Raw genomic sequence first — 57,671 nt, 5'->3', positions numbered from 1 at the left:
GTATCCGTGGTCGTGGATGGGGTTGCCGTTGCAGCCACTGTCCCCGAAGAACCTGTCGGGTTGGCGGGCGAAGCGGTGGTTCTCGCCGCCGTCGCACCTGCTGCGGTTGCATCGACGGTGGCCGACCCCGCCATCTTCGATGAGGTCGTCGCACTCCCAATCGACACAGCCGTTCTGGCCGTTACATTCGCAGCCGCCGCTATCGCCGCTGCCGCAGCGGCCTTCGCCTCACGTACCGCTTCCGGCGAGGCGACCTGAAGCACCTCGCCTCGCTTGAGGCGCGCGGACGGCTTCAGTTTGTTCCAGGCCAGCAGTTCCTTGACGCTACAGCCGTGATGTTGCGCGATCCGCGAAATCGTATCGCCGCGTTTGACGTGATACGTCAGCGGCGGTCCCTTCTTCAGCGCAAGTGGATGTCCGTCCAGCGACGCTTGTGGCACCGCTGCCATAGCCGTGGTTGAAGCCGCCCCAGGCACCGACAATGCCCCCGCAGCCCCCGCTGTACCGGTTACACCTGCCCCACCCGCTCCGCCACTTGTCGCCTGCGTACCCGGTTGCGCAACGTTGACGCAACCGCTCATAGCCATTGCAAGCCAGACGCCCGTGACGCCGGCCATTATTCTCTTGTCGAAACGACATGCAGACATCTTCGACTCCTGCCAATTCCGTGAGTGCTATTCCGTGACTGGGCCAGCAAAGTCCCGCCTCCCCTGCAACGCGCGCTTTCATCAACAGCGCTGCGATTCCGCAGCGGCGTTCACCCTGTTTGCGGCACTCACCAGCCCCTGCCCTGGCCAGACGATTCGGCGTAAAACGCCCTGAAATACGGCCCTTTCACGCAAAACCCAGCCAGGTTGACGATCAAAATTCCAGCGGAATTGTAAGATGATTCAGACAAAAAACGCCTCGTCCGAACAGACTGATACAACTCTTTCCGCGTGTATTGCAGCGGCCCGTCCGCTTCGTGCGGAAGGACGCCCACTCGCGTAGCACCTCCCGCATCGGCGTCGCAGCACATCAACAACATGCGCTGCCGGGCCAACCATGTCGCTCTAGATGAACGACCGGTGACGCCTGCTTATCGGCAAATCGCGCTAAAAACTTGAACGCGCCGCACGGTCGCGCGGTGCAGCACGCTGTCTCATGGAAAGAGCCAATGACGCCCCTTGCGTAGATAAAAAGCAAACGGCCAGCCCCTATCAAAGGAGCCGGCCGTTCGTCGATCCAACATCGAGCGCACGATGTGCGCTACCTGAAAGCGTCATCTCGCGTCCATCACGCATGACGCGATTCAACGCTTAACGTGAAGACCTCACGCACGCACTAGCGCAGCGCTTTCACCGCTTGCGGCGTGATATCAGCCGGTTGCCCACCCAATGTAGCGCGCAGGTAATTGCCAAGCTGCGCCAGCTCCGCATCACTCAGTTGCGCCCCGAAACCCGGCATGTCCTGCATGCGTTCGTGGCCCGGAAAATCCTGCGCGACAACACCATCGAGCATGGTCACGATCAGGTTGTGTGGATTGTTCTGACGTAGCGTCGAATTACCACTCATCGGCACGGCCACGTGCGGCTTGCCCTCGCCGTCGCGTCCGTGACAACCTGCGCAGACGCCCAGATAGAGGTTGCGACCTGCGGCCAGTTGCGCGGCATCGGCGCTGGCATCGCCATCAACACTCGCATTGACAGAAGCAGACTGCAACGGCACAGACGCAATGGGTTCGTCCCCGAGCAGATAAGTGGCCATCGCGCGCAGATCGTCGCGGCTCAGATACTGGCTGCTCAGATGTACCACCTCATACATCTCGCTGAAGGCCGAGCCTTGTGGCGCGATGCCCGTGGCGAAGAACGTCTGCAGATCAGCCGCCGTCCAGCCGCGCGCAACGAGCCCATGCGGCGTGATATCCGGCGCGCTAACCCGGCCCAACGCGTCACCCGCAAGCGGCTGCGCGTTGACGAGCTGGCCGAACTGGCCACGCGGCGTGTGACATTCGGCGCAGTGACCCAGCGCGTTAGCGAGATACCGTCCACGGTTCCAGTCCGCGGAAGTCCCCTTCGATGCGTCCGGCAACGTGTCCTTCAGGAACAACATGTCCCAGAAGCGCACGGCGAAGCGCAAGCTGAACGGGAACGATAGCTCTGCCTCACGATTGGCGACAGCCGCCGGCTTTTGCGTCATCAGCCACGCATACATCGCATCCGTATCCGCACGCGAGAGTTGACGGTATGACGTGTACGGCATTGCCGGATACAACTGGCCGTCCGGCGCCACGCCATCGTGCAGCGCCTTGTAGAAGTCAGCGGCGCTCCACTTGCCAATGCCATGCTCTTTATCCGGCGTGATGTTGGTGCCGTAGAACGTGCCAAACGGCGACGCCAGCTTCACGCCGCCCGCGAACGGCGCGCCGTCTTCGGTGGTATGACAGGCCGCGCAGTCAGCCGCTTTGACGAGATAGCGGCCGCGCGCCAGTTGATCCGTAGCGGTGCTCTGCGGACTCGCTGGGCCCGATGCGGCGGATGCCGGCGCAACCCATGGCGCAGAGGCAGCGCGAGCCGCGCTGTCGTCGTGGCCCCCGCCACATGCAACCAGCGCCGCCGTGCCCACGGCCAGCGTGATGTCTCTCAACGCGCGCAGCATGGCGGTTTGATTCGAACAGCGCCTGGTCATGCCGCGTCCTTTACGAGCCCGGGCGTCGTCATCACGACCTCCTTCACTGCCTCGTAGTAGCGCACGTAGCCGGTACAACGGCAGATATGCTCGTTGAGCGCCTCGGTGATGGTCTCTTCCACCTTCTCGCGCGCCACGGGTTGACGCTTGAGGCGCTCGATCAGCACGGTCGCGGCATTGACGAAACCGGGCGTGCAGTAGCCGCACTGGAAACTGAAGTGCTCAAGAAACTTCTGCTGGACAGGCGAGAGCGCGACCACCTCGCCCTGCTCGTTACGCTGCGCGTGTCCTTCGATCGTGCGAATCGATTTCCCCGCGAAAAAATGCGCACCCGTGATGCACGTACGAACCTCCTCACTCGTGCCGTCCTGATGGTCGAGAATCACCACGCAGGCATGGCAGACACCTTGTCCACAGCCAAGCCGTGAACCCGTGAGGTCGAGGTATTCGTGCAGCAGGTCGATCATCATCAGGCCAGCAGGAACCTGCAACGGGCCGACGTCGCGGCCATTGATTTTCAGCGAGAGGGATTGCGGACGAAAGTCCGCCAATGGCGCCGTCATGCGAGCACCTCCAGAATGTTTTGCGGCGTAACCGGCAAGTCAGTAAATCGATGTCCAATGGCGTGCGCAAGGCCATTCACGATCGCGCCGACCACCGGAATCATCACCACTTCGGCAATGCCCTTGGGCGGATCGGTTTCGGTCAATGGCGGCAGCACTTCGCCGGTCTGGGTCCACACGGCGACGTCTTTCGCGCGCGGCACGTGGTAGCGGTTGAAGTTCCACGTGCCGTTGCCGGGACCGTCTTCGTAAAGCGGCAGGTATTCGTGCAATGCATGGCCGATGCCCATTGCGAGCCCGCCTTGCAATTGCCCCGAGACGAGTTGCGGCGACAGCATGTTGCCGCACTCCATGATGGAATGATGCGCGAGCAGGTGCACCTTGCCGCTCGCCTCGTGCACCGCGAGTTCGACCAGCGTGGCCACCGCGCTGTAATACGTCACTGCCGCGTTGTTGCGCCGTACGGGCGGAATGAACACGCGCTTGCGATCCAGTACCTTGTACGCGTTCGGCGCGGCCTGCGGCGGTTTCTTCATGCTGGCATGTCTCGCCGTGCCTGAAGTGCCGGCAGTGCCCGTGGCATTCACAGGCGTGCCTTCGCCATGACGCAACGAGAGACCATCGAGCGGCAGACGCTCGATCTTGCCGTCGATCTCGAACTCAGCCTCGCTCCACTGCCAGCGATTGAACACGTGCACGGTCGCGCCCGTCACGAGCCCGAGTTCATGCGCCTTGCGCGCGAGTTGTTCGAGCGGCAGCGCTTCGAGGCCGGCCGCCGAAAGCTTGCCGTCCACCCAGCGTGCATCCTCGATGCGCATCACGAGCGGCGCTGCCTGGCCGCCGCCCGGGCCTTGCGTCCAGAGCGCGAGCGCGGCCGGCCACAAGCCGTGCGTGAAGAGGACGCGAGCAGCCTCCCGCGTGCTGTGGGTAAAGTAAAACGCCGAGTTGGTTGCGCTCGACGGCGACGCGTAGCCTGGCGACCAACGTGGATTGGCCGACAGCCTGTCCTGATCAGTCTGCGACATCGTGTATGGATCGCCGCTCGTCACGACCGGCAGATCCGGCCAGTCGGTCACGGCGACGCGCACCTCCGTGGCTGGCTTGCCAAGCCACTTCGCCACCGCGATGGCCTGCGAAGTGGACATGCCCGTACCGATCTCGGCAGCCGAGTGATGCAGACTGATCTTGCCGTCAACGGTGAACTCGACCTTGGCAAACGAGGTTTCCGCCCCCGTGCCGAAGTCCTTCTGCGTGCACGCGAAACCTACGCCGTAACGCATGCCAGGATGGGCGGCTTCGTATTCGAGCTTCTTCTTCGCGCGATCGACCCAGAGCGGGTGCGCCTGTGCCTTTTGCAGCACTTCATCTACGCGGATCGCGCCGGCCGGCACCGCGCCCTGCGTGTTCTTCATGCCGGAGCGCATGGCGTTTTTCAGGCGGAACTCAATGGGATCCACACCAAGCTGGGCGGCCATCTCATCCACCATCATTTCGGTGGCGGACATGCTTTGCAACGTGCCGTAACCGCGCGCCGAGCCGGCGTCGATGGCGCGCGAAGCGATCGCCACCGCCGAGAGGTCGTTCTTCGGGAAGTAGTAGATAGATTGCGCGGCCGTCGCGCCGACCATCGCCACCGACGGCGAGAAATTGCAGCGCCCGCCGCCGTTCGCTTCCATCGCGGCCTTGAACGTTTGCAGCAGCCCGGTCTTGCGGTCCACCGCCATGCGGTAGTGCATGGTGAAGGCGTGACGTTTGAGCGAGGTCTGGAACTGCTCGTAGCGGTCATTCGCAAGACGCACCGGGCGCCCCTCCGCATACATCGCCGTGACGAGACCGTAGAACGGCACGTTGAAGTGATCCTTCGAGCCGTAGCCCACCGTGTAGCAAGGGTGCAGGAAGATCTGCCGCACCGGGTGCGCACACTTCGCCACCATGCTCGCGGCGCTCTCCACGACTTCGGCCGGCGCCTGGGTCGGCACGATCATATGCAGCGATTGCGTCGCGCGGTCGTACCAGCAGTTGGCGTTGTCGGGTTCGAGCGCGGCGGTGTCGATGGACTGCGTGTGATATTCGCGGTCCATGACGAGCCAGTCGCCGGACGGATGATCCAGTTCCTGCTGGATGCGCTCCGCGTGGAACATGCCCTGCTCGTCGAGCTTGCCATGCTCCTTGCCGTCCGGCCACACCGGCTGATGTTTGCGCATCATGCCCGGAAACACCGGGGCGTCCTTCAGACTCGAGAAGGTGTCGTCGTCATAGGGCGTCTTGCCGCCCACCCGCACGAACCGGAAGGTGCCCCACGGATCGCGTTCGAGCGGCCCGGTCTGCGCGCCATAGCGAATGATCTCGTCACGGAACTTGAGCTTGTCTTTCGCAAAGCGAAAGCGCGCAAAGTCGTGGTAGATCAAGATGGCAACCGCTTGCCCCAGATAAGCTGGCGTCTTGCCGCTGGGCAGCAGCATGTCGTCGCCGTAGAACGCGGGGAAGGCAAGACCGTCGCGCGTCAGATCGTCGGCTGTCACGATGCGGTCGGGCTTGAGTTCCTCGCCAAGCAATGTCAGGTCGAAGCCCTCATACAGACAGTCGGCGCGCGTGGTACGCAGAATGAACGCATGCGCCTGTTGCTGCGGCCAGTGCGGCATGTCGGAAGCACGCATGTCCCGCGCGAACACTTTCGCGCCGCTCACCTTGGCGACACCGTCAATGCGGGACCGGGCCTGACCATTCACCGCATCCCACTGGATGGGTGTAAGAATCTTTTCTTCAAACAATGCAGCAAACGCGCGGCTACCAATCGGCGCGATATACACCGATACGCCCGCGATTACGCTGGCCTTCAGAAAACTACGACGCGTGAGGTCGAGTTTCCCCATACGCTTCTCCTTTGATGGACGACGGCGGCAACTCTGGGAAACAGGCGGTGCGAGCGTGACGTACCGTGGGCATGTCTGCATGCGCGCAAACACGAGAACTTCGTGCCTGCGCTAACGGCCTGCCTGCGCGTGAACGAGCTCGCACTGCTGAGAGTTGCCAACTTTGCCTACCCGTTGGCAAGGCAAAGCGCGGGATTATCGCGCTGCCCTATGCGCGATGCGTAAAGATTTGTCGCCAATCAAAACTGACGACTTGGCGAGTTCAGGCGATATATAACTAGTACGGATGCCTTACCATACCTGATGAGCATGAGAGTGGGACATTTCGATGCATGTCATTTGATCTAGTTCGGTATACGAATTATTTTGCTTGAACTTTTCTGAATTGGCACTCCGGTCTGGCGCAGAGTGCCTTGTCATGCGGCACGGCGCCCGGCAGGTTCGCAACCATGCGTCACCCGGCGGGCGTCAACACTGCCGTGAGTTTCTCTTGGGCAATCTGCAGAAATATCCGAACGAATATGAGCGGTTTGCTGATAGGCCAACGCGCGCAATAGCAATACGCTCACGTTCCCGGCCTCGCTTGTAAAGGCGCCCGCCTGACGCCAACCATCCGGCTCCCGAGATGCGGAAGGGCATCAGGCGGTGTCGAGTCCGGCAACCATTCCAGCCCCCTACCCGAGCCCATTCACCCATGACGACACCTGGCTCCCCGCTCACACTGGCAACCATAATTCCTTGCCATAACAGCGCCGTAACCCTGGCACGCGCCATCACGTCGGCATTGAGCCAACCCGAACTGGACGAGCTGCTGGTCGTAATCGACGCCTCCCACGACGACAGCCTGCGTATCGCTCAACGTTTCGAGCAGGACGATTCCCGCGTGCGTGCCATCGATGTGGCCACCCAGGGCGGCCCGGCGCAAACGCGCAACTTCGGCGCCGCGGCGGCGACCAGTGACATCTTGTGCTTTCTCGATGCGGACGATGAACACCTACCCGGCTTCTACGGGTTCGCCAAACAGGTCTTCGCGACTCTTCCGCAATGGGCCGGTCTGAAATGCGGCACCGAGATCGTGGATTTGCCGGAGGGCTTGTCCCTCGACGACACCGACCCGCGCTATGACGGCGTTCTGGCCTCCGCCCCCTGGAATCTGGCGGTTCGCAAGCCCGTGTTCTGGATGGCGGGTGGCTTCCCTCAAGGCAGCGTGTTTCGCGGCAAACTGGGTGGCGAGGACCTCGCACTCAATCGGGCGCTGCGCCACAACTTCGACGTCGCTTTCACCGAGCTGAAATTCTGTCGTCACTACAACCGGCCCGGCTCCCATCTCGAACAGTATTTGCGCCGCACGAGCGTCGTGGATGGAAGCGTGGTGTTTGCGACGTCGCTGCCGGAAGAACTCGACGGCTCAATGGATCTCGCGCTATCGCAGCACGTGGAGCGCGCTGCCAGTAACCAATCGTTGCAGTCTCTGCAGAAAACGCAAACGTGAGTGCGCCGAAGCAGCGGCCTGTGGATTAGAACTTGTGCCGGATCGCCGCGCGGACCGCAAACTGGTTCGCCGTCGACGACACGCCCGCTGCACCAGGAATGTAGGCATCATCCAGCACGGTGTCAGTTTTATCCCCCGCCACCTTCTGATAAGCCGCCTGGAAATAGAGGTCTGTCCGCTTCGAGACGTTGTAGTCGGCCATCAGGCCGAACGTGTGATATTTCGGGCTCTCGTTGCCAGAGGTCGCGTCCATCGTTCCTTCGGTGTACACATATTGCGCGCCGACGAAAAATTCCGGCGTGAGTTGATACTTGCCGTTCAGCTCGAAGTTCTGGAATTTGATCGCGGTAATCGTGCCGCCGTTCGGTGCGACGATCGAGCCCACGTACACCGACGTGTCGGTGCCGGACGGCTCGCCGACATTCGTGTTCGTATAAACGAAACCTACCGTCGCCGCGCCGAACGTGTAGTTCAGGCCGCCGCCAAAGATGCGCAGATTTTCCGAGGCAAAATTCGCGTCGTTGATCGCAATCGCGCCGTCCGTCGTTAGCCCCGGATTGCTGGCCTCCAGGTAGGACGCCACCACCAGCAGGCCGCCGTTCGTGTATTGGCCACCCAGGCTGTACTGGCGGTTATTGGCAAATCCGGTCTCATTGCTGAAACTGTAGGTGCCGCCAAACTGAAGCCCATTGATTTCCGGGCTGGTGTATTTAATGGTGTTGTTCACCCGAAACGAGTTGTCGGTATTGTCGTTGTCGTAGGGATGCGAAAGCAGATATCCACCCCACGTGCCGTTCGCTGTCGCCTGCGCAACATAATCGACCACTGAATCATATTGCCGGCCAAAAGTGATGGTGCCGTAATTGAAAGCGGTCAGCCCGACGAAAGCCTGGCGTCCAAAGAGCCGGCCGCCCTGGCCCAGCGCGCCACTGTTCACGTCGAAGCCGTTTTCCAGGTCGAAAATCGCTTTCAGGCCGGTGCCGAGGTCTTCCGATCCCTTCAACCCCCAACGGCTACCCTGCGCATAGCCGCTCTCCAACTGATACGCCGATTTATCGTCCGCGTTATTGGTGTAGTTAATGCCCTCGTCGAGTACCCCGTACAGCGTAATGCTGCTTTGCGCTAAGGCAGGCACGGCAAAGACAGCGGACAAAGCCAGCGCAATCATTTTCTTTTTCATGAAGCTCTCCCGACTTTCTGGCCTTTAGCCAGCACGTAGCCAACTTCGAGAACCCTCTTTTTTATTTGCCGCAGCCACTTCGTTTTCTTGCGCATTCACCGGTCGTGGAAATGATGCTTGCACACCGATAGTGGGCCGTCCATCGGGACACGATGCACCGGGGTAAAGCGTTGCGAAATATCAACGTGACAAAGATCGAGATTGCACATTTCTCTGGTTAGAGCTTGATGCCGGGCGGATGTCCTGGCCAATCGGATAGCTGCAGTTCTGCTTACCATTCTGTAATATGATCGGACGCCATTTGAAAGCAAGCGTGCCTGCGTGACCCGTGCTGCCCCGCTGTCGTGGCCATGTGTGACGTACCACGCGTGGCGCACGGCGCGCAGGGTTGCACGTGTCGTGGGCCGAGCGGCCTCGCCGCGTGCCGTGTAACCGGTGCAGACGCCATCGGCATTGCCGGGCGCGCCACGTTTCCCCTTTTTGACCTCTGCCAGCGCTCGGTATCAAGCCAGCGAGCCCGCGCCAGCAGCTTTTTTGTCTCATGCAATGCAAAAGTCATCGTCCCGTTTGATCGAGCTCGATTTTCTCCGCGGCCTGGTTCTGCTGATCATCCTCGTAGATCACATCGGCGGCAGTGTGCTGTCGCACGCCACGCTGCACACTTTCGCGCTGTGCGATGCCACCGAAGTGTTCGTCTTCCTTGGCGGCTTCGCCACCGCGACCGCCTACGCCGCACTCGCCGGGCGGCGTTCCGAGGCGACCGCACGCACGCGCTTCCTGCGCCGCTCGCTCGAAATCTATCGCGCCTTTCTGGTGACGGCCGGCTTGATGCTGCTCGTCAGCGCGGTGTTGATCGCGTTCAGCATCGACGCACCCAATCTGACCTTGACGGATCTCGACGATCTGCTGGATGCACCGCTCGACGCTGTGCGCGACATCCTGCTGCTACGCCGCCAGCCTTATCTGGCGTCGGTGCTGCCCATGTATGCGTTCTTCGCGCTGACTGCACCGCTGGTCGTGCCGCTCGCGCGGCGTCGCCCGCTCTGGCTGCTGGCGGGCAGCACCGCGCTGTGGGCGGCGGCGCCGCAGCTTGCCGACTATCTGCCCACTCTCGAAGACACGACGTGGAATTTCAATCCGCTCGCGTGGCAACTACTGTTCGTGCTGGGTGTCATCGCGCGCTGCCAGCCGGTACATCAGAAGCTCGGCGCGGATCGGGCAGGCTGGCTCGTCAGCGTGCTGGCGTTCACGGTGGTGGCGGCCGCTGCCGCGCTCAAGCTGATTGGCCCGCAGATGCCCTTCGATCCAGGCTTCAAGCAAAATCTGTCGTGGCTGCGGGCCGTCAATTTCGTGGCGATCGCGTGGCTCGCCGCCAACCTGATCCGGCGCGGCTGGGTCAGGAAGTGCGCGCAATGGCTGCCGTGGGTGGGCATGATCGGCCGCAAGGGCCTGGTGTGCTTCATTGCGGGCGCGGTCATTTCGCTCGTGGTCGATTCGCTGCTATACGCCGCGACCGACGGCTACCTCAACGTCTCACTCGGCCTGCTGGCGGATACGCTGGCAATTGGCGCGCTCGCCGCGGTGGCGTGGGCGGCCGAGCCGATTCAGCGCGTCTTCGCGTGGCGCTTGCGGGCCGCCGGCACGGGCGGCTTGTCCAGCTAGACGCGCGTTGATCGACGATCGACGCTGGCGAGCGGAAGGAAAGCCGGCGCAAAATCAGGCCCGCCCTAACCGATCCAGTCGGTCCACAGCACCATCAATACGGTCATCAGCGCGGGGCCGATGAAGAGACCCAGCAGACCGAAGGTTTCCGCGCCGCCGAGGATGCCGAACAACACGAGCAGAAACGGCAAGCGTGTCGAATTGCCGATGATCACCGGCCGTACGAAGTGTTCCGCAATGAACACGACGACGAAACCGAATACGGCCAGCCCGATCGCCCAGGCCGCGGAGCCTTGCACGAGCAGCCACAGGGCGGCCGCGCAAAAGACGATGGGGGCACAGAACGGCAGCATGGCGGCGATTGCGGTCACGAAGCCCAGCAGGGCGGCGTGCGGCACGCCTGCCACGAGGTAGGCAAAGCCCAGCAACGCGCCCTCGCCGATGCCCACCACCACGAGGCCCGCAACGGTTCCACGCACCGCGTTGACCATGCGCTCCAGCAACTGGGCGCCATTGCGGCCAAAGGCACGTTGGGCGCCTTTTTGCAGCGAACCGGACAGGCGCGGGCCCGCCTGAAAGATGACGAACAGCGTGACCAGCATGAAGCCGAACACCATCAGCCCGTGCACCGCGCGCGCCCCGAAGTGCCGTCCGAGCGTCATGACCGTGGCGCCGTGCAGGCTTTTCATGGCGGGTGACTGGCGCAGGGGTTGATCGAGATTGGCGTGCCACCATTCCGTGATCTGCGCGCCGAACGGCAGGCGCTGAACGATGTCCGGCATGGGAATGCCGTTTTCCTGGATGGACTTGAACCACCCGAGCATATCGTGCGCTTCGTGACTCGCCTGACCGATGCCAAGGGCCACCGGCAGCACGATGAGCACGGCAATGGCCAGCGTCAGAAATACCGCGATGATGGTGGTACGGCCCTTGAGCCAGCGGCGGCTTTCGATCTTTCGCAGCACCGGCCACAAGGCAATGGCGATGACGACCGCCCAGGCGACAGCCGGCAGAAAGTCACGGATGATCCACAGGGCCAGAAGCACCAGGGCCGCGTAGAGGGCGAAGGTAGCCACCTGCTGGGTTTTCCGGCGCATCGACTGATCTGGATCCGGTGTAGCTGACGGTGGGCGTATGACCATATGACCTCGTTGAAAATTGCGCGCGAGCCGACTCAAAAAACGCAAAGCCGCTACACTGGCTTCGCTCGGCCGCCCAAGGTTCACATCTTACGGGAAGCGCCCGACACCCCTCTGTTTCGCGGCGCCCTGGTCGCCAAGCCCCGTCGCGCTACCGACAACACTGCGTTGCAAAAATCAATCCTATAGCAAAAGCAGTCGCCGACCGCCCGCAAACCCCCGTCGTTTCGTATGACCGGTAAAGTCAAGTGGGATTGTTGCTAATTCGAGAACAGTGTTTCAACGGCCGCAGAATGGCTCTCGGGCGCGCGCAGGACTAAATTCGGGACACCACATATACGGAGCCGACGATGAAGACCATAGAGTCCTTCCCCCTTGACGGTGTCAATGGCGTACGCATTGAGATTCTCGAGCGCTCCGACACTACGCTGGTGATCCGCTGGGTGGAGCCGGGGCGTTGTCATTATGGAGAGCAGCGTTGGCGACGCCGGTCCGCACATACGTCGGGGACCTGTGCGGTGTCACGGCGCAAGATTCGCCGCGGTGATGCGGTGTTCAAGCCGGCTGAGCGGCCGGCGCCTTCCAATGCTTCGGCGATGATTTCGGTTGAGACGCTTTGCAGTATTGTTGAGGAATTGCAGGCGGCATAAGGGGTTCGAGGTTTGATTTTTTGGCTGCGCCGCGAGCGGTTTTATCTTTCGCTCGTTGTTTTGTTGGCCTTTTCTTGTTTTGTTTTTTTTGGCCTTTCCTTGTTTTGTTTTTTTTGGCCTTTCCTTGTTTTGTGGGCCTTTCCTTGCATTCTTATCGGTCTATTTGCGTTGCCCCTGTGCGGGGCAGCACCTACTTTTCTTTGCCTGCCGCAAAGAAAAGTAGGCAAAAGAAAGCGGCTCACACCGCCAGCCAGTAGGTGTCCCCCTCGCCGCTCTCCCGCCATGGGTCCGAGACGAGATGGTCCCTCGCAACACTTCCTCCCGTGACCAGGCAGTCATCCGCTCCAGCGTCGCGCTCCGCGCCCCGCCGCTCGGCATAACACCCCCTCCCGCATTAGCGGGGAATTCCGTCCACTCCCTTTATGTTCACCATTGCTTCGCCTGCCTTGCTGCGCAGGCGCGATGCAAACCGCGCGCGCAAGGCAAAAAGCGTCCCCGCCTTCCCGCGCAAACCTCGCCGTGACGCACGCAGTGCGGAGCGGGATGAATGAGCGCTGTGTCACGGACGTGGAGGGTGCGAGAGCACATCTTGTGTTCGGACCACTAACGAAACTGTGCGGGGGAGACATCTACGAGCTGGCGGTGTGAGCCGCTTTCTTTTGCCTACTTTTCTTTGCGGCAGGCAAAGAAAAGTAGGTGCCGCCCCGCACAGGGGCAACGCAAGCAAACCAAAAAGAAAACAAGGAAAGGCCAAAAAGACAAAGCAAGAGAAGGCCAAAAAGACAAAGCAAGAGAAGGCCAAAAGAAAAAAACAAAAACAGAAAAAACAAACATCGACACTTCACCCAACCCCAAACCATCCCCAGCCCGAAGCGGCTACGATACCTGTCATGAACTCAGGAACCTTCACCCCCGCCCTGGCGAAAATCATCGCCACTGTCAGCGTCGGCTTCGTCGTCACGCAACTCGACGTCACCATCGTCAACATTGCGCTCGCGAACATCGGCGCCGATCTCCATGCCAGCGTCGCCGGCCTGCAGTGGATCGTCGATGCCTACGCGCTGGCCTTCTCCGTCCTCATGCTGTCCGCCGGCGTACTCGGCGACCGGCTCGGGGCACGGCGCATGTACGCGGTCGGTATCGTCGTCTTCGCGCTCGCTTCGCTCGGCTGCGGCCTCGCGCTGAACAGCGTCACCCTCGTCGCCTCGCGTGCCCTGCAAGGCATCGGCGCGGCGGCCATGCTGCCGAATTCGCTCGCCCTGCTCAATCAGGCCTGCGGACACGATCCCAAGCTACGCGCACGCGCCGTCGGGCTCTGGACCGCTGCGGGCGCCATTTCGATCGCGGCCGGCCCCGTGGTCGGCGGGCTGCTGATCGCGGCGTTCGGCTGGCGCAGCATCTTCCTCGTCAACCTGCCGCTGTGCGCGGCCGGCCTGTTCGCCACCTTCGCATGGGTGCCCAAACCCGGCCCGGCTCAGTCAGCGCTGCAAACGCCTTCCGCGCAACACGCGCACGCCGCGCAGCAGACCCAACCCACCCCACGGCCGCGCAGTGTCGATCTGCCGGGACAAATCCTCGCCATCGTCGCGCTCACTGCCTTCACCGGCGCGGTGATCGAGTTTCGCCCACTCGGCCTCGCGCATCCCGTGGTGTTTGGCGGCTTCATCCTCGCGTTCGTCGCGGCGCTCGCCTTTGTCACGATCGAAGCGCGTGTGGCCGCGCCCATGCTGCCGCTCGCGCTGTTTCGCCGGCGCACGTTCAGCGCCGCGGTGCTGTTCGGCATCTGCGTGAATCTGACGTACTACGGCATGGTGTTCGTGCTGAGTCTCTATCTGCAGCGTGTGCGCGGCTACACGCCGCTACAGGCCGGTCTCGCCTTCCTGCCGTTGACCGGCGGCTTTCTCGTGTCGAACGTGTTGAGTGGCTGGGTGGTGGCGCGATATGGCGTGCGTGTCCCGATGCTCGTCGGGGCAGTCATCGCCGCGCTGGGCTACGGGGCGTTGCATCTGGTCGATGCCACGACACCGCTCGTCGGGCTGTTGCTGCCGTTTTTGCTGATCCCGTCAGGCATGGGTCTCGCCGTTCCGGCGATGACGACGGCGGTATTGGCATCGGTCGAGAAGCAGCGCGCCGGAACTGCCTCGGCGGTGCTCAATACGGCCCGCCAGGCCGGTGGCGCGGTCGGCGTGGCGGCCTTCGGCGCACTGGTGAGCGGCGTGGGAGCGGGCCATATCGTCTCCGGTATGCAGGCCGCGACGGCGGTGTCCACGGCTCTGCTGATCACCGGGCTGTTGCTGGCCTGCCTCGTGCACCCACATCCGCACGCTCAACACCCGCAACCGGGAAATGAACCGGGCCCGCGCGCAGTGTGATTGATGTAGCGCCCGCCACGTAGTTTGCGGCGCCGCCTCTCGAGGCACTCGTCAAAAGCGAGCCGTCAAGCTCGCCCCTGACAGCTGACATAACGGCTCGCTTAACGGCGATCGCATCTCGCGTATTCAACCCGGCCCTTGCGTCACGCAGACCAAAGCCGGGTCGCCCGCTACAGCGTCGCCTCCTGAATCACCCCCGTATCCAGTGCGCGCTCGATCAGCCCTTCGCTTTGCACCTTGCGGATCGCGTCGGCGATCAGCGTAGCCGGCTCTTCGATCTCGGCCTTGATCGTGCTGATAAAACCCGACGCGTCGAGGATCACCAGCGTTTCCGCCGAATCCGCGCGGCTGATGATCACCCGATGCGGCGTGGGCCCTTCACCGAGACTCGCGCAAAACTGCATGGCGTTACCGCCAATCGTGGCTTCAAAACTTTGAATCATGTTGTTTCCTCCCAGACAGCTCGATGCGAAGAGATGGGGCGGCGCACAAGCTGTACTCGCCAATGACGACGACGCCCAACGAAATCCAACGGACGACTCACTAAACCCCGCAGGCGCGGGCCAATCAGCAGCGTAACGGTATGTGACCGTGCGGCGGCAACGTGGCGGGATCAACGGCTCAGTTGACCGAGACCGCCGCGCGGCGCGCGGGCGCCATCCACGCTCAAGGACCCGGCGCCGGTCACGAACAGCAGCAGAAAACCGCCGGCAATGCCGATGTTCTTCCAGAAGTGAATCACCATGTCGTGTTGCATGACCGGATCCGTCACGTTCCAGAAATCATGCCCGAGAACCGCGGTCGCCACCGTGTACACCGCCATGATGAGCGCCAGCGCGCGAATCCGGAAACCGAGCACGAGGCACAGGCCGCCCAGCGTCTCGACGGCGGTGGCGAGCGGCGCGGCGATCTGCACGAACGGCACGCCCCGCGTATGCAGATAGCCCACGAACCCCGCGTATCCCACCAGTTTCATCACGCCGCCCCACAGGAACAATACGGCGAGGGCGAGGCGTGCGAGGAAAATGACGCCGGAATCGACGGGACGCGTCATGGGCTAGGACTCCTGTAATTGAATATGCAAAAGACCGGGTATTGTCCTGTCAGTTCCCGGGCGCAGACTGTCAGAATATGAGCATTGCCCCGATTTACCAAGCGAAACCACGCGGCGGCGCGCGCGACCCGAACGCGATTCAGGACGCATCGCAGCGACAAAAATCCGCCAAAAGCGCGCTTGACAACTCGCCGCAGGCGTTCGGCCTTGTTATAATCCTTTCACGAATTCGAACGAAATATAACGCGCCGATCCCACTGTCGCGCGTCACGGGCCCAGGAGTTCCATGCTGAAAACTGATCGCCTTCGCGCGCTCGCTGACGCGCTGGCCAGACAAAACGTGATGCGCCTGCGCGACGCAGCCGCCCTGCTCGGCGTGTCGGAAATGACGGTGCGGCGTGACGTGGCCGGCAGTCCGGGCCAGTTCACCTACCTCGGCGGCTACATCGTCAGCGCCACAGACGTGCCCAACACCGCCGGCTATTCGCTGGAACAGGAAAAGGACCACTTCGCACAGGCCAAGGCGGAAGCCTCGGCGGTCGCCGCGAAGCTGATCACGCACGACGAGACGCTCTTCATCGACTGCGGCACCACGCTCACCACCCTCGCCCGGTTGATCCCGGCGGAGCGTCACGTCACGGTGGTCTGCTATTCGCTGAACGTCGCGGAAATCCTGCGGCGCAAACCCAACGTGCGGATGATCCTGCTGGGCGGCATGTACGTGCCGTCCTCGGACTCGTTTTCCGGGGAGGAAAGCATCGAGATGCTGCGCCGCATGGGCATCAACAAGGCGTTTATCTCGGCGGGCGGGGTGGATCAGGCGCGCGGCGTCACCTGCTGGAATTTCCACGAAGTGGCGCTCAAGCAGGCGGCAATGGCGAGCGCCGTCGAGCGCCATCTGGTGGTGGATACCAGCAAGCTCGGCGTGGTCAAGGCGGTGCGCTTCTCACAGGTCGACGATTTCGATTCCATCATCACCGAGAAAGGCCAGGAACTGCGCAAGCGCAAGTGAGTCGAGGTTAGCCCTGGCGGCCAGGGCATGGAGCGCGGTTTGGCCCACGTCCCCTCCTCTCAAGAATACGTGGCCACTTCGATCAGGTTGCCATCCGGATCGCGGCAATACACCGAGGTCATCGGGCCGCGTGCGCCGGAGCGCGGCATCGGGCCTGCCTCGATCGCCACGCCCTGCGACAGCCAGAAGGCCTTGACGTCCTCGGGATTGGCCCGCGTCACGAAGCAGAGGTCCTCGCTGCCGGGCGCCACCACCGCGCCGGTGAACCACGCCACCGTATCCATGTCCTTCGGACGCAGATTGAGCTTTTGCGTGCCGAAGTGCAATGCCACGCGCGTGCCGCTGCCGGAGTCGAAATCCACCCGCCGCATGCCGAGCATGCGCTCATACCAGGCCGCGCTGGCTTCGACATCCGCTACGTTGAGAACCAGGTGATCGATGCTGTCTACCGAAAAGCTCATGTTCGTCGAGAGTCGTGAGAAGGGTTAATCGAACCGCGCATCCGTGACCGAGCCAATACGCCGAGGTGCTTCTAACGCGCGTCCCGGGCCAGCCGCAGCAAAAGGTTCAAAAGTAGCACGGGTGCGCAATCCGTGTCGGCGGGGCCGTCAGGTGGCGTTGGTTACGCGGTCCGCGCTTGCTGTGGGCCGCTTGCCGAAGTTGCCTGCTGGATCTTCTTGCAAAACCTGCTTACCAAACCCTGCACTCACCAAACCGCTAACATCACGCTGATGAACGCGCGCGACGTGTCGCACGCACCGAGACTTCAATCCGGACACCGGCCCCCGCCGCTGTTCCGCACAACAGGACATCCGCATGACTTCGCTATTCGACTTGACGGGCCGCACCGCGCTCATCACCGGCTCCGCACGCGGCATCGGCTTCGCGCTCGCTGAAGGGTTGGCCACGGCAGGCGCTACCGTCCTCGTGAACGGCACCCGCGCGGATACGGTTGCAGAGGCCGTCGCCCGTCTGCACGACAAGGGCCTGAAGGCGCACGGCCGTGCGTTCGACGTCACGGACGAGCAGGCTGTCGCCGCCGCATTCGAGGCGTGGGACAGCGAAGGCGTGACGATCGACATCGTCGTCAACAACGCGGGCATCCAGTTTCGCAAACCACTGGTAGAACTCGAACTGAGCGACTGGCAACGCGTGATCGACACCAATCTGACGAGCGCGTTCATCGTCGCGAAGCAGGCGGCGCGGCGCATGATTGCGCGCGGCACGGGTGGCAAGATCGTCAACATCGGGTCGCTCACCAGCGAGGGCGCGCGGGCGACGGTCGGCGCCTACACGGCGGCCAAGGGCGGCATCAAGATGCTGACCCGCGCGATGAGCGCGGAATGGGGCGCCGCGAATATCCAGGCAAATGCCATCGGACCCGGCTATATCCTCACCGACATGAACCAGGCATTGATCGAGAATGCCAGCTTCGACGCATGGGTCAAGAGCAGCAATCCATCGCAACGCTGGGGCAAGCCGGAGGAACTGGTTGGCACTGCTGTGTATCTGGCGTCGGCGGCATCGAGCTATGTGAATGGCCAGATCATCTATGTGGACGGTGGCTGGCTCGCGGTGCTCTAAGGCGTGTTTGCGGCGCTACGAAGCAGGTGCGCGGCAGCTTGAAGCGGGTATCGTGCTCTATCCGCAGTGCGGTGCTTTCTCTGCGGTGTTTTCTCTGCGGTGCTTTCTCCGCAGTACTTTAACCGCAACGCTCGTCACGAAGCCTGCGCGTCGAGCGACTCCGCAAAGCTTTCCACACACGCCTCTCTGACGCGCTCGATCACCGCCCCCCAGCCCTCGCCCGGCGTCTGACGGAACAGGCGCATGGTCTGCGGATACCACGGCGTATCCGTGCGATCGTGCATCCAGCGCCAGTCGATATCCTCAGCCGGCAGCAGCACCCAGCACGGCTTGCCGAGCGAGCCGGCCAGATGCGCGATGGACGTATCGACGCAGATCACCAGATCCAGTTGCGCGACGATCGCCGCGCTATCGGCCATATCGTTCACGTCCGAGCCGAGATGCAACAGCGGCTGCCCGGCTGGCGGACGCTGTGCCTCGTCTTCTCCCTGGCCCTTCTGCAGACTCACGAACACGAGTTCCGGCACGCTCCACAGCGGCGCCAACGCCGCGAGCGAGGGTAGAGAACGGTTGGCATCGTTGTGATGGCGCGCATTGCCCTTCCACACCACGCCGATGCGCCGACCGGCTGGCAACGCGGCAAGCCGCGGGCGCCAGTGGTCCATCAGCGACGGCTCGGCGCGCAGGTAGCAGGCCGGCGGAATCGTCTCCAGCGTCGTGGACGTGCGCAACGGCAGACTTATCAGACTGACCCAGTAGTCGTAACCGGGCGCGTCGACGAGACCCGCTGCGTGGTCGAGCACGACATCCACACCGTCGAGCGCGGTAAATACACGACGCAACGCACTCATGCACACCACGGCGACCCGCTTGATGCCAAACGTCTGCAGATGGCCAATGAAGCGGCCAAACTGCAGCATGTCACCGAGACCGTCCTCCTGCCAGATCAACAACGTTTTGCCCGCCAGCGATTCGCCCTGCCACTTCGGAATGGGCAGCAGCGCTTCGGTCTTGCCGTGGATGAAGGCCGGCATCTGGTTGCGCTGTTCATAACGCCGCCAGCCTTCGTCGAATTGACCCATGCTGATCAGCAGGATGGCGAGCGCGAAATTCGCCTCTGCATAACCCTCGCGCAGGACCAACGCCTGACGGTAGGCCGCCTCGGCTTCGGGCAAGCGCTTGAGCCCCTTCAGCACATGGCCCAGGTTGTACTGTGCCTCGGCAAGCGAGGGCCGCATGGCGAGCGCCTCGCGATAAGCCGTGGCCGCTTCCGGCAGACGGTCGAGTGCATGCAGGACGTTGCCCAGATTGTTGAGCGCCTCGACGGCGTTCGGATTGCAGCGCAACGCGTCGCGGTAAGCCGCCTCCGCCTCGGGCAGCCGGTCCATGTTCTGCAACACGATGCCCAGGTTGTAGTGCGCTTCGGCGTAACCCGGTCGCAGCGCCAGGGCTTGCCGGTAGCACGCCTCGGCTTCCGGCAGACGCTTGAGATCGCCGAGCACGCCACCCAGGTTGTTGTGCGCTTCGGGGTAATTCGCGCGCACCGCGAGCGCGAGACGGCAGGCCAGTTCGGCTTCGGGCAGGCGCTTGGAAGTCTTCAGCACGCCCGCGAGATTGTTGAGCGCCTCCGGGTACTGTGCACGCACCAGCAGCGCCTGCCGGTAGGCCTGCTCCGCTTCCGCCAGGCGGCCAAGTTCCTTGAGCGCGTTGCCCAGGTTGTTGTGCGCCTCGGCACACTTGGGCCGCGCCGCCAAAGAGTCGCGATAGGCCGTCTCTGCCGCCGCGAAACGCCGGTCGTCGTACAGCACGATGCCGAGGTTGTAGTGCGCCTCGGCGTAGTCCGGACGCAGCGCGAGCGCCTGACGATAGGCCTGCTCGGCATCCTGTGGCCGTTTCAGCGCGTACAGCACCGCACCGAGGTTGTTGAACGCCTGCGCCTCGTCGGGCTGGATGCGCGTCACGCTGCGAAACAGTTCCTCTGCTTCGGACAGCCGGCCGAGCGCCTTCAGCATGATGCCGAGGTTGTTGTAGGCGTCGATGAACGCGGGCTGCTCCGCGATCGACTGACGCCACCAGGTTTCAGCCGCTTCCGCCTGTTTCAGACCCAGTGCGCAGACTGCTGCGATGTTCAGCGCCTCGATGCGGGCCTCGGCCGCGGCGAGATCCTCGGGGCCAGCATCGCCAGCGTCGACCACGTTGCTACCGGTGTGCGGCTCGGCTTGCAGCTCGGGTTGCAGCTCAGGTTGCAGCAGTGCCAGCGCCTCGGCGAACTTGCCGCCCTGGCAGAGCGACACCGCCGTTTGCAGGCGCTCCTTGCGCTCCAGTTGATCAGCGCCGGAAGGCGCGAGAGTCGAAGCCGAAGTCATCTGGGTCGTCGCTGCGTTTTGCGTGGTGAAAAAGCGGGAAAGCTGGAAAGTGGCAACCTGCCTGTTTCCGGTGTGGGTGAACCAGGTTGGAGCGGCCTGCTTCGACGGCCTGCTTCGAAGGCCGGCTGTCTGCCACCCGCGCGCGGAACGAGCAAGGAAGCCCTGACGATGAAGGTTACGGCAAGGACGCGCGGTGCGATCGGAGGAAATGAGGGGGCTGCGGCGCGTTAATCGGCAAATGGAACGGGCCGGCAGCCACGCCGGCCCATATCCTTACTGAAAGCTCACGGAGCCCGAACCGATACGGTTGACCGTGCGCGTGGCCGGTTTGCCCAGCACCCGCACCTCGCCCGACCCCACCACGTTGACAGTGGCGGCATCTGCCGCATACCCGTTCACCTCGCCCGAACCCTGGACGTTGGCGACCAGCTTGCCGGCGTGAATGGCATGGGTATCAATGCTTCCCGAACCCGCCACCGAGGCGCTGATTTGCTGCACCTGGCCGCCTGCTTCGATGGAACCTGAGCCGCTCACGGCGAGCGCCAGCGAACGGCCCGCCAGACCTGCCGCGTGCAGGGATCCCGAGCCCGCCACGCCGGCGCCTTCCAGCGCCGGGGCTGCCATCACGACCTTGACCGGGCCGCTTACGTTTTCGATACCCTTGATCTCGACGGTCAGCACGCCATCTTTCACGGTGGTCGTGACGTGCGGCAAGACATCCGCGGGCGCAGAGACCGTGACCGAGGTGGTCGGGCTGATCGAGAAGGAGCCCTCAACCGAGCCATTCAAACGCACACTCGAAAACGCTCCTGTCTGTCGCGCTTCGGTTTTGATGCCGGCATCTGCGCCGCTTTGTGCCATCGCCACACTGGCGATCAAACTGCACACGAGCGCAGCAGCCAGGCGAACCTTCCGTACTTGCATGTCTACCTCTCCTGTTTATCACGGCTCGTGGCCGGGCTGGCACTGTCGTCGCCGCCCCGCACGCGAGCCTCGAGCACATCTGTCTGTTCGATTACTTCGTTATCCTTCTCAAGCAGAGGCGAGACGCTGTTGTTCAGACTGGCCGCCAACGCCTTGCAATAACGAACCTCAGTCAACGGTACACCACCTGCCACGATGTCCTTGCTCGCTTGATCCCGTACGAAGCCCGCGCGTTCGTAAAACGCAATGGCACGCTGGTTCGCCGCGAGGACCCACAGCACGACATGCTCATACCCTGCCTGCTGCAACTGCGCGCACGCCGCCACGCGCAACGCATGCCCCACGCCGTGTCGCCAGTAAGCCGGCGACACGTAGAGCGCTTCCACTTCCGACCAGCGGCTGTCTTTGTCGGCGTCCCTGCATGCGCCAAATGCAACCCAGCCCGCGAGCACACCATCAACGGATGCGAGCAGCACGCGCAGTTTGCCTGCCGTCAGCGCCGACTGCCAGTTCCTCGTGCGCGCCGCCACCGACAAGTCCTCCAGGAACCCCGCCGGCATGATGCCTTGATACGCTGCCTGCCACGACGCCACATGAACGGTTGCGATGTTCTGCGCGTCGCCCACTGTCGCCTCGCGAATGTCCATCTGCATATAGACCGCTCCTCATAAGGCATGCCTGCATAAAGATAGTCGCGTTGTGTAATCCGCAATGCGCTCTCGCGATGAAGCAATGGCGGACAAATTGCAATGTGGACTCGACGCAATATCAAGCGGCAACCAGAAAGCCGATTTAAACCACAACGTAAGCGGCTTTAAACAGCGATTATCTAAAGCCAATTCGCGGCGAAGATAATACGGCAGAAATTAATCCTTGCGCCAGTGTGCGTGACTTATAAGAGCGCGCGTCGCACTGAAGCACTCTCCGCGCAGCGATCACGCGCGGCAGCTCGCGATGACAGCGGCATCGTCGTCAAAGGAACGTAATCTGGAGATTGCACAGCGTGCGTGGATTGCATCGACCAGCGAACCACATGCGGACCAATGCAAACCACATGAGTCAGCACTCATCGAACGCACACCGCACGCAAATGTAGCGTGATTGAATCGTGCACGAAGCAACATATGTAGCAGCGATCAAACCAACGAAGCGACGAATGCAGCAGTGCGCGCATGCACACACATACGGCGAGCCGCACCTCACGTCACATCACGCGCAACACGTTCCATTCAATGCAGATCCGCACGCACGCGCGCCTCGTAGCTTTCCTCAATCTGCTCGGCATGGTGAACGATATTGTCGACGAAGCGCTGCGTGGCCGGGTCCTTGATGAAGCTCGCGGCGGAACTCGCGACGAGAATCGCGGAACTCTCCTGCGGCTTCGCGATCACGAAGCCCTGCACGTAGTCGACGCCAATCTCCTTCAACGCGCTGAGCGTTTCGGCGTCTTCCACCCACTCGGCGATGCTGCGCATGCCGAGGTTGCGTGCCAGCGCGACGATCGCTTCGACGATGGCGGTGTCGGCCGGATGCGCACACATCGTGCGAATGAATTCGCCGTCGATCTTCAGCGCATCGGCCGACAGATCCTTCAAGTATTTAAACGACGTATAACCGGCGCCGAAGTCGTCGAGCGCGATTTTTCCGCCCATGTCATGCACGCGCGAAATGAAGCGCTGGGTGTTCTCCAGATCGTGCAACGCGACGCTTTCCGTGATCTCGAGGCACAGGTACCGAATGATGGCGCGATGCCGCGCAAACAGCGCGAAGATGTCCTCCATGAACTGCTCGTCGTTGAGCGACCCACCGCTCAGGTTCACGCAGATGAAGCGCGTCTTCGGCAACGCAGCCCGATTCGCTTCGAGCCATTCGAGCACGGAGGTGAGCACCCAGCGGTCGATGGCCGCGATATTGCCGGATTCCTCCGCAGCCACGATCACCTTGCCGGCGGGTAGCGTCGAGCCATCGGGCGCGCGCCAGCGCAGCAGCACTTCGAAGTCGAGCGAGCCGGTAGGCGCCGCCAGCGACATGATGGGCTGCATGACCAGGAAGAGCCCCGACGGCAGACGATTCTGGCCGAGCGTTTCGACCAGCATCAGTTCCTTGGCGCGCTCCTCGAAGGCAGCCGCGCCCTTGCGATACGTGACGAGGTGGCCGTGTGCGACGTTCTTCGCCTCACGGCACGCGCCATCGGCATTAGAGAGCGCATCCTGCACGCGCACGCCGGTCGAGCATTCCACCAGACCAATGGACGCCTTCACCTGGAACGCGCAATTGCCCACCTGATAAGGCGCGGCGCTCAGCAAGGTGACGAGTTCTCGGCACTGCTCGATGGCATCGTCGATCGTCGTGTTGCTCATCACGCAGATGAATTCGTCGCCGCCAATCCGCCCCACGGCATGCTCGGGCCGCACCAGCGTGCGGGTGCGCGCGGCCACCTGTTTGAGTACTTCGTCGCCGGCACGGTGGCCGAACAGGTCGTTGACGAGCTTGAAACGGTCGAGGTCGATATACGCCAGCGCCCAGGGCGTGACCTCTTCGCTTTGCGCGGCGATCGCGAGTTCGACGCCGCGGCGGTTCAGCGAACCGGTCATCGGGTCGTGTTCGGCGAGGAACTGCAGCCGTTCGATCGCTTTCGAACGCTCGGTCACATCCTGCAGCGACCCTTCGATCCAGCCGTTCGAGCGGGTTGCCTTGAGCGAATAGCGCCGCTCTTCGGTGCCGAAATCGCTCGAGCCGCCCACTTCGAGTTCGCCCTCGCTGCCCTTCTCGGCCAGCGCCTGCAGCGAACCCCACGCGCCCGGCTCGAAATAATCTTTCCAGTGACGCTCCTTGTACTCGGCCTTGCGCAGATCGAGCATCGCGCGCAACGCCGGATTGGCACGCACGAAATGGCCGCCTTCATCCAGCGTGAAGAGGCCGATGGGCGTGACGTCGTAGGTATTGCGCAGTTCGGTCTGCATGCGGCGGCGGCGCTCGCGTTCCGCGCGCATCTGCTCGGCAATGGCAAACGCCGCCATCATGCTCGACGAGAGCGCCGTAATCACCGGATTGACGCCGCCAAACAGCAGCTTGATGCCGAACGCGGCGCCCAGCACCTCGGAGAAGGTGGCGAACAGCACCACCGCCATCGACGCCACGTACCACAGCACGGTGCGCGAACGGGTCAGCCAGACGAGCCGCGCCAGCAGGAAAATCAGCACCACCATGCCGATGCTGGAGAGCGTCCACAGCACGGGGATGAACTGCGCGTACGGCAGCACGACGGAGGCCACCGCGAGCAGCAGGCCGTCGTACTGCACCACCCGCAGCATCCAGCGGTAGCCCGCCACCTTGAGTTCGCGCCGGAATAGTTGCGAAAACAGCGCCACGGTCACGAGGTAATACGCGGCGAAGGTGACCTGACGCAGCACCTGCATGGTTTCCGGCGGAATCACCCGGCCGGTCCATTCCATGTCCCAGCCCATTGCGTTGGCGCACAACCGCAGGTTGCCCACCAGCCATGCCGCGAAGATCACGTACGTCCATTCACGGTTGATGATCGCGGTCACGAACACGAACACAGCCAGCGTCAGCAGGCCGCCGGCGATCAGCGCCGAGCTTTCCTGGAAGTCGAGAATGGAGGTTTCGAGCGAGGAATAGCTCCATGCCAGCGCATTCAGGTACGCCGGACCGGAGAAGGTGCCGCGGCACAGGATCGGCCCCTGGCTCGCTGGCTTTTCCACCCGCAGTGCAAAGCCAGCCTTGACCGCGCGCAGCTTGCCGCTCGTCGTGTAGCGGTCAGCGGCGCCGAGCGGCGCCAGGGTCGCCGCATCCCAGCATGCCAGCGTCTGCGCGTGCCGTGACGGAAACTCGATGAGCGTGGGTTTTCCCGGATTCATGTCCGGCACGTTGAACGTGAACCAGAACGGGGATTCGGAGAGGCGGGTGCTGTAGCGGCGGGTGGTGGGCGCCGCGCGCGCGGCGTTGAGCGCGGCCAGCGCATCGGCCGGCGTCAGCGCCGCGTCGTGGTCGGGCACCACGTGCAGATCCAGCGTGACCGAACCGTTCGACTGAAACTGATGCGGAGCCCATAGCAGCGCGACGACCGTCGCCGCCGCGATAACCGCCGGCACGACATAGACGGAGAATGCGTACAGTAGCCAGTCGATAAACGACCCCGCGCGCATATACTTCGACCGCGAAAAGAACGTCGCCGGCTGCATACCTGGAATTCCCCATTTGCGGCAAACCCTGTACGCGCGACGACCGGGTCCGGGAACCCGGTCACCGTCACGCTAGATCACGTGGCCTGCCAGACGGCCGAACTGCTGCGTTGCCAGACGGCCGACCTGTTTTGTTTTACCTGCCATGTTCAAAATCAACGACTTCCGGGCATCCTACCGTTTCCCGCTGAAAAGATAAATCTACGGGTCGCAAATCGATGTCAGGATGCTGCGTTTGGAACACAAACTTAAACAGCGGGTGGTTCACCGCCGCCCAACGCTCGCGCGCCACCGCCACGGGCTTGGCCATCACCCGGTGCGGCATGCCGCCGACGTGCGACATGGGCAGGAACTCATTCTTGCCAAAAACATCGCCGAACAGCATGGCTTCATACTCACGATCCAGCGGTGAACGAGCGGTAATCACCATCCAGTCGATACTCTGCTGCCCGCAATACATGAACAGCGCCTTGCACAGGGCAATCTTGACCATCCGGCCGATCATTCCCCCCGATACACCCAGCCGCGTGGCCTCCGCCATCCGGGTGCCGAGCAGCCAGTCCGGCAACTGCACCGATTGCTCCACGGCCAGCGGCGCATACCGGTTGGTCTGAATCCGCATGGTGCCGAGCGGACCGCCGTCGAGCTTCGACTCCGCCAGCAGCACCACCGTCCCCGGTTCGTGATCGCCCTCCTCCACCGTCATGCTGCTGGCGAATTCCGGCAGATGCCGGCCATAAGCCATCTTGCGCATGATGACAGCTTTTTGTAGGGAATGATCGTCGGACACGATACGAATAGTAAACGGCAGTCTTTCCGTATTCTGAAGCGAAAGCGTGTCCTGGACTGCGGGATTTGCGCCGTGTTCGTTATGAAATTCGGAAATCAGGACTGAAGGATTAAGACGATCCATTATGTAACCCCATTTGAGCGATGAGAAAAGAAAAGGAAATCGCCGCACCGGGCACGTTTCTACTCCGTGCAACAGCACGACTAATCAAGGCTCTCACGAACTGAAATGGCCGGGTGAGCGTTACCCAATCTTTCCAGGCAAATAGCATGTAAAACATCGCATAAAGAGCCTGAAAGACCGGTATAAGCCCATTGCCGAGTGGATCCGTTTAAGCGGGATGGTTGCGCATGCACTAAACTTGCCGACCCGCTCCAGCACGCGTAGCACCCCAACCTTTGGTTCGCCCTCCCTACGATGAAGCCACCCACCCCCGACGCCCCCGCTGCTGATCTCGCTACTGACTCTTCACCCGCACCAGGGGAGCCGCCTTCAGACGGGCAGCCGCGTCGCAGCGTCGCGCGCAGCAGGCCGTTCCAGCGCTTCTGGTGCACGCGGGTGCTTTCTTCGCTGTCCTTTCAGATGCTGGCCGTGGCGATGGGCTGGCACATCTACGCGTTGACGCACAGCGCCTACGCGCTCGGCCTGCTCGGGCTCGCGCAATTTTTGCCGATGTTCACGCTCACGCTGATCGTCGGGCACGTCGCCGACCGCTACGACCGCCGCCGCATCGCCGCCGTCTGTCAAAGCATCGAAGCCGTTGCTGCATTGATGTTTCTGGTGGGTACCTTTGCGGGCTGGCTGAGCGCGCCCGTGATCTATGCGCTGGCCGTTTGCGTGGGCGCGGCGCGCGCCTTCGAATCGCCTGCCGTGTCGTCACTGCTGCCAGGCGTGGTGCCGCGCGGGCAGCTGCCGCAGGCTACGGCGTGGGCCACCTCCGCCGGACAGACTGCACAGATCGTAGGACCCGCTCTGGGCGGCCTGCTGTATGGCGTCGGGCCGTCCATCGCGTACCTTGTATGCATGGTGGCATTCGCGTCGGCGGCGGCACTCGTGTGGGGCGTGCCGTTGCAGGCAAGGCCTGTCACGCGCGCGCCCATGACGCTCGAATCCATCTTCTCGGGCATCGGCTTTATCCGCCGGCAGCCGGTGATTCTGGGCGCCCTCTCCCTCGATCTGTTCGCGGTCCTGTTTGGCGGGGCCACTGCCCTGTTGCCGGTGTTCGCCCGCGACATCCTGCATGCGGGGCCGCTTGCGCTCGGCATGCTGCGTTCGGCCTCGGCCGTCGGCGCGCTGGCCGGCACCATCTGGTTTGCGCACTTCCCGTTGCGCAGCCGGCCGGGCACCGCCATGTTCGGCGGCGTCATCGTGTTTGGCGTTGCCACCATCGTGTTCGGGCTGTCGCACAACGTCGTCGTGTCGCTGCTGGCGCTGGCCACCCTGGGTGCTGCGGACGTGATCAGCGTCGTCGTGCGCATGTCGCTCGTGCAATTGCGCACGTCTAACGAGATGCTGGGACGCGTGAGCGCGGTGAACGCGCTATTCATTGGTTCTTCGAACCAGTTGGGGGAATTCGAATCGGGCCTGACGGCCGGATGGTGGGGTGCGCAGCCTGCCGTGCTGGTGGGCGGCGTCGCGACGATCGGCGTCGCGTTGTTGTGGATGAAACTGTTTCCCGAGTTGCGGCAGGTGCGCTCATTGGGACATGAAACTGGGACATGAAAAGTAAGCGGCAATGGTTCGGCGTAGCGGAATAGGCCGGCAATCGTTCAGTGCCGACGCAACATGTTCAGCAACACAGAATAATTTTTACCGGCCACTGCGACATCGTCTCTCGAGGGCCGGACAAAACGACCTGGAGCGCTGTTTGCTCATCCGTAGACGCGATTGATGCGATGGCCCCGGCGCGCAGCGCGGGAGCGTCATTCAGGAAACCCTGGTGACAAAGTGGACTCTGGGTGCGAATTGCACCTTTCCCGAGGCAACCTGTCCAACTTATGCATTGATCCAGAACTGCCTCAAACACGGAGGAGACATGCAAACCGCCAATCACCCGCACCATTTTCATCTCGAGTTGCGTCACGCCACGGTTCCGACTTACGTGACCAGCTACCTGTTCCCGATCCTGCTGCTTGCCTATGAAGCCTGGCGAGTCGGTCACTGGATCTTCGACTACGGGATGAACTTCGAGAACTTCCGCTACATGGGCTACGAGTTCCTGCTCATGCTGGTGTTCGTCGGACTGCAGATTTTCGTGGAGATCGTGTTCCTCGCCTGTGCGGCGGTGACGCGCCATCCCGACCTCGAACATCGGGTCGCGAATGTGCTGGCGGGGATTGCCTGCTCTTTCGTGGTGATTGGTTTCGACCTCGCGTTGCAATACGCGCTGTAAGCGCGACGTCGAAGGTAGGACCCGAAGCGGCGAGGCCGCAGGCTCTTTCGAGCCTGCGGCCTCGCTTGATTTACCCGCTTGATGCACCGTTAGCGGACATTCATCGCCAACGTTCAGAGAACTTGCCGTTCAGCTCTTGCGTTGCAGCGCGAACAGCGTGCCCGCCAGCAGGATGAACGCGCCGATAATCACCTTCTGCCACGTGCTCGGCACGCCAACCAGAATCAGCACGTTGTTGATCAGCGTGACCAGCACCACGCCCAGCAGCGTGCCTGCCACCGTGCCAGTACCGCCGGTAATGCGCGCCCCGCCCAGAATCACCGCGGCGATCACATCGAGTTCCGAGCCCACCAGGTCGAACGGATTGGCGAGCCGGTTGTTCGATACGTGCAGAATCCCCGCAATCCCCGCCAGCATCCCCGTGTAGCCGAACACGAACAGGTGGATAGCACGCAGGTTGTAGCCAAGCCGCTCCGCAATGGCGAGGCTGCCGCCCATTGCATACACGCCGCGTCCCATCATCGTGCGGTTCAGCAGCCACCACGTCAGCACGGCCGCCGCGAACAGCGCGAGCACCGACACCGGCAGCACCGCGCGCAGGCCGTCGCCGGTCTGATAGAAGAACAGCGGGATGCGGCCGAAGCGGTCCATGCTGTGCGGAATGTTCATGAAGAACGTCGTGCCGATGAAGGTCAGCAGGATGCCGCGATACAGATATTGCGTGCCGATCGTCACGATCAGCGAAGGCGCCTTCAGCCGGTACACCAGCAAGCCGTTGATCAAGCCGAGCACGATGCCGCCCAGCGCGCCGGTGATCAGGATCAGCGCGAACGGTTCGTCGGGCCACCAGGCGAACACCGCCTTGGTGATGCCATACATGGTCAAGGCGCCGATCGCCGTGAACGACACGTCGATGCCGCCGGAGGCCAGCACGACCAGCGTGCCGAGCGCGAACAGCGACACCGTGGTGGCCGAGTGCAGCATGTCGAACAGCGTCGCCGACTGGAAGAAGCGCGGGTTCAGCGCGCCCACGATCACGCACATCACGACGATCAGGCCCACCGTGAACCACTCGGGGTGGCGCGCGAGCTTGCCCCGCAAGCTGGGCGGTTTGACCTGCGGTGCAACTTCGATGACGGTGGGGGTGGTCATGGTCTGGTTCAAGCGCGGGTTCATGCGTGTACGTCCTCTACGCCGCTTCCGACAGCAGCGCGTGATAAAGGTCGGCTTCGTGCAGGTTGCCGGCCTGGTATTCGTTTGCAACGCGGCCCTTCTTCATCATCAGGATCCGGTCGCAGTTCTGCAGCAGTTCGGGCAGATCGTCGCTGATCAGGATGATGCCGATGCCCCGTTGCGACAGGCCCTGCATGATGCGATAGATGATGTCTTTCGAGCCCACGTCCACACCGACTGTCGGACCATGCAGGATCAGCACGCGCGGATCGATGGCGAGCCAGCGGCCGATCAGCACGCGCTGCTGGTTGCCGCCGGAAAGCGACTGCACGGGTTTGTCGACATCGGGCGTCGCGATCTGCAGTTCCTTGACGGTATTCACCGCCAGCGTCTGTGCGCGGTCGCGGTCGATCTGGCCAAAGCGGTCGCGCAGGCTCGAGATCATCGCCGTGATGACGTTGTCGCGAATCGGCTTGTCCAGAAAGAGCCCTTCGTTCAGGCGGTCTTCCGGCACGTAACCAATTCGGTGATCTTTTGCATCCGAAGGCGTGCGCAACGTAATGCGCTTGCCGTCCAGCACGATCTCGCCATGCTGCGCGGGCGCGACACCTGCCAGCGCGCGCGCCAGCTCGTTACGTCCTGAATCCAGCAAGCCCGTTACGCCGAGAATCTCGCCGCGATGCAGCGCGAACGACACGTCCGCAAACTGCCCAGTGCGCGTGAGGCCGCTCACGTTCAGCACGACTTCCTCGCCGTAGCCGCTTTCGCGATACCGTTCGTTCGAGAGTTGCCGGCCGGTCATCAGTTCGCTGATCTGGGCCTTGGTGTAATCGGTGATCGGGCCTTGCGCCATCTTCTGGCCGTCGCGCAGCACGATCACTTCGCCGCCAATCGCATAGCACTCGTCCAGCTTGTGGCTGACGAACAGCACCGTCACGCCCTGCGCGCGCAGATTGCCGAGCACCGCGATCAGGTTGTCCACTTCTTTCTGTGTGAGCGAGGTGGTGGGTTCGTCCATGATGACAAACTTCGCCTCGCTCGCAATGCCGCGTGCAATCGCCACCAGTTGACGCGTGGCGAGCGGCAGTTCTTCGATGAGCGTGCTTTGAAACTCCGCGTCGCCGGGCAGACCCACCGCCGCCAGTGCGCGGGCTGCCGTTTGCGCCAGCGCGCGGCGGTCGAAGGTGCGCGCAAGGCGTCCCTGATTGCCCGCCAGCTCCGAGGTCAGCGCGACGTTTTCCGCGACGCTCATGTTCGGCAGCAGCGACAGATCCTGATACACGGTCTCGATGCCCGCCTCGAGCGATTCGAGCGCCGAGAGACGCGCGTGCGACACACCGTCGATAATCAGTTCGCCTTCATCCGGCGGCTGCGCGCCGGAGATAATCTTGATCAACGTGCTCTTGCCGCAGCCGTTTTCGCCGAGCAGGTGATAGATCTGCCCGCGCTGAAACGACAGGCTCACGCCACGCAACGCATGCACGCCGGTGAAACGCTTGTGCACGCCAACCACTTGCAGGAACGGCACGGAAGCAGCGTCTGAATTCATAGTCCAATCGCAACCTGATAAAAGTGTGTCCCCTCGTGCAACGCCAGGCGCCGCGCGAGGGGACGTCTACTACTTAGAACGAGTAGTTCTTGTAGTTCGACTTGTCGACATCCACCCAGCCCTGGCCGCGCACGATGATGCCCTTGCCCGGACCCTTGCTCACGGTGACCTTCTCGTAGCCCGGCAGGCCGAGGTTGTCGCCGTCATGCACGGTCTTGCCCTGGATCAGCATCAGCGCGATCTTGTTCATCGCGATGCCAGCGAGCTTCGGATCCCAGAACGAAATGCCGTTGATAGCACCGCTTTCGAGGAACTTGCCCGCTTCACCCGGCAGACCCGTGCCGTACACGCAGATCTTGCCTTGCAGGCCGGCTTCTTCAACCGCGCGCCCAATGCCGATCACGTCGAGCGACGACGAACCCTGGAAGCCCTTCAGGTCCGGATGCTTGCGCAGCACTTCCTTGGCGACTTCATAGGCACGTTCGCCGTCGTTGTTGGTTTCGAGCTTCGGCTCGACCAGATCCATCTTCGGATACTTGGCCTTCGCGTTGCCGATCCCGCCATCGGCCCACTGCACCTGCGAGCGGCTGCCGAGCGAGCCCACCAGCACGGCCCACTTGCCTTCGTCGTGCATGCACGAAGCCAGATGCTGGTTCAGGTTCGCACCGTAGGCGGTGTTGTCGAACGCTTCGACGTCGACCATCGTGTTCTTCTCGTTGTCCGCTTCATGCGTGACCACCTTGATGCCGCGGTCCATCGCCTTCTTCAGCGCGGGTTCGAGCGTAGGCGGATCGTACGGCACCACGGCCAGCGCATCGACCTTCTTGGCGATCAGGTCTTCGATGATCTTCAACTGCTGCGCGGCATCGGCCTGGCCCGGTCCGGTCTGATAGGCCGTCACGCCCGCGTTGTCCTTGGCGAACTGCTTCACGCCTTCGTCCATGCGGTTGAACCAGTTGATGCCGGTCACCTTCACCACCGTGACGATCGTCACGTTGTTCGCTGCATGGGCCGCGGCCATCACGCCCACCGTGAGAACGCCTGCTGCAAGCGCGGCGGTCAATCGATTCAGTTTCATGCCAAGTCTCCTTTTTTCTTTCGATGTCGCCCTGCTTCACGGTTGCGGACATCCAGGGCCCCACGTCCGCTACGTACCAAACCTGCCTGTGTGAGATTTCCTCGCTGACCCTAACGTTTCACGGCCGAATCGACGCGCGGCTTGAAGCCGAAGATCGCGCTGATACGCTCGCCGCCTGCAAACGCCAGCGACAGCAACAGCAAAAAGCCAAACGCGCAGTCGCCAAAAAACTGCGACACGCCCATCAGATTGAACAGACTCGCGAGAAATTGCAGCACCGTTGCTGCGAAAAACACCGAGATGATGCGGCCACGGCCACCGGCCGGATTGACGCCGCCCATCACCGCAATCAGGATCGCGATCAGCAGATACGAGTTACCGTAGTCCCATTTCGCGCTGGACGTATGCGTGGCGCTGATGAGACCAGCGAGCGAAGCGAGCACGCCGCACATCGTGTACGTGACGATCAGCATGCGGGCGCGCGGAATGCCGGCGTAAAACGCGGCCTTCGGATTGGTGCCCATCAGATACAGACGCATGCCGAACGGACTGCGTTTGAGGAGCCACCCGAGCACGACAATGGCGGCAATGAACACGACGAAGGAAATGGGAATCTGCAGCCAGGTGCCGTTGCCGATATCCGAAAGCTGATCGACGTATTCCACCGGCACCGAAGCGCCGTTGCTCAGCACCACCGCGATACCGGTGAACAGCAACTGCGTGCCGAGCGTACAGAGAATCGGCGTGAGCCGCAGCTTGGCGATGACCACGCCGTTCAGCAGGCCACCGAGCAGGCCCATCACCACGACGATCACGCAGAAGAGCGCGGTGTAGGCGAGCGGCGATGCGTCGGCGCTGATGAGCTTGGGCATCAGCAGCGCGGCGACCATGCCCGACAGATTGGCGAGGCCGACGCCGGACAGGTCGATACCGCCATTGCCCGAGATCATCGACAGCATGATGCCGAGCGCGAGCAGCCCCAGTTCGGGCAACTGGCTGCCCATCGACTGCAGGTTGTCGATATCCACGAACTGGCCGTGCGACAGCCAGGTCGCCACCAGCACGACCAGCACGTTGACGATCAGCAGGAAGTTGAGCTGCCGGTCGCCAAACATTTTTCCAGGAGCAAACGAAGACTTCATGGTAAGGACGAACTCCTTATTGCACCGCTTGATACGCTGTGACTAATTAGCCGGCTATCTGGCTGACACTGGTTGACCCGCCTGCCGCAACACTTCGTTCACTTCGGCGAGGGTCGGCATGGAGGGCGCCGTGCCCGGACGCGTCACGGAGATGCCCGCCAGCGCGCAACCGAAGCGCATGGCGTCCACTGGATCGGCGCCGCGTGCGAGCGCGGCCGCGAAGCCACCCGTAAAGCCATCGCCGGCACCCGCCGTTTCCACCACGCGTCCGCACTGGAACGCCGGCACCAGCACCGATTGCGACGCCGAATGCAGCAACGCGCCTGCCTCACCCAGCGTGACGATCACGGTGCCCACGCCTTTGGCGAGCAGCACGTCGGCGGCGCGGCGTGCGTCGTCCACCGACTGGATCGGCACGCCCGTCAGCGTCGTGGCTTCCGTTTCGTTCGGCGTGATGTAGTCGCACAGCGGGAAAATATCGTCTTCGAGCGGCACGGCGGGCGCGGGGTTGAACACCGTCGTCACACCGTGGCGGCGCGCCACTTCGAGGCCACGCCGCGCCGCGGCGAGCGGCTGCTCCAGTTGCGTGACGAAGACTTTCGCGGCGCGGATATCCGCTTCGATCGCATCCACGTCGCCCGCGTTCATGGTGCCCGCTGCGCCCGATGCGACGATGATCGCGTTCTTGCCGTTGGTTTCGTCGACGAAGATATGCGCGGCGCCGGTCGAGACGCCATCCACGGTGGTGGCGCGCGCCGTGATGCCTTCAGCGGCCCAGGTGGAGCGCGCAATCGAGCCAAACGCGTCGTTGCCAATGCGCGTGCAGAACACCACCTTGGCGCCGGCTCGCGCGGCCGCGACAGCCTGATTCGAACCCTTGCCGCCCGGCCCCATTGCGAAGGCCGAACCGGCGATGGTTTCGCCGATCAGCGGCATGCGTTCCGCGCGGAACGTCAGGTCGGTGACATAGATGCCGAGAATCACTACTTGCCCGGCCTGTTGAGACAACGTGCTCATTCGCGGCGCTCCGTGGCAGCGGGGGCGTCTGGCGCAAGCAGCACACCCTTCGTGAAGACAAAGCAGCCGTATCCGCGTTCTTCGCTGGTGGCGATCACGCAGTAGGCTTTTTTCGCGCGCTCATAGAACGCGAACCGTTCGATCGACGCGAACGGCACCTCGCGCCCTTCCGCGGCATTCACTTCTTGCTGCGCTTCGCGCTGCACGGCGGGAATCGTGTTCGGCTCGCCGACCACTTCCATGCGCGAGGCCGGCGACTCGACAAAGCTGTCCAGCGGCAGCACCGACAGCACGGCACGCACGGCGCGTGCAGCGTTCACGTCGAGACGCAGCAGCTTGCCCAGCACCGTGGCACGCGCCACGGAGTCGCCAGGGAAATTCGCATCGCAGATCACGACTTCGTCGCCGTGGCCCATTGCCCGCAGTGCATGCAGTACATCGGCATTCAACAGCGGGTCCAGATTTTTCAGCATGGTGTCTCCTCCATGTTCAATCATTGACGACCGGTCCGCTTCTGGACGATCAGTCTCCGTAAGGAATCCAGATGTTCTTCACCTGCATCGCGTGACGCAGCCACAGCGGGCCTTCGGTCGAACGGTCGAACCAGTCGAACTGGCGCCCATGATCGACGAAGGTGCGCTTCAGATTGCCGACCGACGCGCTTTCCACCAGCTTCGCATCAGCCGCGCTGCCGAAGCACCAGAGCGCGTCCACGTCGTCGTGTTTCGCGAGCGCCGGCAGCAATGCCGCACGCTCGCCGGTGACGATATTCACGACGCCGCCCGGTACGTCCGAAGTTTCGAGTACCTGGTACAGATCCGTTGCCGTCAGCGGGCAAGCCTCGCTCGGCAGCACGACTACACGGTTGCCCATCGCCAGCGCCGGTCCGAGCAACGACACGAGGGACAGCAGCGGCGCTTCATCCGGACAGGCAATGCCGATCACACCGAGCGGTTCGTTCATGGCCAGCGCAACGCCGCGCAGCGGCGGCGTGTGCACGGCGCCATCGAACTTGTCGGCCCACGCGCCGTAGGTGAAGAGGCGCGTAACGGCGGCTTCGACTTCCGCATGCGCGGCAGCTTCCGCGACACCCGTACGCGTCACCAGTTGCCGTGCAAATTCGTCGGCACGTACTGCCAGATTCTCAGCCAGGTAAAACAATACCTGAGCGCGGTTATGCGTGCTGGCCGCGGACCACTTCGCCGCTCCCCGCGCCGCCTCGACCGCATTACGAATGTCCTTGCGATTGCCCGCGCCCACTTCGCCGACCATCTCGCCGGCCGGGTTATACACCGTCAGCGAATTGCCGCCATCGGGACGGGCCTGCTTGCCGCCGATGAAGAGCTTCGCGGTGCGGTCGATCGGGGTGATGTTGGCGAACGCGTCGGCGAACCCCGCATCGCGGTCTGCACCATGATTGCGCGTTGCTGCATCCCTGGGCCGCTCGGTGAGCTTAAGCCAGGCGCGCGGCTTCAGATATTCGTAGATGCCCTCGCGGCCGCCTTCGCGGCCATAACCGGATTCGCGGTAGCCGCCAAAACCGACACCCGCATCGAACAGATTGGTCGCATTGACCCACACGACGCCGCACGCCAGACGCGGTGCGATGTCGAGCGCGCGCCCGATAGTCTCGCTCCACACGCTCGCGGCGAGGCCGTAACGCGTGTTGTTGGCGAGCGCAATTGCTTCGTCAGGGGTACGAAAGCTCATCGTCACCAGCACCGGTCCGAAGATTTCTTCCTGCGCGAGCGTCGAAGCAGGGGCCACGCCCGTGATCAGCGTGGGCGGGTAAAAACAGCCTCGCGTGGGCAGCGACGTGTCGGCACCTTCGGCCTGATACACCGCGCAGCCTTCGATACGCCCCGCTTCCACCAGCGACTGGATACGCTCGAGTTGCACCGGATCGACGATCGCGCCCATATCAATGCTCTTGTCGAGCGACGGGCCCACGCGCAGCGACTCCATGCGGCGCTTGAGCTTTTCGATGAAGCGCGCTTCCACGCCTTCCTGCACCAGCAGACGCGAACCGGCGCAGCACACCTGCCCCTGGTTGAACCAGATGGCGTCCACGACGCCTTCCACAGCGCTGTCCAGATCCGCGTCGTCGAACACGATGAAGGGCGACTTGCCGCCGAGTTCGAGCGTCAGCGATTTGCCGGTGCCCGCGGTAACCGAACGAATCTGCCGGCCCACTTCGGTCGAGCCGGTGAACGCCAGCTTGTTGACGTCGGGATGTTCGACCAGCGCGGCGCCCGTACGGCCATCGCCGGTCACGACATTGATCACACCCGCCGGCAAGCCGGCACGGTGCGCGAGTTCAGCGAACAGCAAGGCAGTGAGCGGCGTGTATTCAGCGGGCTTCAATACGATGCAATTGCCGGTGGCGATGGCCGGGGCGATCTTCCACGCCAGCATCAACAACGGGAAATTCCACGGCACGATCTGACCGACGACGCCAAGCGGCGCGTAATCGGCGAATTCGCTTTCCTGCAATTGCGCCCAACCCGCGTGATGCAGGAAGTGACGCGCCACCAGCGGGATGTCGAGATCACGCGTCTCGCGGATCGGCTTGCCGTTGTCGAGCGCTTCCAGCACCGCGAACAGCCGGCTGTGCCGCTGCACCATGCGCGCCAGTGCGTACAGGTGACGCGCCCGGCCTGCTCCGCCCAGCGCCAGCCAACCCGGCTGGGCCGCGCGTGCGGCGGCGACGGCGGCGTCGATATCCGCCGTGTCACCCTGGGCGACCTGCGCGAGCAGTTCACCCGTAGCGGGTTCGCGCGACTCGAAGTGCTCGCCCGAAGCCGGTTCGCGCCACGCGCCATTGATGAAATGCCCGAAGCGCGCATCGTGCTGCGCCAACCACGCGCGGGCGGGCTGATCGTCCTCCGGTGCGGGACCGTACTCCATCGAAGAAAAATATTCGGCTACGCTCATGGGATCGATCTGCTCAGGCAACGGGGTGACGGTTGAAAGCGGAGTAACGGCCGCTAACGTAATGTTCGAGCTGGCGTTCGATGTCGGCCAACAGGCTCGACGCGCCAATGCGGAACAGTTCGGGTTCGAGCCAGGCGCGGCCCAGCTCTTCTTTCATCAGGATCTGATAGTTCAGCACGGACTTCGCCGTGGACACACCGCCGGCCGGCTTGAAGCCGATCAGGATGCCGGTGCGTTCGTGGTACTCGCGCATCATCCGCACCATGACCAGCGAAACGTCGAGCGTGGCGTTCACGCCTTCCTTGCCGGTGGAGGTCTTGATGAAGTCGGCGCCAGCCATCATGCAGACCATCGACGCACGCGCCACGTTCGAGAGCGTGCGGATATCGCCGGTGGCCAGAATGGCTTTCAGATGCGCCGGACCGCAGGCCGCGCGGAAGTCGCGCACCTCGTCATAGAGCGCCTGCCAGTTGCCGGTCAGCACGTACTCGCGGGTCACGACGATGTCGATTTCCTGCGCGCCGTCAGCCACCGACGCCTCGATTTCCTTGAGCTTCAGCGGATGCGGAATCAGGCCAGCCGGAAAACCGGTGGAGACTGCCGCGACCGGAATGCCGCTGCCTTGCAGCGCATCCACCGCCGCACCTACGAAGCGGTGATACACGCACACCGCGCCCGTGGTGATGGAGTTCGGCGCAATGCCGAGCGCACTCAGGATGTCGGCGCGCACCGGCTGACGCGCTTTGGCACAGAGACGCCGCACGCGGCCCTCGGTGTCGTCGCCGTTCAGCGTGGTGAGGTCGATGCAGGTCACCGCTTTAAGCAGCCATGCTGCCTGGGCGTCTTTCTTGACCGAACGCCGCGTACCGAGCGTTGCGGTTCGTCGCTCGACCGCCGACTGGTTGACACGCAGGCCATCGAGCCACGAGGCGTCGAACGGCACGCCAGGGTTGCGTTCAGGATGAACGGCCACGGAGCGCCGCAGCGCGATGACCGATGAAGATAACGAAGGAGCTTCAGGCATAAGACGTCCGTGACTTTGTGCGTTGCACAACAACGGCTGGTGGTTTATTCGCAACCATCCTACCGCGATTGATAGGATCGTAACAAGTGTCGTTACGATCATTTCCTTATATCGCAGAAGGGTGATAAGTCGGAAACGCTCACCGCTAGGCAAACGTCGCCTTGACCATTGGGATTTTCACTGACGCAATCAGCCTTCGCCAACGGGAAGCGGTGTCACCACACAGGCTGGAAAAAATCTTTCTCCGTCTATGGAATAACAGGTCCCATAACGCTGTTCATGCCGGTATTGCCGCGAATACAAGGCTGCCCTCCATGACACTTCCATCAACGGGACCGCTGTGAGTCACGTCACCATTCAACCCATCTGGGTCCGCATTACGCACTGGATCAACGCGCTCGCCGTCGTGCTCATGGTGATGAGCGGGTGGCAGGTCTATGACGCGTCACCCATCTTTCCGGCCCTGACCTTTGCGCCCGCCATCACGCTGGGCGGCTGGCTGGGCGGCGCACTGCTCTGGCATTTCGCGGTGATGTGGCTGCTGGTTGGCAACTTCCTCGTCTATCTTGCGCTCAATTTCGCCTCAGGGCGCTTTACGCGCAAGCTGCTGCCGCTGACTCCGAAATCGCTCGTGAACGACATCGTGGCCACCGTGCGTGGCAAGCTTTCACATGGCGATCTATCGCATTACAACGCGATTCAGAAACTGGCTTACCTGGTGGTGATCGCCGATATCGTGCTGCTCGTGCTGTCCGGACTTGCCGTCTGGAAGTCGGTGCAGTTTCCGCTGCTGCGCACCTTGATGGGCGGTTACGACAATGCGCGCGTCGTGCATTTCGTAGCCATGAGCGTACTGGTGGCGTTCTTCGTCGTGCATGTGGTGATGGTTGCACTCGTGCCGCGCTCGCTCCTTCTGATGATTCGCGGACGATAGCCATGAGTCTGTTCAAACCCAACCGCAGGCAGGACACGCTGCTGACCGCTCACGCCTCTTCCATCATCAAGGACGCCCAGCGCGAACTGAAAGACCCCGCGCGGCGCCTGCTCGGCAAACGCATTCTTTCGCTCGGCGGCCTCGCGCTGTTGTCCGGTTGCGATCTGAGCAACGACAAGTCGGTGAATACGATGCTGCGCAAGATGTCGTACTTCAACGACGACATGCAGGCGCTGCTGTTCGATCCAAAGCGGATGGCGCCGACATATCCGGAATCGATGATCACGCGGCCGTTTCCGTTCAATGCGTTCTACGACATCGACGAAGTGCCGGAAGTGGATGCCGGCAGCTACCGCCTGCAGGTCAGCGGCCTCGCGCAAGGCAAACGCGTGTGGACGCTCGACGAACTGCGCGCGCTGCCGCAGGAAGACCAGATCACCCGGCACATCTGCATCGAAGGCTGGAGCGCGATCGGCCACTGGGGCGGCGTGCGCTTCTCCGACTTCCTCAAACGCGCCGGCGCCGATACCACCGCGAAGTATGTGTCGCTGCACTGCGCGGACAACTACTGGACCAGCATCGACATGCCCACGGCCCTGCATGCGCAGACACTTTTGACGCTGACCTACGACGGCCAGGTGTTGCCGCCCAAATACGGCTTCCCGATGAAGCTGCGCATGCCCACCAAGCTCGGCTACAAGAATCCGAAGCACATCGTTGCCATTAGCGTGACCAACACGTTTCCCGGTGGCTACTGGGAGAACCAGGGCTACAACTGGTTCGGCGGTTCGTGAGCGCGGTCCTTGAGGGTGGCTTGGTTCGCCATCCTGATTAAATAAAACGTTTCATTGAGTCCTCTCGCAACCGGTTTTCGCGTTCTGTTTTCTGCAGGTTGTTGTTTCGTTTAGCCCTTATTTCATGGAGCATTTATGTCTATTCGCCTGAAACTCGGCGTCACGCTGGCCACGCTCGCCTTCGCCGGCGCCGCGCTCGCGCAGACGCCCGCCGTTAAACCCACGCGTATCCGCGGCGACATCGTCTCGCTGAACGGTGACACGCTCACCGTGCATCGCCGCAGCGGCGACACGGTGACGGTCGACGTCAAATCGACGGTGGGCGTCTCCGCCGTCAAGTCGATCCAGCTCGCAGACATCAAGCCGGGCTCGTTCATCGGCACCGCTGCCACGACCGGCACCGACGGCAAGCTGACCGCCACCGAAGTCGTGGTGTTCCCCGAAAGCGCGCGCGGCACGGGCGAAGGTCACTATGCATGGGATCTCGGCCCGAACAGCTCGATGACCAATGCAAACGTGGACACCGTCGTGCAAGGCACCAGCGGCCGTGATCTGAAGCTGTCGTACAAGGGTGGCAACAACGTCGTGACGGTACCGCCCAACGTGCCCATCGTGACGTTTATCCCGGCGGCCCGCACCGATCTGACCGCAGGCAAGAAGGTGTTCGTGGTGGCCACGCCGGCCGCGCAGGGCAGCTTCGAAGCGCAACGCGTGGTGGTCGAAAAAGACGGCGTCGCGCCGCCGATGTAAGTACGCGGGACTGACGGCTGGATGCTATAGACGTCCGGCAAGGCACGGTACGCGTCTACGCCAGCACCAGCGCAGCCAGCCGATCAGTCCCAGCAATACGAGCCCCGCGCCGCCCAGCACCGGCTCGCGCCATGCGAGCAGCGCGGTAAAGGTGAAGGCACGTGCGCCGGCAAGCAAGGCAAAGCCGGCAATCCCGGTGGACACTGCGTCGAGCGCGGCCAGCAGGCGCGCCAGCCGCATCAGCACCACGCGCGCGGCGGCATGGGGCTCGTTCATGGTGTTCTCCTTCTGCTAAACCTTCTGCTAAAGATCGGGGCTGCGGCCTCACGCGGCGCCAGGGCTCGCATCCAGAAAACCCGTCACTGATTGCAGCCGTCCGTTGCTATCGACCACGCCGAAATCCGAACCCTTGATCACCGAAGTGCCCTCCGGCGTCGTCAGCTCCCACGAAAAACGCAAGCGGTTCGCGAAGCCGTCCACCTCGCTGATGCGGCGAAACGTGTGGCGCGGAAAGCGTTCGTGGACGGCGCGAATCATGGCGTCGATGCCGGCATGGCCATCTCCTGACAGCAGGGGATCGAGATACGCGGCATGCGTGTTCCAGGTTGCGGCAATCAGCTCGCGGCGGCTCACCGCATCCGTTTCATTCCAGGCGGCGAAGTAGCGGTCGATCAAATCGGTATGCGGATTCATCACAGACTCCTTCAATAGCGGGCAGGCGGCCCGAGGCTTGGGAGCGCGCAACGCACGGCAAACAACGGCGTGAGTGGCGGGCTCAGAGTGAAGGTTCGTCGATGTGAAGCCGTGCGTCGATTACGCGGGAGGTAATGGATAAGCAGCGTGCTTTGGCTATGATCCTCAGCATGAGCACACTCTCTCCCTCCGGGGCGCCCGGCTCGTCCGACTCGCCCGCGTCCCCCGCGCCCGCATCAGCAGCGAGCCGCAGCGTTGGCGAACTGCTGCGCGACTGGCGCCAGCGGCGTCGCATGAGCCAGTTACTGCTCGCGACCGAAGCCGACATCTCCACGCGCCATCTGAGCTTTGTCGAATCGGGCCGCGCGCTGCCGAGCCGCGAGATGGTGATGCACCTGGCCGAGCGTCTGGACGTGCCGCTACGGGCACGCAACCTGTTGCTGGTCGCGGCCGGGTATGCGCCGCTCTTTCGCGAGCGGCCCTTGAGCGATCCGCAACTTGCGGCGGCACGCGAGGCAGTGGAACTGGTGCTGAAAGGTCACGAGCCGTATCCGGCTTTGGCGGTGGATCGCCACTGGACCATCGTGGCCGCCAATCGCGCCCTTGCGCCGCTGGTGAGCACGGCGTGCGCCGCGCTGCTTGCGCCGCCCGTCAACGCGTTGCGTTTGAGTCTGCATCCCGACGGCATGGCGTCGTCCATCCTCAACTGGCACGCGTGGCGCGCGCATGTGCTGGCGCGGCTGCAAAGGCAGATCGAGGTCAGCGCCGACGATACCCTCGCCTCCCTGCGTGACGAACTCGCCGCCTACCCGGCGCCACCCGCCGCGCCACCCGCCGTGCCGACCGGGCAGGAAGACGGCCACAGCGCCTCGAATCAGATCGCCGTGCCGCTGCGTCTGCGCACGCCATTGGGCGAGTTGTCGTTCTTCAGCACGACCACCGTGTTCGGTACGCCGGTGGATGTCACGCTATCGGAACTGGCCATCGAAGCCTTCTTCCCGGCCGATCCGCAAACCGCGGCGGCGTTACGGGCTTACGCGGAAACGTCCGCGGGTTAAGCCATCCAGCGCGCGGACGCCGCGCAAGCAGCGCCCCGCCACTCCTCCCACAACGGCCATCCGGTGTGCGGTTGTCAAATCGTTTCCGGAGTCAGCCGGCATGTGTCAGGCAGATCGCGCAATTTGTTACGCGCGGCGGGGCGAGACGCCCGGCATGACGGTTACATATCCGGCATCGAGCCCCTCTTTATCATCATTTGTCTGAGTCAACCGTTTCCCGCCTGACCCGTTACAACTGGCAGCAAGTTTGTAACTGCGCTTGCAGCAACTTGTTACAGATAGATGCGGCCCCCAAACCAGGTGAAGAAATCAGTATTTTTTACCCAGTCTTAAAAGGTTTTCCGGCGCGTTTTGTCTTTTTTCTGCTGCATCAGCGTATTCACCTAGAAACACGTGTTTCTTCAGCCCATTTCTGGATCCCCCACCCCGCAAGGGATTGCGGCTATTGGCCGGGACCGAAAACAGATTCATCCGAACAGGTTTGGGCGTATTACAGTGCCGTGAAAAACTTACCGAAAAATGTTGTATTTTTGTGAGATATTTTTTTGAGATGGTATTGCTTTCCTGAATTCCTGTTCATACAATTGCTTCCAAGGTGTTACGAGATGTAACACCCTGTATCAAGAAGTCAGGACCAGCAGGTAGAAGTGACCGAGCGTCGGAGATTACGAGGCCGGCGAGGGTAAAAGAGCATAACGGCAAAAAAATAGCCGACATTAGCAATTCGGGGCTTCGGAAAACACACAAATGGACCGTAGCAGCGAGACGCGGGAATCGATCCGCGAGATCAATTTGTCTTACATCATGCTCGCACAACGTATGTTGCGCGAGGACAAAGCCATCGGGATGTTCCGGTTGGGCTTGTCGTCGGAACTGGCTGACTTGCTGTCTGGGCTGTCGCTTGCCCAGATCGTGAAGCTGGCCTCTTCCGACCAGCTTCTCTGCTTTTTCCGCTTCAATAGCCACACGATGTTGTCGGCGCTGACGCAGACGTCAAAGCATGCAGAAGTAGCGCCGACGCACGCGGCTATCCTGCTGGCAGGCCAGCCAGCCGAGCAGTTCGCTTAATCGGGGAACGCGATGCTCAAGCGCAGCCTGACTGAAGACGCGCAGGAAGTTTTCCGCGCGATCGCGCTGATCGAACTCGGCGCACGCATGCAGGTCCTCGAAAGCGAATTGACGCTTTCGCGCGACCGCATGATCCGCCTGTATCGCGAAGTAAAGGGTGTCTCGCCACCCAAGGGCATGCTGCCGTTTTCGGCGGACTGGTATATGACGTGGCTGGCCAACATCCACGCCTCGCTGTTCTACAACACGTACCTGTTCCTGAAGAAGGAAGCGCGCTGCTCGCATCTGGACGCCCTCACCAAGGGTTACCGGCTGTATCTGGAGCATTGCCAGCATAGCAACACGGAACCCGTACTGGATCTGACGCGGGCGTGGACGCTGGTGCGCTTCTTCGACGCCGATATCCTGCAACTGACGCCGTGCTGCCGTTGCAGCGGCAAATTCGTCGCGCACAAGCACGATTTGCAGCACAACGTGGTATGTGGCGCCTGCCAGCCGCCGTCGCGCGCCGGCAAGACCAAGAAGGCCGCTGCCGCAGCGCGTCTGGAAGCACAAGAGGCGCAGGAAGCGCTCGACGCCACCCAGATCGCCGAAGCCGCCTGAGCTCGAGCAACAGCTAAATCCGAAGTCTGTCTCCGAAGCCTGTCTGACTGTGTCCGGTCAGCCAGGCTCAGCCCATTCTCAAACCCGCTTCACCCTCACCCGCCCCACACCGTCTGCACCACCAGCCACAGGTTGGCCGCGGTGATCACGACGAACAATCCCCATGAGAGCAGACGCGTCGGCAGTCGATTGACGAATTCGCCCATCAGCGAGCGGTCGTTCGTCATACGGATGAGCGGATACAGCGCAAACGGCAATTGCAGGCTCAACACCACCTGGCTTGCCACCAGCAGTTCGCCCACCGCGTCGTTGCCGAGCGTCCGCACGCCGATCAAGGCCGGGATCAGCGCCAGCGCGCGCGTGATGAAACGACGCTGCCAGCACGGAATCTTGAGGTTCAGAAAGCCGTCCATGATGACCTGGCCGGCCACGGTCCCCGTGAACGTGGAGCTTTGCCCCGACGCCAGCAATGTGATGGCAAACAGCACGGCCGCGAAACCGGTGCCGACGATCGGCGCCAGCAGACGGTAAGCGTCCTCGATTTCGGTGACCTGGTTATGCCCGGTCGCGTTGAAGGCAGCGGAAGCGAGAATCAGGATCGCCGCGTTGATCAGCAGCGCGAGGATCAGCGAGACGATCGTATCGAGGCGCGACAGGTTGATGGCCGAGGCGATACTGCGCACATCGCGCTTCACGGCGCGCGTTTGCACGATGGACGAATGCAGATACAGGTTGTGCGGCATGACGGTCGCGCCGAGGATGCCGATGGCCAGATAGAGCGGCTCTCGCGTGCTGAGGGCCTGCCACGACGGCACGAGCCCCGCCGCCACCGCTGGCCAATGCGGATGCACCAACACCAGTTGCACGACATAGCCGAGGCCAATGGTGGCGATCAGGCCGAGAATGATCGCTTCGAGATCGCGGAAATTCTTGCCCTTCAGCCCGAGCACGATCAGCGTATCGAAAGCGGTGAGAATCACGCCGGTGGTCAGCGAGCATTTGAACAGCAGATGAAACGCCAGCGCACCGCCCAGCACTTCGGCCAGATCGCACGCGACGATCGATATCTCGGCGAGGATCCATTGCACCCACGCCACCGCCGGCGAGTAACGCGCGCGCGACAGTTTCGCGAGATCCTGACCGGTCGCGATACCGAGCCGCATGCTCAGACACTGCAACGCCATCGCCGCGAGGCTCGACAGCACCACCACGAACAGCAGGCTGTAGCCGTAACGCGAACCCGCTTCGATATCCGTGGCCCAGTTGCCCGGGTCCATATAGCCAATGGAAATCAGCAGACCGGGGCCGGCGAATTGCAGGATCTTCTTCCACAGCGGCGCGGTGGGCGGAACCGCGACGGTCCCTTGAACCTCGGACGGACAGAACGGCGCGGTCGCCGTGGTGGGCAGTTTGAAGGGCAAGCCGGTGACCTCTCGAGGTGGACGAAGCGGCGACACCGAAGAGGCGCGCCGCGATCGGCCTCAAGTGTACAAAGAAACTTCCGGCAATGTCCCGGTTAGCGCGTAGCGGCCCACGTCGCGCACGCGGTAGTCGAGAGGATCATGCAGCGTATGCACGCGGGCGTTGCGCCAGAACCGGTCCAGCGCGAGCGGCGCATGAGTGGCACGCGCGCCGCAGGCGTCGAACAGGTTCTCGCTCACTTCCAGCGCCGCGCGATGGGCGAGAATCCTCGCCTCGGAGGTGGCCAGCGCAACCTGCGCGCGTGTTTCGGCGGAAAGCGCGGTGCCCTCGTTCCACGCGCTGTCCAACGCCTGAGCCGCGCGCTCGGCCAAGGCCTCCGCGCTAACCGTCTGCAGACGCATCTCGCCAAAACGCTGGATCAGATAGGGGTCGTCCGTCGCTTTCTCTACGCCAGAACTGATCCACGGCCGGCCGTGCTGTGTCACGTAACCGCGGGCTTCTTCGAGCGCACCCTCGGCAATGCCGACGAACAGGTTCGTCAACACCAGTTGCGACACCAGCGTGCGCAAGGTGGCGTGCGGCGTGGGCGGTGTCTCCGAACGGTGCAGCACTTCGTCCGCGTCGACGCGCACATCCGCAAATGACACACTGCCGCTATCCGTCTGCCGCTGACCAATCGGATTCCAGTCTTCATTGACCGTGATGCCTTCGCGCGTGGTCGGCACCACTGCGAATATCGGCTTGCCGGTTTGCGGATCGTGCGCCGACACCGTCATCATCTGCGAGCCGCGCGTGCCCGAGCAAAAACCCTTCTGACCGTTCAGACGAAAGCCGCCATCGGACGTGGCGGTGGCGATCAAGCGGGTGTCGAGTGGATTCACGGCATTGCCCCACCACCAGCGCTGCTCCACGGTGCCACGTAGATAACGCTCGCGTTGGGCCTGGTTACCCCACACGTCGACGCTCACCACCTGAAGACACTGAAAGCCGAGCAGATGCGCCAGGGCGCTATCCACACGGGCGATTGCGCGAATCGTTTGATAGACCACCGGCCACGGCGTACCCGCGCCGCCAAACTCTCGCGGCACGGCAATCGTCAGCAGACCCGCGTCGGCGATCCACTGCTTTTCCTCGGCAGCGTGCCCGCCGTCGCGATCACGCTGCGCTGCGGTGGCGCGCAACGCGTCGAGCAGACGAGTCAGATCGTCAGGGTGAAGCCCTGATCCAACCGGCGTTTGCGGATTCAAGGAAGCCAGGCGGCCCGGTTCGTTCATGCAATCTCCGATGAGCGACGCTCGTCAGCAACGCTTCATGCTAACCCAACTGCGCTGCACGGGGTGCGGCGCTTCGGGTAAGCGGGTGCGCGTGGGTACGTCTGGTTCAGGGGGAAGTTCCGGCGGCGGGTTCGCACCGGGTAAGGCGCGGATCATCATAGCGGCGCGAGATAGCGCGGTCTACGAAGCGTTTTTTGGAAGGAAAGTGCGCAAAGCGATATGCAGCGCAAAGAGGCGGGATGTGACGACGCCGCTATGGATCACATAGCGGCGTCTTTGAAGAAACGGCTTACTGCTTTGCTACCTGTTGCGGCGCGGGTTTCGGGTCCGCGTTGGAACCCACGGCCGTAGCCGGTGCATCGCCCCAGCCACCGCCCAGCGCACGGATCAGATTGACCGTCGAAACCGCCTGCGTGCCGGTCAAATGGCTCGCCTGTAATTGCGACTGCAACACCTGGCGCTGGCTGTCGATCACATCCAGATAGCTCACCTGCCCTTCCTGATACTGCGTCTGCGACAGATGCGAAGCACGTTGCGAAGCATTCACCGCATCGTTCTGGGCCTGGATCTGGGCATCGAGCAGACGCAGATCGGCGAGGTTGTCCTCCACTTCCTTGAACGCCACCAGCACCTGCTGACGATACTGCGCGACGTCTTCGTCATACTTGCCGCGTGCCTGCGCCAGATTCGCCTTGCGACGTCCACCGTCGAAGAGCGGCAGCGTGAGCGCCGTGCCCGCGAACGGTCCGAGCAGGAAGGTGCGGCTCGACCACATGAAGAGATCGCCCAGCGTCGCCGACTCATACCCGAACGCGCCCGTGATATCGAGCTTCGGGAAGAACGCCGACTTCGCCAGCCCCACGCGCGCGTTGGCCGCCGCCATCGCCCGCTCGGCCGCCGCGATGTCGGGGCGCCGTTCCAGCAGCGTGGACGGCAAACCGGCCGGCACACGCGTCACGACCGGCGCGAGCGGCGTCTCGGGGAACGAGAAATCCGCCGGCGGCTTGCCCAGCAGAATCGCCAGGCTGTGCTCGGAGGCCGCGCGTTGCCGCGCTACCCCTACCGCATCCGCACGCGCGCTCGCCAGTTCGTTGCGGGCCTGCGCCAGATCCAGTTCGCTGATATCGCCTTCGTTGAAGCGTCGCTGGATCAGCTTGAGTGTGTCCTCACGCAGGCTCACGGTCTGGCGGTACAGGTCCTGATCCGTATCGAGTTCGCGCAACTGGAAATAGTTTTGCGCCACGTCCGCCTGCAAGGCGAGTTGCACGGAACGGAACAACGCTTCGCTCTGCTGAGCATCTGCCGTTGCCGCGTTGACGTTCGAACCCACCCGGCCAAACAGATCCGTTTCGTACGACACCGTGCCTTGCGCGCGCCACAACGTCGTGGTTTCCGGCCCGTTGCTTTGCGGCAGGAATTGCGACGCCGACGACAGCGTCTCACGCGTCGGTCCAAAGCCCGCATCCAGCTTCGGGAACCAGTCCGAGCGTGCCGACTGCTGCAGGGCGCGCGATTGCTCGACGCGTGCCGCAGCCGCCTTCAAGTCCTGGTTGGCCGCGGCAGCCTGCTGTTCCAGATCGTTGAGCGCCGGGTCGTTGAAGACCGTCCACCATTGACCACGCAGCGCGTCGTCGGCAGGCTGCGCCGGCTTCCACGTGCCCGCATCCTGCGGCGCGATGGTTGCATCCTTCGTGGGCGCTTCCTTGAAGGCAGCGGGCGTGTCGACGTCGGGACGCTTGTAGGTCGGCTCGACCGAGCACGCCGCGAGCAGCGCCAGCAGCAAACCGCTCGCTGCCACGCGGCCCCACCCGCGTATTGATTCAAACCGTTGCATTGCTTTTCTCCTTAGGCGTCGGTGGCCGGCAGCGCGTAGTGCGGCGAATCTTTCTGCGCCACGTGAATCTTGCCGCCGGCAAGCGTACGCAGCACGACATAGAACACAGGCGTCAGCATCAGCCCGAACAGCGTCACGCCGAGCATGCCGAAGAACACCGCGATACCCATCGCATGACGCATCTCCGAACCCGCGCCGCTCGACAGCACCAGCGGCACCACGCCCATGATGAAAGCGATCGACGTCATCAGGATCGGACGCAGACGCATGCGGCTCGCCTCGATGGCGGCCGACAGCGGCGAGTGTCCGTCGTGTTCGAGTTCGCGGGCGAACTCGACGATCAGGATCGCGTTCTTCGACGCCAGCCCCACCAGCACCATCAAGCCGATCTGCGTGAAGATGTTGTTGTCGCCGTGCGTGAGCCACACACCCGTGAGGGCCGACAGCAGACTCATCGGCACGATCAGGATCACCGCGAGCGGCAAGGTCAGGCTTTCATACAGCGCCGCCAGCACGAGGAACACCAGCAGCACGCTGATCGGGAACACCCACATGCCCGCATTGCCGGCAATGATCTGTTGATACGTGAGGTCGGTCCATTCGAGCTTCACACCACGCGGCAAGGTTTCCGCCGCGACACGTTCCGCTGCGGCCTGTGCCTGACCCGACGAATAACCCGGAGCCGGGCCACCGTTGATGTCCGCAGCCGTGTAGCCGTTGTAGCGCACCACCATTTCCGGACCATAGGTCGGCGTCACCGTCACGAGTGACGACAACGGCACCATGTCACCCGCCGTGTTACGCGTCTTCAGTTGCAGGATGTCGTCCGCGTGTTGACGGAACGGCGCATCGGCCTGCACCCGCACCTGATAGACCCGGCCAAAGCGGTTGAAGTCGTTCACGTACAGCGAGCCCAGATAGATCTGCATGGTGTCGAATACATCCGTCACCGGCACGCCGAGCTGCTTCGCCTTCACACGGTCCAGATCCACGTTCAGTTGCGGCACGTTGATCTGATAGCTGGAGAACGTCGGTCCCAGTTCAGGCGTGGTAGCGGCCTTCTTGATGAACGCCTCCGTAGCCTTGTTCAGCTCGGCGTAACCCAGCGCACCGTGATCCTCCAGCTGCATCTTGAAGCCGCCGAGTGTGCCCAGGCCCAATACTGGCGGCGGTGGGAACACGGCCACGAACGAATCCTTGATCGCGCTGTACTGCTGGTTCAGCGCGCCGGCAATCGCGCCGGCCGAGAGTGCCTTGTCACCACGCTCCTTGAATGGCTTGAGCGTGACGAACACGATGCCCGCGCTCGAACTATTGGTGAAGCCGTTCACCGAGAGACCCGGGAACGCCACCGCGCTTTCCACGCCCGGCTGCTTCAGCGCAATCGCGCTCATGTCGCGAATCACGTTTTCCGTGCGGTCGAGCGAGGCCCCGTTAGGCAACTGCGCAAACGCGATCAGATACTCCTTGTCCTGCGCCGGCACGAAGCCGCCCGGCACCACGTGCGTAATCATGACGGTGGCGCCGAGCAGAATGGCGTAGATAGCCAGCATGCCGCCCTTACGGCGCAGCACGCCCTTGACGCCACGACCATAACCGTTCGAACCGCGCTGAAACACCTTGTTGAAGCCCGTGAAAAAGCGGCCCAGCAGACGGTTCATCACACGCGTGAGGAAGTCCGGCTTCTCGCCGTGACTGCGCAGCAGCATGGCCGAAAGCGCCGGCGACAACGTGAGCGAGTTGAATGCCGAGATCACCGTCGAGATCGCGATGGTCATCGCAAACTGCTTGTAGAACTGACCCGTGAGGCCCGTCATGAAAGCGAGCGGCACGAACACGGCCACCAGCGTGAGCGCAATGGCGATAATCGGCCCGCTCACTTCCTGCATGGCCTTATACGTCGCATCACGCGCACTCAAGCCGCTTTCGATGTTGCGCTCCACGTTCTCCACCACCACGATCGCATCGTCCACCACGATCCCGATGGCCAGCACCATGCCGAACAGCGACAGCGCATTGATAGAGAAGCCAAACGCCAGCAACAGGGAGAACGTGCCGACAATCGACACCGGTACGGCGATCAACGGAATGATCGACGCACGCCACGTTTGCAGGAACACGATCACCACGATCACGACCAGCGCGATGGCTTCGAGCAGCGTGTGAATCACCGCTTCGATACTCGAACGCACGAACTGGGTCGGGTCATAGACGATCTTGTAGTCCACGCCAGCTGGCATGTCCTCTTTCAGTTCCTTCATCTCCTCGCGCACCTGATCGGAAATGGCGAGCGAGTTCGCGCCTGGCGCCTGGTTGATGGCGAGCGCCACCGCCGACTTGTTGTCGAGCAGCGAACGCAGGCCATATTCCGACGCAGCCAGTTCGACGCGTGCGATGTCACGCAGATACGTCACACCACCATCCGGTGCCGTCTTGACGACGATATCGCCGAACTCGCCGGTGGTTTGCAGACGACCGCGCGCATTCACCGACAACTGCAACTGCGTACCCGGCACCGAGGGCGACGAACCAATCTGACCCGCGGCCACCTGAATGTTCTGCTCGCGAATCGCGTTGACGACATCCGTAGCGGTCAGGCCGCGCTGCGCGACTTTTTGCGGATCGAGCCACACGCGCATCGCGTAGTCACCCGAACCCCACAACTGCACTTCACCCACGCCCTGAATCCGTTCCAGCCGGTCCTTGACGTTGAGCACTGCGTAGTTGCGCAGATACGTCATGTCGTACTGGTTGTTCGGCGAGATCAGGTGCACCACCATCGTCAGCGTCGGCGAACTCTTGATGGTCGTCACGCCGAGCCGTTGCACGTCTTCCGGCAAACGCGGCAGCGCCTGGTTCACGCGGTTCTGCACCAGCTGTGTGGCGAGATCCGGATTGGTGCCGAGCTTGAAGGTGACCGTGAGCGTCAGATTGCCGTCGCTATTTGCCTGCGACTGCATATACAGCATGTTTTCCACGCCGTTGATCTGCTCTTCGAGCGGCGAAGCCACGGCTTCGGCGATGACCTTCGGATTGGCGCCCGGATACTGCGCGTGCACCACCACCGACGGCGGCACCACTTCGGGGTACTCGGAGATCGGCAGCTTGAAGAGCGAAATGACGCCCGCGAGCAGGATCAGGACCGATAGCACGCCCGCGAAGATCGGCCGGTCGATGAAGAATCTGGATATGTTCATGAGAGGCTCTTAAATGTGTAGCACCACAGTACAGCGCAAAGCAAGAAGCGATAAAACGCCTACGCTCACGAGCTCTTTTGCGACTTGGCGTGTCCTTGCGTCTCTGCAACCGAAGCGCTGTCCGGATCGGCATTGCCATCCATCGGCACGGCGTGGGCGCGCACGGTTTCGCCCGGACGCACACGTTGCGTACCGTTGACGACGATGCGTTCGCCGCTTTGCAGACCCGACTTGACCACGCGCAGATTGCCCTGCATCGCGCCGAGCTGCACTTCGCGATACGTGACCTGATCGCTCTTGTCGACCACGAACACGAACTTCTTGTCCTGATCCGTGCCAACCGCTGCGTCGTCGATCAGCAGCGCTGCGTGCGGGGCACTGCCGCTCACCTTGATACGGGCGTAGAGGCCTGGAATCAGCGTGCCGTCTGCGTTGTCGAAGCGGGCCCGCACGCGGATCGTGCCGGACGAGGTATCCAGCTGGTTGTCCACCGAATCGATCACACCTGTGCGCGAATAACCCGTCTCATCCGCGAGACCGAGTTGCACCGGCACCTTGTTGCCGTCCTTCTCGCGGCCGATGTACTGCAGGTAGGTTTGTTCATCGGCGTCGAACGATGCGTAGATCGGCGACACGGACACAAGCGTGGTCAGCGGCGGCGCACCGGCCCCCGCCGACACCACGTTACCCACCGTGATCTCCGCGCGCGACATGCGGCCCGACACGGGCGCCACCACCTTCGTGTAGCCCAGATTGATCTGCGCGGTTTCGAGCGCGGCCTGCGCGGCCTTGACGTTGGCGCTCGCGCTGCGCGCAGCGTTCTGCTTTTCGTCGTAGTCGCGTTTGGCGATGGCGTTATCGCCAATCAGGCGTTGCGCGCGCTCCCAGTCGCTTTGCGTATAACCGGCCTGCGCCTGCGCAGCGGCCAGTTGCGCGGCCGCGCGGTCCACTTCCGCCTGATACGGACGCGGATCGATCACGAACAGCGTGTCGCCTTTCTTCACGAGCGCGCCGTCCTTGAAGTTCACCGAGACGATCGTGCCGGACACCTGGGGACGCACCTGCACCTTCTCGACGGCTTCGAGACGGCCCGAGTAGGTCTGCCAGTCAGTGATGGTTTTGTCGATCACCGCAGCCACATCGACTTCCGGCACGATGGTCGGCGCGGCGTGGGCAGGCGAGCTCGCGTCGACGCGGATCGCGCCGAAAGTGCCGAGCCCGGCTATCACGACAACGCTTAGAACAGCTAGCGCCACACGAGGACGCGATACGGACAAGATAGACATGAAGTGACTCCCGGCTGTGTTGGTTATTGATTGAATTAATTGGGGTTCAGCGGTGGGCGCGCGCATCGAAACGCCACTGGAAAAAACGTACGGCTTCCTGCAGCGCGGCCGGATGGTCGGCGAGTTCCGCGTGCGAGACGCTCGGAAAACGCACCACCTGGGTCAGCACACCGGCATCGATCAGATTGCTGGCATATTTCTCGGCCTCCACGTGCAGCACGTCGTTCTGCGCGGTGGCGATCAGCGTGGCCGGCAAACCGGCAAGGCGCATCGATTCGAGCGGCGCCGCGTACGGGTGCATGCGTTGCGAGGCTTTCGGCAGATACGCGCGATAACACGCGGCGCATTCCTTCGCGGTGATGTCGGACCCAAGGCGCGCCTCGTCGCCAAGGCGCGTCAAACTCGGATCCAGCATCGGTCCAAACAGGGCCTGCGCACTGATGCGGACATCGCCGCGATCACGTGCAATAAAGGCGAGGCAGTTCGCCAGTTGACCGCCCGCGTCATGGCCCGCCACCCCGATGTGCTTCGTGTTGCCGCCGAATGCGCGGCCCCGCGTCTGCACCCACAGCGCCGCGCGGTGCGCGTCTTCGGGCGCCGCGGGAAACGGAAACTTCGGTGCGAGCGAGTAACCCACCGACACCACCAGCGCCGGCAGATGCTCGGCGAAATAACGCGCGGCGAAGTCGGCCTCGTCAATGGAGCCGCGCACGTAGCCGCCGCCGTGGAAATACATCAGCACCGGCAGCGCGCTTTTGCCTGCCTGACGGTAGAGACGCAAACCAATCTCCTGCGCGTGCCCCTCGATCGTCACGTCGGTAATATCGAGTGAACGATCGTCATCCACCCGGGCAACGCCAGGCGGCACAAAGGAGTACGGCGGTTTGAATGGATCCATGTCGAACGGCGCAATGCGCATAGAAATCGATGGTGCGAATTGTGGGTTCGGCAGATTCCTAAATAAATGCCTATAATCCGGCAACACAATTCGGTCCGCCCAAACAATCGAATCCGTCCCCCTGGTCAGTGGGCACGCCCGGCGCCACGCGCCGTGCGCTTCGATTCGATCGTTGTTCAATGGATATCGCGGACCGCCAGCCCCTTAATGGAGGTTAGTCATGGACCGTCTACAGGCCATGCAGGTGTTCACACGTGTCGTCGACACCAACAGCTTCACGCGGGCCGCGGAAACGCTCGATCTGCCGCGGGCTTCGGTCACCACCATCATTCAGAATCTGGAGTCGTTTCTCGGCACCCGTCTCATGCATCGCACGACGCGCCGTCTGTCGCTCACGCCGGATGGCGCGGCGTATTACGAGCGTTGCGTGCGCATTCTCGCGGACGTCGAAGAGACCGAAGCGAGCTTCCAGAGCGGCAACAAGAAGCCGCACGGCAAGCTGCGCATCGACATGCCGGGCTCGATTGGTCGCCTGCTGGTGATCCCTTCTCTGTGTGAATTCCACACGCGCTACCCGGATATCGACCTGCAACTCGGTTTGTCCGACCGGCCGGTCGATCTCTTGCAGGAGGGTGTGGACTGCGTGGTGCGGGTGGGCGAATTGCAGGATTCGTCGCTGGTGGCGCGCCGTATCGGCATTTTCGAAGGCGTCACGTGCGCGGCGCCCAGTTATCTGCAGCGCTTCGGCAATCCGCATTCGCTCGAAGATCTCGAGAACCACAAGGCGGTGAATTATTTTTCGAGCCGCACGGGCCGCATCATGGACTGGATGTTCAAGGTGGACGGCAAGGAGGTCGAGGTCAAGATGAAGGGCGTGGTGTCGGTCAACGACGCGGATGCCTACGTGACCTGCGGCCTTGAGGGCTTTGGCCTGATCCAGCCGCCGCTTTTCATGGTGCTGCCGCATCTGCAATCGGGCCAGCTGGTGGAAGTGCTGCCCGAGTTGAAGCCGATGCCCATGCCGATTTCCGCGGTCTATCCGCATAGCCGGCATCTGTCGCCGAAAGTGCGCGTGTTCGTGGACTGGATTGCCGAGCTGTTCGAGCGTTGCCCGCTGTTGAGCGGCCGCTGCACGCTCGACACGCCGTGTTCGAAGCGCACCTTCGAGGAGCGTGAATCGGCGCCGTCGCTCAATACGCCGGTGATGAACGAGTGGGTGGCTTAAAGCGGTAACGCGCGATCAGGGCGCGGGTCAAAACGGTTTAAAGCGCCCTTAAAAACGGCTTGAGAAGCGCGGTTTAGTGGATTCACTCAAGTCAGTTCAGCGCGGACTCCGGCCTTGCACCTGCCCGCCCGATCCGCGCTGAGCCCCGCCCAGCAAGGCAAACGCGCCCCTGCACAGCGATTGTTCCGCTTTCGCGACAATTCATTTCACCATTCGCCGGTTTATCCGCGCGCAGCCCACGTCTACATTTGACCCTGTCGCAGCACCCCACGTGCTGCAAGCAAATTGACAGGAGCACATCATGACCCCATCCGAACTGGATCACTGGAATAGCGATACCCCTGTGTGGACCCCGTTCCGTCACTAAGCGCGAAACGGTTTCCATGTAGTAAGGAGCCTTAAGCATCGGGTCGTACCGATCGTTGTTCAAGGTTTCGGAACACCTTCACGCCACTCGCTCCAGTGGGTCACGATCTGCTGGACGAGTGGATTTCCCGCTCGATAAAGATTGTCGAGCGCGATATCGAAGCCGCCTTGCGCGGCGTAATTCAGCAGATTATCCACACTGGTCTGGCCTTGATACGGCCGGTCGAAATCCGAGCCTGCACGCAATACCGCGACGCGGCTCAAGTCGACCCGATTCGCACTAGCCGCACGCTTCAGCGCTTCATAAGTCGCGTTATCTTCCTGCTGCGTCGTGCAGTAGACGCCCTTGCCGTCGGTAAGGATTTTGGTCCATTCGCGCGCCCGATCCCCGAGTTTCGTACCCGACCACCACGTATCGCCGCCTAGCGTGTCGCACTGGGTCACTTTGGGCGGCTGATTGGCGGGCGCGGAATCGAATTTGGCGCGGGCCGCCTGCGCCTGCGCGTTATCGGCGAGCGTGACGTTGCGCGACAACGCAAAGGCCGCGTCGGCGAGTTGCGGATTCAACTGGAACACTTCCGTACGGTAGTCGAGCGGCGGTTTATCCGTGGGGCTCTTCGTATTGATGCCGAGGTAGCCCGAGTTCCAGTCCGGCGGAATTTCGCGCGCGTCGATTTCCCATTGAATGCCGAAGTCCACCAGATACTTCGCCCACGCAGCGGTGCCGAGCGTGCCTTGCTGCGGGTCGATACCGGCGATTCCCGCCACCATGAAATACGTGTGCCGCAAATCGAAACGCGGCGAGAAACTCAACGCCATCATCGACGCCGCCGCATTGGCGTGCCCCATGCCGGTGGTCATCACGCAGACATCCTGCGCGTTGCAATGCACCTGCGGATAATCCGGCGAGAGGCCCTCCACCGTAATGGCCTGCCACGGGCCAAGGTGATCGAGCCACACCTTCCCTTCTGGTCCGAACATCGAGACGATCATCACCTTGACGTGACGCGTGCGTGGCACGGCTGCATGTCGTGCATTGCCTGGTGTGGCGTTTCCGGCTTCAGCATGGGCCGCCGGCAATAACGAAACACCGGCGAGCATGCCGAGGCTCAACGCCACACTTGCCGCGAGAATACGCTTCTGCATTGCTGGTTTTCCTTTGTTTAAATAAGCACGCGGCGTGAAATCCGCGCCATTTTGAAATATCCTGAACGTGGCAGGCGCTCTCGTGTGAATAGTAGCGCTACGCTTTCCATAATCGCAATTCAGAATTGTGCATCTCTACAGGAGTGAGGCAATGGACTATGTAAAACTGGGTCGTACGGGTCTCGACGTATCGCGTCTTTGTCTGGGTTGCATGACGTATGGCATTCCCGAGCGCGGTAATCATCCGTGGACGCTCGGTGAAAACGAGTCGCGCCCGTTCA

At 62.5% G+C, this 57,671-nt stretch carries 47 protein-coding genes (2 of these 47 only partly in view); 16 read left to right on the top strand and 31 right to left on the bottom strand.

Going from position 1 to position 57,671, the window contains the following annotated elements; translation table 11 throughout:
- The 4 genes from D0B32_RS06960 to D0B32_RS06945 all read right to left on the bottom strand — a co-directional run.
- Positions 1 to 449: the beginning of a peptidoglycan DD-metalloendopeptidase family protein gene (locus tag D0B32_RS06960; protein WP_404935536.1), read on the bottom strand. It extends 484 nt beyond the left edge of the window; the window shows 449 of its 933 coding nt (coding positions 1-449); its start codon is at positions 447 to 449; the stop codon falls past the left edge of the window.
- 874 nt (positions 450 to 1,323) lie between these two features.
- Complete coding sequence (locus D0B32_RS06955) at positions 1,324 to 2,667, bottom strand: cytochrome c (RefSeq protein ID WP_117333035.1); 1,344 nt, start codon at positions 2,665 to 2,667, stop codon at positions 1,324 to 1,326.
- Positions 2,664 to 3,230, bottom strand: coding sequence for a (2Fe-2S)-binding protein (locus D0B32_RS06950; protein WP_117333033.1), 567 nt, complete (start codon positions 3,228 to 3,230; stop codon positions 2,664 to 2,666). Before D0B32_RS06950 ends, D0B32_RS06955 begins: the two co-directional genes overlap by 4 nt.
- On the bottom strand, positions 3,227 to 6,103 hold the full coding sequence (locus tag D0B32_RS06945; RefSeq protein WP_117333031.1) for a xanthine dehydrogenase family protein molybdopterin-binding subunit: 2,877 nt from the start codon (positions 6,101 to 6,103) through the stop codon (positions 3,227 to 3,229). The genes D0B32_RS06950 and D0B32_RS06945 overlap by 4 nt, the downstream gene beginning before the upstream one ends.
- Before the next feature lie 694 nt (positions 6,104 to 6,797).
- Between D0B32_RS06945 and D0B32_RS06940 the strand changes: the two genes are divergently transcribed.
- The gene (locus D0B32_RS06940; protein WP_181969732.1) at positions 6,798 to 7,595 is read left to right on the top strand and encodes a glycosyltransferase; all 798 of its coding nucleotides are present in this window, start codon (positions 6,798 to 6,800) and stop codon (positions 7,593 to 7,595) included.
- Between the two features lie 25 nt (positions 7,596 to 7,620).
- Here D0B32_RS06940 and D0B32_RS06935 read toward each other — a convergent pair whose 3' ends face one another.
- Positions 7,621 to 8,775 carry a porin gene (locus D0B32_RS06935; protein WP_117333028.1) on the bottom strand — a complete coding sequence of 385 codons (1,155 nt, stop codon included), beginning with the start codon at positions 8,773 to 8,775 and terminating at the stop codon, positions 7,621 to 7,623.
- A gap of 546 nt (positions 8,776 to 9,321) precedes the next feature.
- Here D0B32_RS06935 and D0B32_RS06930 point away from each other — a divergent pair.
- Positions 9,322 to 10,437 carry an OpgC domain-containing protein gene (locus D0B32_RS06930; RefSeq protein ID WP_117333026.1) on the top strand — a complete coding sequence of 372 codons (1,116 nt, stop codon included), beginning with the start codon at positions 9,322 to 9,324 and terminating at the stop codon, positions 10,435 to 10,437.
- 65 nt (positions 10,438 to 10,502) lie between these two features.
- On the opposite strand, the gene D0B32_RS06925 is transcribed toward D0B32_RS06930, so the two are convergent.
- Entirely contained in the window at positions 10,503 to 11,579 is a 1,077-nt protein-coding gene (locus tag D0B32_RS06925) for an AI-2E family transporter (protein ID WP_117333024.1), read from the bottom strand.
- A 347-nt stretch (positions 11,580 to 11,926) separates the two neighbouring features.
- Here D0B32_RS06925 and D0B32_RS06920 point away from each other — a divergent pair, with 347 nt between their 5' ends.
- Together D0B32_RS06920 and D0B32_RS06915 are read left to right on the top strand one after the other, a co-directional pair.
- Positions 11,927 to 12,226, top strand: coding sequence for a DUF3331 domain-containing protein (locus D0B32_RS06920; RefSeq protein WP_117333022.1), 300 nt, complete (start codon positions 11,927 to 11,929; stop codon positions 12,224 to 12,226).
- Between the two features lie 890 nt (positions 12,227 to 13,116).
- Positions 13,117 to 14,598 carry an MFS transporter gene (locus D0B32_RS06915; RefSeq protein WP_117333020.1) on the top strand — a complete coding sequence of 494 codons (1,482 nt, stop codon included), beginning with the start codon at positions 13,117 to 13,119 and terminating at the stop codon, positions 14,596 to 14,598.
- Between the two features lie 170 nt (positions 14,599 to 14,768).
- Here the strand turns inward: D0B32_RS06915 and D0B32_RS06910 are convergent, their stop codons facing one another.
- Positions 14,769 to 15,041 carry a hypothetical protein gene (locus D0B32_RS06910; protein ID WP_117333018.1) on the bottom strand — a complete coding sequence of 91 codons (273 nt, stop codon included), beginning with the start codon at positions 15,039 to 15,041 and terminating at the stop codon, positions 14,769 to 14,771.
- Between the two features lie 170 nt (positions 15,042 to 15,211).
- Positions 15,212 to 15,652: a DoxX family protein gene (locus D0B32_RS06905; protein ID WP_117333016.1), complete on the bottom strand. Its 441-nt coding sequence runs from the start codon at positions 15,650 to 15,652 to the stop codon at positions 15,212 to 15,214.
- A gap of 286 nt (positions 15,653 to 15,938) precedes the next feature.
- On the opposite strand from D0B32_RS06905, the gene D0B32_RS06900 reads away from it, so the two are divergent.
- Positions 15,939 to 16,664, top strand: a complete 726-nt coding sequence (locus D0B32_RS06900; RefSeq protein ID WP_117333014.1) for a DeoR/GlpR family DNA-binding transcription regulator — start codon at positions 15,939 to 15,941, stop codon at positions 16,662 to 16,664.
- Between the two features lie 59 nt (positions 16,665 to 16,723).
- Here D0B32_RS06900 and D0B32_RS06895 read toward each other — a convergent pair whose 3' ends face one another.
- Positions 16,724 to 17,125 carry a VOC family protein gene (locus tag D0B32_RS06895; RefSeq protein WP_117333013.1) on the bottom strand — a complete coding sequence of 134 codons (402 nt, stop codon included), beginning with the start codon at positions 17,123 to 17,125 and terminating at the stop codon, positions 16,724 to 16,726.
- Between the two features lie 355 nt (positions 17,126 to 17,480).
- Here D0B32_RS06895 and D0B32_RS06890 point away from each other — a divergent pair, with 355 nt between their 5' ends.
- On the top strand, positions 17,481 to 18,248 hold the full coding sequence (locus D0B32_RS06890; protein WP_117333011.1) for an SDR family oxidoreductase: 768 nt from the start codon (positions 17,481 to 17,483) through the stop codon (positions 18,246 to 18,248).
- A gap of 134 nt (positions 18,249 to 18,382) precedes the next feature.
- On the opposite strand, the gene D0B32_RS06885 is transcribed toward D0B32_RS06890, so the two are convergent.
- The 5 genes from D0B32_RS06885 to D0B32_RS06865 all read right to left on the bottom strand — a co-directional run bounded on the left by D0B32_RS06885 (position 18,383) and on the right by D0B32_RS06865 (position 26,656).
- Positions 18,383 to 20,614 (bottom strand): tetratricopeptide repeat protein, encoded by a 2,232-nt coding sequence (locus D0B32_RS06885; protein ID WP_117333009.1) that lies wholly within the window; start codon positions 20,612 to 20,614, stop codon positions 18,383 to 18,385.
- A 273-nt stretch (positions 20,615 to 20,887) separates the two neighbouring features.
- On the bottom strand, positions 20,888 to 21,538 hold the full coding sequence (locus tag D0B32_RS06880; protein ID WP_117333007.1) for a GIN domain-containing protein: 651 nt from the start codon (positions 21,536 to 21,538) through the stop codon (positions 20,888 to 20,890).
- Positions 21,539 to 21,540: 2 nt separating this feature from the next.
- The gene (locus tag D0B32_RS06875; protein WP_117333005.1) at positions 21,541 to 22,191 is read right to left on the bottom strand and encodes a GNAT family N-acetyltransferase; all 651 of its coding nucleotides are present in this window, start codon (positions 22,189 to 22,191) and stop codon (positions 21,541 to 21,543) included.
- Between the two features lie 576 nt (positions 22,192 to 22,767).
- On the bottom strand, positions 22,768 to 25,743 hold the full coding sequence (locus D0B32_RS06870; RefSeq protein ID WP_117333003.1) for an EAL domain-containing protein: 2,976 nt from the start codon (positions 25,741 to 25,743) through the stop codon (positions 22,768 to 22,770).
- A gap of 136 nt (positions 25,744 to 25,879) precedes the next feature.
- Entirely contained in the window at positions 25,880 to 26,656 is a 777-nt protein-coding gene (locus tag D0B32_RS06865) for an N-acyl amino acid synthase FeeM domain-containing protein (protein ID WP_259294900.1), read from the bottom strand.
- A 294-nt stretch (positions 26,657 to 26,950) separates the two neighbouring features.
- On the opposite strand from D0B32_RS06865, the gene D0B32_RS06860 reads away from it, so the two are divergent.
- Positions 26,951 to 28,255, top strand: a complete 1,305-nt coding sequence (locus D0B32_RS06860; protein ID WP_117333001.1) for an MFS transporter — start codon at positions 26,951 to 26,953, stop codon at positions 28,253 to 28,255.
- 313 nt (positions 28,256 to 28,568) lie between these two features.
- Positions 28,569 to 28,925, top strand: a complete 357-nt coding sequence (locus D0B32_RS06855; protein WP_117332999.1) for a hypothetical protein — start codon at positions 28,569 to 28,571, stop codon at positions 28,923 to 28,925.
- Positions 28,926 to 29,054: 129 nt separating this feature from the next.
- On the opposite strand, the gene D0B32_RS06850 is transcribed toward D0B32_RS06855, so the two are convergent.
- The 8 genes from D0B32_RS06850 to deoC all read right to left on the bottom strand — a co-directional run bounded on the left by D0B32_RS06850 (position 29,055) and on the right by deoC (position 38,842).
- Positions 29,055 to 30,101 carry an ABC transporter permease gene (locus tag D0B32_RS06850; RefSeq protein WP_117332997.1) on the bottom strand — a complete coding sequence of 349 codons (1,047 nt, stop codon included), beginning with the start codon at positions 30,099 to 30,101 and terminating at the stop codon, positions 29,055 to 29,057.
- Positions 30,102 to 30,114: 13 nt separating this feature from the next.
- Positions 30,115 to 31,647 (bottom strand): sugar ABC transporter ATP-binding protein, encoded by a 1,533-nt coding sequence (locus D0B32_RS06845; RefSeq protein ID WP_117332995.1) that lies wholly within the window; start codon positions 31,645 to 31,647, stop codon positions 30,115 to 30,117.
- 73 nt (positions 31,648 to 31,720) lie between these two features.
- Positions 31,721 to 32,725, bottom strand: coding sequence for an autoinducer 2 ABC transporter substrate-binding protein (locus tag D0B32_RS06840; RefSeq protein ID WP_117332993.1), 1,005 nt, complete (start codon positions 32,723 to 32,725; stop codon positions 31,721 to 31,723).
- 110 nt (positions 32,726 to 32,835) lie between these two features.
- Entirely contained in the window at positions 32,836 to 33,867 is a 1,032-nt protein-coding gene (locus tag D0B32_RS06835) for an ABC transporter permease (RefSeq protein WP_117332991.1), read from the bottom strand.
- 54 nt (positions 33,868 to 33,921) lie between these two features.
- Positions 33,922 to 34,884 (bottom strand): ribokinase, encoded by a 963-nt coding sequence (rbsK, locus tag D0B32_RS06830; RefSeq protein ID WP_117332989.1) that lies wholly within the window; start codon positions 34,882 to 34,884, stop codon positions 33,922 to 33,924.
- Positions 34,881 to 35,357, bottom strand: a complete 477-nt coding sequence (locus tag D0B32_RS06825) for an RbsD/FucU family protein (protein ID WP_117332987.1) — start codon at positions 35,355 to 35,357, stop codon at positions 34,881 to 34,883. The genes rbsK and D0B32_RS06825 overlap by 4 nt, the downstream gene beginning before the upstream one ends.
- Before the next feature lie 49 nt (positions 35,358 to 35,406).
- Positions 35,407 to 37,818, bottom strand: a complete 2,412-nt coding sequence (locus D0B32_RS06820; RefSeq protein ID WP_117332985.1) for an aldehyde dehydrogenase family protein — start codon at positions 37,816 to 37,818, stop codon at positions 35,407 to 35,409.
- 13 nt (positions 37,819 to 37,831) lie between these two features.
- Positions 37,832 to 38,842, bottom strand: a complete 1,011-nt coding sequence (deoC, locus tag D0B32_RS06815) for a deoxyribose-phosphate aldolase (protein WP_117332983.1) — start codon at positions 38,840 to 38,842, stop codon at positions 37,832 to 37,834.
- A gap of 340 nt (positions 38,843 to 39,182) precedes the next feature.
- Here deoC and D0B32_RS06810 point away from each other — a divergent pair, with 340 nt between their 5' ends.
- From D0B32_RS06810 to D0B32_RS06800, 3 genes are all read left to right on the top strand, one after another.
- Entirely contained in the window at positions 39,183 to 39,776 is a 594-nt protein-coding gene (locus D0B32_RS06810) for a cytochrome b/b6 domain-containing protein (RefSeq protein ID WP_117332981.1), read from the top strand.
- 2 nt (positions 39,777 to 39,778) lie between these two features.
- Positions 39,779 to 40,570 carry a molybdopterin-dependent oxidoreductase gene (locus tag D0B32_RS06805; RefSeq protein WP_117332979.1) on the top strand — a complete coding sequence of 264 codons (792 nt, stop codon included), beginning with the start codon at positions 39,779 to 39,781 and terminating at the stop codon, positions 40,568 to 40,570.
- 135 nt (positions 40,571 to 40,705) lie between these two features.
- Positions 40,706 to 41,320 carry a hypothetical protein gene (locus D0B32_RS06800; protein ID WP_117332977.1) on the top strand — a complete coding sequence of 205 codons (615 nt, stop codon included), beginning with the start codon at positions 40,706 to 40,708 and terminating at the stop codon, positions 41,318 to 41,320.
- 24 nt (positions 41,321 to 41,344) lie between these two features.
- Here the strand turns inward: D0B32_RS06800 and D0B32_RS06795 are convergent, their stop codons facing one another.
- Positions 41,345 to 41,596: a hypothetical protein gene (locus D0B32_RS06795; protein WP_117332975.1), complete on the bottom strand. Its 252-nt coding sequence runs from the start codon at positions 41,594 to 41,596 to the stop codon at positions 41,345 to 41,347.
- Between the two features lie 48 nt (positions 41,597 to 41,644).
- Positions 41,645 to 42,013 (bottom strand): nuclear transport factor 2 family protein, encoded by a 369-nt coding sequence (locus D0B32_RS06790; protein WP_117332973.1) that lies wholly within the window; start codon positions 42,011 to 42,013, stop codon positions 41,645 to 41,647.
- A 134-nt stretch (positions 42,014 to 42,147) separates the two neighbouring features.
- Between D0B32_RS06790 and D0B32_RS06785 the strand changes: the two genes are divergently transcribed.
- The 3 genes from D0B32_RS06785 to flhC all read left to right on the top strand — a co-directional run bounded on the left by D0B32_RS06785 (position 42,148) and on the right by flhC (position 44,742).
- The gene (locus D0B32_RS06785) at positions 42,148 to 43,071 is read left to right on the top strand and encodes a helix-turn-helix domain-containing protein (RefSeq protein WP_117332971.1); all 924 of its coding nucleotides are present in this window, start codon (positions 42,148 to 42,150) and stop codon (positions 43,069 to 43,071) included.
- A gap of 747 nt (positions 43,072 to 43,818) precedes the next feature.
- On the top strand, positions 43,819 to 44,139 hold the full coding sequence (gene flhD, locus D0B32_RS06780) for a flagellar transcriptional regulator FlhD (RefSeq protein WP_117332969.1): 321 nt from the start codon (positions 43,819 to 43,821) through the stop codon (positions 44,137 to 44,139).
- Between the two features lie 12 nt (positions 44,140 to 44,151).
- On the top strand, positions 44,152 to 44,742 hold the full coding sequence (gene flhC, locus D0B32_RS06775) for a flagellar transcriptional regulator FlhC (RefSeq protein WP_117332968.1): 591 nt from the start codon (positions 44,152 to 44,154) through the stop codon (positions 44,740 to 44,742).
- Positions 44,743 to 44,837: 95 nt separating this feature from the next.
- Here flhC and D0B32_RS06770 read toward each other — a convergent pair whose 3' ends face one another.
- The 6 genes from D0B32_RS06770 to D0B32_RS06745 form a co-directional block, all read right to left on the bottom strand.
- Positions 44,838 to 46,163: an Nramp family divalent metal transporter gene (locus D0B32_RS06770; protein ID WP_117332966.1), complete on the bottom strand. Its 1,326-nt coding sequence runs from the start codon at positions 46,161 to 46,163 to the stop codon at positions 44,838 to 44,840.
- Between the two features lie 60 nt (positions 46,164 to 46,223).
- Entirely contained in the window at positions 46,224 to 47,438 is a 1,215-nt protein-coding gene (locus tag D0B32_RS06765) for an acyl-CoA dehydrogenase family protein (RefSeq protein ID WP_117332964.1), read from the bottom strand.
- A gap of 289 nt (positions 47,439 to 47,727) precedes the next feature.
- Positions 47,728 to 49,272, bottom strand: coding sequence for an efflux transporter outer membrane subunit (locus tag D0B32_RS06760; protein WP_117332963.1), 1,545 nt, complete (start codon positions 49,270 to 49,272; stop codon positions 47,728 to 47,730).
- 11 nt (positions 49,273 to 49,283) lie between these two features.
- Positions 49,284 to 52,469 (bottom strand): efflux RND transporter permease subunit, encoded by a 3,186-nt coding sequence (locus D0B32_RS06755; protein ID WP_117332961.1) that lies wholly within the window; start codon positions 52,467 to 52,469, stop codon positions 49,284 to 49,286.
- Positions 52,470 to 52,534: 65 nt separating this feature from the next.
- On the bottom strand, positions 52,535 to 53,755 hold the full coding sequence (locus D0B32_RS06750; protein WP_117332958.1) for an efflux RND transporter periplasmic adaptor subunit: 1,221 nt from the start codon (positions 53,753 to 53,755) through the stop codon (positions 52,535 to 52,537).
- 46 nt (positions 53,756 to 53,801) lie between these two features.
- A complete protein-coding gene (locus D0B32_RS06745; protein ID WP_117333496.1) occupies positions 53,802 to 54,653 on the bottom strand; it encodes an alpha/beta hydrolase in 852 nt (283 codons plus the stop codon).
- Positions 54,654 to 54,873: 220 nt separating this feature from the next.
- Between D0B32_RS06745 and D0B32_RS06740 the strand changes: the two genes are divergently transcribed.
- Positions 54,874 to 55,878, top strand: coding sequence for a LysR family transcriptional regulator (locus tag D0B32_RS06740; protein ID WP_117332956.1), 1,005 nt, complete (start codon positions 54,874 to 54,876; stop codon positions 55,876 to 55,878).
- 426 nt (positions 55,879 to 56,304) lie between these two features.
- Here the strand turns inward: D0B32_RS06740 and D0B32_RS06735 are convergent, their stop codons facing one another.
- Positions 56,305 to 57,390: a purine nucleoside permease gene (locus D0B32_RS06735; protein ID WP_117332954.1), complete on the bottom strand. Its 1,086-nt coding sequence runs from the start codon at positions 57,388 to 57,390 to the stop codon at positions 56,305 to 56,307.
- Positions 57,391 to 57,541: 151 nt separating this feature from the next.
- Between D0B32_RS06735 and D0B32_RS06730 the strand changes: the two genes are divergently transcribed.
- On the top strand, positions 57,542 to 57,671 hold the beginning of the coding sequence (locus D0B32_RS06730; protein ID WP_117332952.1) for an aldo/keto reductase. The gene runs 851 nt beyond the window's last position; only the first 130 of its 981 coding nucleotides appear in the window; its start codon is at positions 57,542 to 57,544; its stop codon lies beyond the right edge, outside the window.

This window comes from Paraburkholderia sp. DHOC27 (assembly GCF_003429005.1).
In the GTDB taxonomy this organism is placed as follows: Bacteria; Pseudomonadota; Gammaproteobacteria; order Burkholderiales; family Burkholderiaceae; genus Paraburkholderia.
Note: the sequence above shows the minus strand (reverse complement) of the source record. Positions and strands in the feature narration are given on the sequence as shown.

Excerpts from the sequence above, each read along its gene's own strand:
- D0B32_RS06870 (WP_117333003.1), bottom strand. The coding sequence starts at position 25,743 with ATGCAGCCGGCGACGTTCTTTTCGCGGTCGAAGTATATGCGCGCGGGG.
- D0B32_RS06740 (WP_117332956.1), top strand. The coding sequence starts at position 54,874 with ATGGACCGTCTACAGGCCATGCAGGTGTTCACACGTGTCGTCGACACC.
- D0B32_RS06785 (WP_117332971.1), top strand. The coding sequence starts at position 42,148 with ATGGATAAGCAGCGTGCTTTGGCTATGATCCTCAGCATGAGCACACTC.
- D0B32_RS06910 (WP_117333018.1), bottom strand. The coding sequence starts at position 15,041 with ATGATTCAAAGTTTTGAAGCCACGATTGGCGGTAACGCCATGCAGTTT.
- D0B32_RS06895 (WP_117333013.1), bottom strand. The coding sequence starts at position 17,125 with ATGAGCTTTTCGGTAGACAGCATCGATCACCTGGTTCTCAACGTAGCG.
- D0B32_RS06850 (WP_117332997.1), bottom strand. The coding sequence starts at position 30,101 with ATGAACCCGCGCTTGAACCAGACCATGACCACCCCCACCGTCATCGAA.
- D0B32_RS06865 (WP_259294900.1), bottom strand. The coding sequence starts at position 26,656 with ATGGATCGTCTTAATCCTTCAGTCCTGATTTCCGAATTTCATAACGAA.
- D0B32_RS06925 (WP_117333024.1), bottom strand. The coding sequence starts at position 11,579 with ATGGTCATACGCCCACCGTCAGCTACACCGGATCCAGATCAGTCGATG.
- D0B32_RS06875 (WP_117333005.1), bottom strand. The coding sequence starts at position 22,191 with ATGCAGATGGACATTCGCGAGGCGACAGTGGGCGACGCGCAGAACATC.
- D0B32_RS06745 (WP_117333496.1), bottom strand. The coding sequence starts at position 54,653 with ATGGATCCATTCAAACCGCCGTACTCCTTTGTGCCGCCTGGCGTTGCC.
- D0B32_RS06790 (WP_117332973.1), bottom strand. The coding sequence starts at position 42,013 with ATGAATCCGCATACCGATTTGATCGACCGCTACTTCGCCGCCTGGAAT.
- rbsK (WP_117332989.1), bottom strand. The coding sequence starts at position 34,884 with ATGAGCACGTTGTCTCAACAGGCCGGGCAAGTAGTGATTCTCGGCATC.
- D0B32_RS06950 (WP_117333033.1), bottom strand. The coding sequence starts at position 3,230 with ATGACGGCGCCATTGGCGGACTTTCGTCCGCAATCCCTCTCGCTGAAA.
- flhC (WP_117332968.1), top strand. The coding sequence starts at position 44,152 with ATGCTCAAGCGCAGCCTGACTGAAGACGCGCAGGAAGTTTTCCGCGCG.
- D0B32_RS06765 (WP_117332964.1), bottom strand. The coding sequence starts at position 47,438 with ATGAACGAACCGGGCCGCCTGGCTTCCTTGAATCCGCAAACGCCGGTT.
- D0B32_RS06800 (WP_117332977.1), top strand. The coding sequence starts at position 40,706 with ATGTCTATTCGCCTGAAACTCGGCGTCACGCTGGCCACGCTCGCCTTC.
- D0B32_RS06755 (WP_117332961.1), bottom strand. The coding sequence starts at position 52,469 with ATGAACATATCCAGATTCTTCATCGACCGGCCGATCTTCGCGGGCGTG.
- D0B32_RS06900 (WP_117333014.1), top strand. The coding sequence starts at position 15,939 with ATGCTGAAAACTGATCGCCTTCGCGCGCTCGCTGACGCGCTGGCCAGA.
- deoC (WP_117332983.1), bottom strand. The coding sequence starts at position 38,842 with ATGCCTGAAGCTCCTTCGTTATCTTCATCGGTCATCGCGCTGCGGCGC.
- D0B32_RS06940 (WP_181969732.1), top strand. The coding sequence starts at position 6,798 with ATGACGACACCTGGCTCCCCGCTCACACTGGCAACCATAATTCCTTGC.
- D0B32_RS06760 (WP_117332963.1), bottom strand. The coding sequence starts at position 49,272 with ATGCAACGGTTTGAATCAATACGCGGGTGGGGCCGCGTGGCAGCGAGC.
- D0B32_RS06905 (WP_117333016.1), bottom strand. The coding sequence starts at position 15,652 with ATGACGCGTCCCGTCGATTCCGGCGTCATTTTCCTCGCACGCCTCGCC.
- D0B32_RS06890 (WP_117333011.1), top strand. The coding sequence starts at position 17,481 with ATGACTTCGCTATTCGACTTGACGGGCCGCACCGCGCTCATCACCGGC.
- D0B32_RS06835 (WP_117332991.1), bottom strand. The coding sequence starts at position 33,867 with ATGAAGTCTTCGTTTGCTCCTGGAAAAATGTTTGGCGACCGGCAGCTC.
- D0B32_RS06855 (WP_117332999.1), top strand. The coding sequence starts at position 28,569 with ATGCAAACCGCCAATCACCCGCACCATTTTCATCTCGAGTTGCGTCAC.
- D0B32_RS06945 (WP_117333031.1), bottom strand. The coding sequence starts at position 6,103 with ATGGGGAAACTCGACCTCACGCGTCGTAGTTTTCTGAAGGCCAGCGTA.
- D0B32_RS06885 (WP_117333009.1), bottom strand. The coding sequence starts at position 20,614 with ATGACTTCGGCTTCGACTCTCGCGCCTTCCGGCGCTGATCAACTGGAG.
- D0B32_RS06955 (WP_117333035.1), bottom strand. The coding sequence starts at position 2,667 with ATGACCAGGCGCTGTTCGAATCAAACCGCCATGCTGCGCGCGTTGAGA.
- D0B32_RS06860 (WP_117333001.1), top strand. The coding sequence starts at position 26,951 with ATGAAGCCACCCACCCCCGACGCCCCCGCTGCTGATCTCGCTACTGAC.
- D0B32_RS06915 (WP_117333020.1), top strand. The coding sequence starts at position 13,117 with ATGAACTCAGGAACCTTCACCCCCGCCCTGGCGAAAATCATCGCCACT.
- D0B32_RS06735 (WP_117332954.1), bottom strand. The coding sequence starts at position 57,390 with ATGCAGAAGCGTATTCTCGCGGCAAGTGTGGCGTTGAGCCTCGGCATG.
- D0B32_RS06935 (WP_117333028.1), bottom strand. The coding sequence starts at position 8,775 with ATGAAAAAGAAAATGATTGCGCTGGCTTTGTCCGCTGTCTTTGCCGTG.
- D0B32_RS06795 (WP_117332975.1), bottom strand. The coding sequence starts at position 41,596 with ATGAACGAGCCCCATGCCGCCGCGCGCGTGGTGCTGATGCGGCTGGCG.
- D0B32_RS06920 (WP_117333022.1), top strand. The coding sequence starts at position 11,927 with ATGAAGACCATAGAGTCCTTCCCCCTTGACGGTGTCAATGGCGTACGC.
- D0B32_RS06840 (WP_117332993.1), bottom strand. The coding sequence starts at position 32,725 with ATGAAACTGAATCGATTGACCGCCGCGCTTGCAGCAGGCGTTCTCACG.
- D0B32_RS06805 (WP_117332979.1), top strand. The coding sequence starts at position 39,779 with ATGAGTCTGTTCAAACCCAACCGCAGGCAGGACACGCTGCTGACCGCT.
- flhD (WP_117332969.1), top strand. The coding sequence starts at position 43,819 with ATGGACCGTAGCAGCGAGACGCGGGAATCGATCCGCGAGATCAATTTG.
- D0B32_RS06930 (WP_117333026.1), top strand. The coding sequence starts at position 9,322 with ATGCAAAAGTCATCGTCCCGTTTGATCGAGCTCGATTTTCTCCGCGGC.
- D0B32_RS06845 (WP_117332995.1), bottom strand. The coding sequence starts at position 31,647 with ATGAATTCAGACGCTGCTTCCGTGCCGTTCCTGCAAGTGGTTGGCGTG.
- D0B32_RS06750 (WP_117332958.1), bottom strand. The coding sequence starts at position 53,755 with ATGTCTATCTTGTCCGTATCGCGTCCTCGTGTGGCGCTAGCTGTTCTA.
- D0B32_RS06880 (WP_117333007.1), bottom strand. The coding sequence starts at position 21,538 with ATGCAAGTACGGAAGGTTCGCCTGGCTGCTGCGCTCGTGTGCAGTTTG.
- D0B32_RS06820 (WP_117332985.1), bottom strand. The coding sequence starts at position 37,818 with ATGAGCGTAGCCGAATATTTTTCTTCGATGGAGTACGGTCCCGCACCG.
- D0B32_RS06825 (WP_117332987.1), bottom strand. The coding sequence starts at position 35,357 with ATGCTGAAAAATCTGGACCCGCTGTTGAATGCCGATGTACTGCATGCA.